This window comes from Micromonospora sp. CB01531, from assembly GCF_001905095.1.
GTDB lineage: Bacteria > Actinomycetota > Actinomycetes > Mycobacteriales > Micromonosporaceae > Micromonospora.
Genome location: NZ_LWLS01000076.1, coordinates 1 through 54,963, shown reverse-complemented (window position 1 = coordinate 54,963; position 54,963 = coordinate 1). Strand labels below are relative to the sequence as shown.

Below are 54,963 nucleotides of genomic sequence, written 5' to 3'. Positions count from 1 at the left end.
ACGAACAGCAGCAGGTACGCGAGCGTGCTGGCCACCCCGACCGCGGCGAACCGGACCAGCTGCCGGGGCAGCCCGACGGGCACCTGCGCCGGCGGCGGGTGCAGGGGCGCCCGCCCGAGCTGCTCGCGCAGCTCCGCCAGGGGCAGCGCGCCGGTGACCAGGGCCCGGCCCAGGCGTCCGATGCCGCGCAGGTCGGCCAACGCGGTGGGCACGATGTCCACCCGGCTGTCCGGGTCGTCCACCCAGTCCACCGGCACCTCGTGGATGCGCAACCCGGCACGCTGCGCCAGGACCAGCAGCTCAGTGTCGAAGAACCAGCCGGTGTCCTGGACCAGCGGCAGCAGCCGGGCGGCCACGTCGGCGCGAATCGCCTTGAACCCGCACTGCGCGTCGGAGAAGCGCGCCGCGAGGGTGCCGCGCAGCAGCAGGTTGTAGCCGCGGGAGATGATCTCCCGCTTGGTGCCCCGGACCACCCGGCTGGTCCGGGCCAGCCGGGTGCCGATGGCCAGGTCCGAGTGGCCGGAGATGAGCGGCGCCACCAGCGGCAGCAGCGCCGCCAGGTCGGTGGAGAGGTCCACGTCCAGGTACGCCAGCACCGGCGCCGGGGAGGCGGACCAGGCCGCCCGCAGCGCCCGGCCCCGCCCCTTGGCGTCGAGGTGCAGCACGCTCACCTCGGGCAGCTCCGCGGCGAGCGTCTCGGCCACCGCGAGGGTGCCGTCGGCACTGGCGTTGTCGGCCACCGTGATCCGGAACGGGTACGGGAAGTGCGTGGTGAGGTGGGCGTGCAGCCGCCGGACGCAGGGCCCGAGGTCGGTCTCCTCGTTGTAGACGGGGACCACCACGTCCAGCACGGCCGTCGGCGTCGTCGGGCGGGCCTGCACCGCGGCCCGGGGTTGGCTCGTCCAGGTCATGGTCAGCCCTGCTTTCCGTTGCTCAGGTCGTACACGGTGATGCCGTCGACGGTCTTGGCGGTGAAGTGCTCGGCGACCCAGCGGGCGATCTCCTGGGACGCGGTGCTGCCGCCGTTGGCCCGGAACCCGCCGCCGCCGATGAAGTAGTGGATCTTCCCGGCGGCCACGTACTGCTGGAACTGCGCCAGGGTCGGGGACGGGTCGCTGCCGTTGAAGCCGCCGATCGGCATCACCGGCCTGCGGGTGGCGAGCTGGTAGCCCGAGGCGTTGTTCGAGCCGACGGTGGCGGCCACCCAGGTGTACCGATCGGCGTCGGCCATCAGCAGCGCGGTCATCTCCGCGCTCGGCTCGCGGGCGTCGAGCAGCCGGCCCATGCCGCCGCCGTTCCGCTGCGACCGCCCGTCGCCCCCCGGGAACGCGCCGCCGGGCAACTGCCCCGTGCCGGGCTGGCCGGCCCCGCCGGGCTGGCCGGTGCCGCCGGGCTGGCCGGTGCCGCCGGGCTGGCCGGGGAGACCGGGGAGAAGGCCGCCGCGGGAACCGGGGAACCGGCCGTCCTGCGCCGTGCCGCCGTCCGGGCCGCCGGGGAACTCCATGCCGGCCGGCATCCGGCCGCCGGGGAACCCGCCGCGCCCCTGGCCGAAGCCGCCCTGCGTGAACGGGCCGGCGCTGGGGATCGAGCCGGTGTGCGGCGTCGCGGCGGTCTGCAGCGCGTACCCGGCCGGACCGGCGACGGCGGCCACCGCGCCGAGCACCAGCACCACCGGGGCCACCCGGCGGGGCAGCCTGCCGACCAGGAGCAGCAGGACGGCGGCGGCCAGGCCGACCACCAGCACGGCGGTGGGCAGCCACGGATACCAGTCGGCGCTGCGGCCCAGCAGGCGCCACGACCACCAGGCGGTGACCGCCAGGGTGACCGCGAGCGTGGCGGCCGCCGCGCGGGACCGCCATCGGCCCGGGGTGGCCCGGGCCCGCCACAGCAGGACCGCGCCGATGCCGACCAGGGCGCCGACCGCGGGGGCCAGGGCCACCGTGTAGTACGCGTGGAAGATCCCGGACATGAAGCTGAAGATCAGCCCGGTCACCAGCAGCCAGCCGCCCCAGAGCAGCAGGCCGCCCCGGGTCCGGTCGGTCCGCGCCGCCCGGCCGGCCAGCACCAGGCCGGCGACCAGCAGGATCAGCGCGGCCGGCAGCAGCCAGGAGATCTGCCCGCCGACCTCGGTGTCGAACATCCGCAGCCAGCCGGTCTGGCCGGAGAACGGTCCCCCGCCACCGCCGCCCATCCGGCCGGGGCCGACGCTGCCCTCCTCGTCGCCGGTGATCCGGCCCAGACCGTTGTAGCCGAGGGTCAGCTCCAGGATGCTGTTGTGCTGCGACCCGCCGATGTACGGGCGGGCGCTCGCCGGCACCAGCTCCACCACGGCCACCCACCAGCCGGCGGAGACCACCACGGCGAGCCCGGACAGGAGCAGCTGACGGATCCGGCGCCCGACGCCGGTCGGCGCGGCGAGCAGGTAGACGCCGGCGAAGACCGGGATCACCAGGAACGCCTGGAGCATCTTGGTGAGGAAGCCGAGGCCGACCAGCACGCCGGTCAGTACGATCCACCGGGTGCTCGCCGTCTCGACCGCGCGCACCGTGGCGTACGCGGCGGCGACCAGCAGGAACACCAGCAGCGCGTCCGGGTTGTTGAACCGGAACATCAGGGTGGACACCGGGGTGACCGCGAGCACCGCGCCGGCGAGCAGACCGGCGGCCGGGCCGTACCAGCGGCGGACGGCCGCGTACAGCATGCCGACCGTGGCCACCCCGAGCAGCGCCTGCGGCACCAGGATCGACCAGCTGCTGAGCCCGAAGACCCGGACGGAAAGCGCCATCAGCCACAGTGCGGCGGGGGTCTTGTCGACGGTGATCGAGTTGGCCGCGTCGGATGAGCCGTAGAAGAACGCCGTCCAGCTCTCCGAGCCGGCCTGCACGGCCGCCGAGTAGAACGCGTTGCCCCAGCCGGAGGTGCCGAGCCCCCACACATAGAGCACGGCGGTGGCCAGCAGCAGCCCGATCAGGGCCGGTCTCGCCCAGCGCGGGTCGCGGCGGGGCGGCTCGGGTGCCGCCACCGTGGGACCCGGTTCCGGGGCGGGCGCAGGGGGCGGCTCGGTCGCGGTCGACCCGCTCGCGGGCGCGGTCAGCAGACTCTCTGTTCTGTCCATGCCGGCCAGCCTCCGGTGGCCCGCTGGTCCGGCCCCATGAACGACCTATGCGTCGGCTGTGGATCCCGGCAGCCGCACCGTGAAGGTGGTCCGGCCGGGACGGCTGGCCACGTCGACCCGGCCGTGGTGGGCCTCCACCACGGCGGCCACGATGGCCAGACCGAGCCCGGTGCTGCCGTGCGCCCGGGAGCGGGAGCTGTCGCCGCGGGCGAAACGCTCGAAGACCTCCGGCTGGAGGTCGGCGGGGATACCGGGGCCGTCGTCGGTGACGCTGAGTTCGACGCCGTCGGTCACCGGCGCCAGCCGGGTGGTCACGGTGGTGCCCGGCGGGGTGTGCACCCGGGCGTTGGCGAGCAGGTTGGCCAGCACCTGGTGCAGCCGGTGGGCGTCGCCGGTGACGCTCACCGGCTCGTCCGGCAGGTCCAGCTGCCAGCGGTGGTCGGGGCCGGCCACGTGCGCGTCGCTGACCGCGTTCACCACGAGGGCGGTGAGGTCCACCGGCTCGGCCGCGAGGGGCCGCCCGGAGTCCAGCCGGGCTAGCAGCAGCAGGTCGTCGACGAGGCTGGTCATCCGGGTGCTCTCGGATTCCACCCGGCGCAGCGCGTGGGCCACGTCCGGCGGCACCTCGTCCCGGCCGCGCCGGGCCACCTCCGCGTACCCGCGGATCGCCGCCAGGGGGGTACGCAGCTCGTGGCTGGCGTCGGCGACGAACTGGCGTACCCGGGTCTCGCTGGCCTGGCGGGCGGCGAGCGCGGCGGCGACGTGGCCGAGCATCCGGTTGAGCGCGCCGCCCACCTGCCCCACCTCGGTCCGCGGGTCGGTGTCGGCCGCCGGCACCCGGACCGACAGCGCCACCTCGCCGCGGTCGAGCGGCAGCTCGGTGACCCGGCTGGCGGTGGCGGCGACCCGGTTCAGCGGGCGTAGCGTGGCCCGGACGATCAGCGCGCCGAGGCCGCCGGCGATGATCAGACCCGCCACGATCACCCCGGCCTGGGCGACGACCATCCACATCACCGTCTGCTCGGCGCTGGCGAGCGGGATGGCGAGGGCGAGCACGTCGCCGTCGGGCGCCCGATGGGCGGTCGCGCGAAAGTCACCGCGGTCGCCGACCTCGACGGTACGTGGCCGCCCGTCGAGCGGCAGCGCGGCAACCGCAGTGACGTCGGTGGCGGACACGGCTTCGGTTCCCCCGGACTCGGTTCGGGCCGTCGCCGTCGGAACTCCGTCGTCGATCCGGATCGCGATCGAGCCGGGTGGGAAGCCGGGCGGCGGCTCCGGCCGCTCGGTGTTGGGGCCTAGCCGCCTCGAATCGCCGGGGCGGAACCAGGGCGGCACGTTGGAGCCGCGCCGGTCGCTCATGGTGAGCTGCTTGTCGACCTGGTTGACCAGGAAGTGCCGGAGGGCGACCGTGGTCAGCCCGCCGATGCCGACGCTGACCAGGGCGAGCAGCGCCACCACGGAGAGCACGAGGCGGCGGCGTAGCGACCAGCCGGCCAGCCGGCGACGCAGCCGGCCGGCCAGGTCACTCCGCCGGCTTGAGGACATACCCGGCGCCTCGCAGCGTGTGGATCATCGGCTCGCGGCCCGCGTCGATCTTCTTGCGGAGGTACGAGATGTACAGCTCGACCACGTTGGCCTGGCCGCCGAAGTCGTAGTTCCAGACCCGGTCGAGGATCTGTGCCTTGCTGAGCACCCGGCGCGGGTTGCGCATCAGGTAGCGCAGCAGCTCGAACTCGGTGGCGGTGAGGGTGATCAGGTCGGCGCCGCGGCGTACCTCGTGGCTGTCCTCGTCCAGGCTGAGGTCGCCGACGGTGAGCACGGCCTCCTCGCGGGTGGCGACCGCGAACCCGGAGCGGCGCAGCAGGGCACGCAGCCGGGCGATGACCTCCTCCAGGCTGAACGGCTTGGTGACGTAGTCGTCCCCGCCGACGGTGAGCCCGGCGATCCGCTCTTCCACCGCGTCCCGGGCGGTGAGGAAGAGCACCGGCACGCTCGGGGTCTCCTCGCGCAGCCGGCGCAGCACCTGGAAGCCGTCTAGGTCGGGGAGCATGACGTCGAGCACCACCACGTCGGGCTTGACCTGCCGGGCGGTGGTGATCGCGGCCGTCCCGTTGCCGGCCGTGGTTACCTCCCAGCCCTCGTAGCGCAGGGCCATCGCGAGCAGGTCGGTCAGCGTCGGCTCGTCGTCGACCACCAGTACGCGCACCGGTTCGCCGTCCGGCCGGCGCAGCTCGATCCGACCCCGCATGGCCTGCCCATCCATCACCATGTCCCCCATCGTGGGCCGCCCCGCTGTGCCGCGCCTGTCCCGATCCTGTGTACCAGCTGTGCGGCTGCCCACGGGGTTCCCGCGCGGGCCGGCCGCGCGGGCCGCCGCCGGGCTGGCGGGCGGGGTCGCTGCGGGGTTACCAGTCGGCAGGGCGGCGGTCGGCCGCCCTGAGCCCGCTCACTCGGTGGCGCCGAACGGCTCGGTGCGCACGTACCGCATCGTCCAGGTGCCCCAGCCGTCCCGCCGGTCGCGCTCGTAGAGGTGGTCGGTCTCGTCGCCGGGCGGAGCGGCCGGCTCGCCCGGGTGCCGCATGATCCACCGCCGCGGCGGCTCCCCGTCCGGCTCGGCGGGCAATTCCCGGACCAGGTCGTGGGCGGGTCCGCCGACGAACCGTACGCGCACCAGAGCCACCGCGTACCCTCCGTTCCCGCCGGCACGACCCCTTCCGGGAACCTACCCGCGCCGCCGGCCCGGCGGGCGAAACCCCCGGCGGTTTGCCCTGCTCGGGGCCTGGGTACCGCGACCCGCAGTACCGGGGCGCTTCCCGGACCGGAGCGACGGCGAGGAGAGGTCGATGAGGACGCTGGGCGGGCGGTACGAGCTCGAACAGCGCGTCGGCGTCGGGGGGATGTCGGAGGTCTGGCGGGCCCATGACCTGGTGCTGGACCGGACCGTGGCGGTGAAGCTGATCTCCCCCGGGCTGGACGGCGAGGCCACGTCGGTCGAGCGGATCCGGGGCGAGGCGCGCTCCGCGGCCCGCCTCGTGCACCCGAACGTGGCCAGCGTGCACGACTTCGGCACCGCCACCGCCCCGGACGGACGCGAGCTGCCGTACATCGTGATGGAGCTGGCCGAGGGCGAGACGCTCGCCGCGCACCTGCGGGGCGGCCCGTTGGACTGGCGGATCGGGGTCCGGGTGTGTGCCGAGGTGAGCGCGGCGCTGGCCGCGGCGCACGCGCAGGGGATCGTGCACCGGGACGTGAAGCCGGCGAACGTGATCCTCACCCCGGCCGGGGTGAAGGTGCTCGACTTCGGCATCGCCACCCCGGCCGGCACCCCCGACCAGACCCCGGACGGCGTGGTGATCGGCACTCCCGCGTACCTGGCGCCCGAGCAGCTGGACCGGCAGCCGGCCACCCCCGCGGCTGACATGTACGCCCTCGGCGTGCTCCTCTACTACTGCCTGACCGGTCGGCTGCCCTACACCGCCAGCAGCACCACCCAGTATCTGGGCTGCCGCCGGCGGCAGGCGCCGGAGCCGCTGCCGGAGATCGACGGCCTGCCGCCGGAGGTCGCCGACCTCTGCCGCCGGTGCCTGTCCGAGGATCCGGCCCGGCGCCCGACCAGCCTGATGGCCGCGCTGCTGCTGGCGGAGGCGGTCGACGCCCGGGTGTACGTGCCGATGATGCCGCCGGCCGCGCCCCGGCAGCGTCCGGCCCCGGTGTCCCCGTGGACCGAGCAGGCCGCCGGCACGTCGACCGAGGCGATGGGCCTGGACGAGCCGACCTGGACGCGCTGACCTGGGCGCGCCCGCGCCGGATCCGGCCGCCGGAGGCGCTGGGTCACGCCGCTGCTCGGCGGGCCGTCCGCGGTGTTCCCGGCCCGGTTTCGCGCGGCGGCGGCCGGGTAGCCGGGCGGGTGAGCGACGGGAGGAACGCGATGTCGGATCCGAGTTCCTGGCTGCACGAGAAAGCCACGGCGACCGCCGCGGGCGGTCACGTACGCACTGGCGACGGGGGCCTCTCCACGGCCCTGGCGTCCCCGCTGGCGCCGCACTGCACCGGGCTGACGCCGGAGCAGCTGCTGGCCGCCGCGTTCGCGTCCTGCCTGCACCATGCGGCGGTGGAGGCGGCCGCCGAGATCACCGACGAGGCGCACACCGTCGAGGTGACCGCGGAGGCGAGGCTCGGCCGCGACGACGACGGCCGGTACCGGGCCGATGTGCGCGCGGAGATCTCCTCCGCCGGCCTGACCCGGGACCAGCTGGCCGACCTGGTCGTACACGCCGATCGGTTGTGGCCGTTCTCCAGCGGCGACAACAGCCGCCACCGGCTGACCGTCACGCCGGCGGACGGCGGCCGGCACTGACCGCTACCAGCGGAAGCTGGCGGTCACCGCGCGGTGGTCACTGTCCGGCGTGTGCAGCACGCCCGCCGCGGTGGGGGTGAGCCCCCGGTAGAGCACGTGGTCCGGGCGGGTCACCGGCAGCTCCGCCGGCCAGGTGAACCCGAAGCCCTGACCGGCGTCGGCCTGCGCGTTGTTCAGCAGCCGGGTGAGCGGCGCGAAGACCCGGTCGGTGGTGGCGGTGTTCAGGTCGCCGAGCACCACCAGGCGGGAGGCGTGGTCGTCCCGGACCTTGGCGGCCAGCGCGGCGAGGGTCTCGTCCCGGGTGACGGTGTGCCCGGCCCGGGCGGAGCCCAGATGGACCACATACACCACGAGGTCGCCCTGGGGGGCGGCGACCACGGCCCGTAACGCCCGGTCCCAGCCCAGGCCGGTGTCCACGCCCACCGAGTCGCGGATCGGCCACCGGCTCCACAGCGCGACCGTCGACACCGCGGCCCGGTGCGGGTACCGCTGGCCCAACGCCGCGTCGACCCGGTCGCCGTCGTCGACCTCCTGCAGCCCGATCAGGTCCGCGCCCGCACCGGCGAGCGCGTCGACCGTGGCCGCCGGGTCGGGGTTGCCGGAGCGCAGGTTCTGGCTGGCCACCCGGATCGAGGCCGGCCCGGTGCCGGCCGCCGGCGGCAGCCAGGCGGCACCGAAGAGCGCGGCCCAGACGAGCGCCGGCAGGAGCACGGCCAGCAGCGCCCGCCGGGACCGGCGCAGCAGGGCCGCGAGTGCGAGCGGGGGTACGCCCAGACCGAGCAGCGGGGTGACGCTGTCGACCAGGCTGCCCAGGCCGTGCACGTTGGGCACCACCCGGTGGCCGGCCAGCAGCACGGCGAGCAGCACGGCGAGGAGGCCGACGAGCAGTCCCCGCCGGTCCGGGCGACCGCCGGGGTCACCGGCGGCCCGCTCATCCACCATCTGCTCCGTCACCGTCCGCATCGTATCGAGCCGGCCCACCCCCGGTGGCCGCGATGCCGGCACACCCCGACCGCCGTGTGGTTGGGCCCACCGGTCGAGCCGAAAACCGCAGGTGGTGGGGGTGCGCATGGGCCGAACGGGGGAGGCGCGGGCGAAGCAGGGCAAAGATGATCATCCGCCCGCTTCATTTCACCTTTCCCGTTATTACCGACAAATGCGAAAGGAGGGAAGGGCAGCTTTCATGACTCACTGAGCGTATTGCCGGGGCGGATCATGGCAAATTGTGGCGCATGCCACTAACTACCCTGGTGGCAACCGCCGCGAAGCTTTCTAGCCTCTCCGGGTGCACCCCGACGACCCCTCACAGCAGAACCAGCCCGAGACGTGCGTGTGTGGCCTGACGACCGACCGGGCCTCGGCCGAACGGAGGATCGGACGGCACCGGGTCGCACCACCGCGCCGCGGCCCGCTCCGGTCAACGCCCGCCCGGGTCGCGCTGGCGGCCGGCGTGACCTGCTGTCTCGGCCTGATCGGCTTCGTCGGCGCCCAGGACACCGGCCAACCGCACGAGCCCGTCCGCGAGGTACTCGCCGACCGCGCCGCCGCGGAGCAGCCGGCCTCCCGGGATTTCACCCGCACCGCTCCCCCGGTCGCCGTGCCGGTCACCCCGATCCCGGTCGCGACACCGAGCCCGACTCCAACGAAGAAGAAGGCCCCGAAGAAGCCGGCCAAGCCCAAGCGCCCCCGCCCGGTCGCCGGTCTGAACCAGCTCCAGATGGACAACGCCAAGGTGATCGTCGACGTCGGGCGGGCCATACAGATGCCGCGCCGGGCGCTCGTCGTGGCCATCGCCACGGCCATGCAGGAGAGCAACCTCTACAACCTCGCCAGCGACGTGCTGCCCGAGTCCTACGACTACCCGCACCAGGGCAGCGGATCCGACCACGACTCGGTCGGGCTGTTCCAGCAGCGGCCGAGCAGCGGCTGGGGCACGGTCGCCGAGCTGATGCGCCCGGCGTACGCGGCCCGCGCCTTCTTCACGGCGCTGAACGAGGTGCCCGGCTGGGCGGACCTGAGCGTCACCCAGGCCGCCCAGGCCGTGCAGGTCTCCGCCTTCCCCGACGCGTACGCCCAGCACGAGGAGCGGGCCAGCACGGTGGTCGCGGCGCTGGTCTGAGCAGCGCTCAGGCGGCGCTCCGCTCGGCCGGCCCGGGACCGCCCGCACCGACCCGGGTGGCCGGGACCCCGGCGGCGGCGGTCGGCGTGTCCGCCGGCACCACGTCGCCCGGCACCCCGGCCAGGATCTCCTCCGTCTGGGCCGCCCGCCGGCGGCGGGCCAGCAGCGCCGCCTCGAAGTCCCGACGCGCCCGCACCGCCTCGGCGTACGCCTGCTCGCGGACCTGGCGGGCCTCCTCCCGGGCGGCCTCCAACTCGCTGCGGGCCTGGGCCACCAGCTCCGCCGCCTCCCGTTCCAGGGTCGACGCCCCAGCCCGCCAGGCGGCCACCTCGACGTCGACCGGTGCGGTACGCCGGTGCAGGAAGTCGCAGAGCTGGCCCGCCTCCTGCCGGACCTGGTCCCACTCGCGGCCGGCGCCGCCCGCACTCTCCGCGCGCGCCGCGAGCCGGACCAACCGGATACCCAGCTCGTCCAGGCAGGCATCCACCTGCCGCTGGTCATAGCCGGTCTCAACGACGGAGAACCTCATACTGTCGCCCCCCAGGCAGCTGGTGTCACTTCCCCCACCTGCCGATCCTCGGGGGTCGCGGCTGCCGCCGCGGCGGTTCCCAAAAAATGTTCAGTATCCGAGCATCGCCCGCGACCTGGCGCCGTCGTCGACTCAGCGCTGCTTGGGGAGGACGGCCACCCGGCCGAAGAACTCGTCGATGCGGTGCACCACGTCGTTAAAGTCGTCCAGTTCGATCGGCTTCGTCACGTACGCGTTGGCCTGGAGGGTGTAGCTGCCGAGAATGTCGGTGTCGGCGTTGGAGGTAGTCAACACGACGATCGGGATGGTCCGCAGGTCGTCGTCCCGCTTGACCTCGCCGAGCACCTGCCGCCCGTCCATCCGGGGCATGTTGAGGTCGAGCAGGATCACGTCCGGTCGCCGGGCCTCGGTGTGCCGGCCCTCCCGCCGCAGGAACTCCATCGCCTCCTGCCCGTCGTTGACCACGTCGATGACCTTGTCGACGTCCGAGTCCGACAGGGCCTCCTCGATCATCAGGACGTCACCCGGGTCGTCGTCCACGACAAGAATGCGTACCGGGTTCGAGGTGCCTGGGCCCATGACTTACCTGCTTCGGGTCGAAGGCGGAACGGGACCGGGCGGTCACCTATGGCGGGGAAATCTAGTCGATCACAGGGCCGACGGCGAGGCCGGGTCAGGCAGGTCCACCTCGTATCGCAGCAGCTCGGCCAGCCCGGTCACCTGCAGCACCCGGGCCACCCGGCCGGTCGCCCCGGTGATGCGCAGCCAGCCGCCCTCGGCGGAGGCGTGGTTGTCGCCACGGACGAGGGCCGCGATGCCGACCGAGTCGCAGAAGGTCAGCTCGGTGAGGTCCACCAGCAACTCGTGGTGCCCGTCGGCGGCCAGCCGATCGACGGCGGCGTTGAGTTGTGGAGCGGTGCTCAGGTCGAGCTCGCCGGCGAGCCGGAGGCAGGCTCCACCTCCGTCCCGCCGGGCGTACGTGACGGTGAACGCCACCGGGGCCCCTCTCGCTCAACCAGCACGGACGCTTGCAGCGCAGCAAGTATACGCGGAGTCGCCGCCGGGGCCCGTGTCGAGCCGGTCAGCTCTGGGGCGGCGCCACCAGGCTGACCGACTTGATTATCGATGATCAGTGATCATAGATTGGCCTGTGTGGAACGTTTTCGGCTCCCACGGCCGGGAAACGTGTCGATGTTCACCCCGTGGCGCATCACCTTTTGGGTTGGCTCGGGGAGGGTTCCGGTGGCGTGGGTCGGCGGTAAAGGCCGGTTTTTCTGGATCGGTGTTGAGGCGTTGAGTCGGTGAGCGGGAAGCTGCGGCTGGCCGAGGGTGAGATGGCCCGGACCGCGTGTGCCCGTGCTGTGCTGCGCGTGGGGGTGGATGAGGCAACCGGCGAGGTGCTGTCTCAGGCGGTGCTGGTGCAGCGGGTCGGTTGGTGTGCCGATCTGGTGGCGGGCATGGTGGCCGCGCTGATCGGTGAGCATTGGAACCGCGTGGATGTGGAGGTGTTGGCGGCCGGGGTGGATGCGGGTGGGCGGAGGTTGCCGTCGAACGCGTGGATGGCGCTGCGGCGGCTGGGCTGGACGGTGACCGCGCCTCAGGGTGTGAGGGTCAATGACCGGGTCGTGCGGATGGCGCAGGAGCAGGCGGGGCGTGTTCTTCGTTCGGCGGCGTGGCGTGCGGAGGTGACCGCCGGGGTCCTGTCGACGTGGCCGGCCGATCCGCGTAAGCGCACCCCCGCGGAGTGGGAGCAGGTTCGGGCCTCGATCCCCGGCGGGCAGCATCTGCCGTCGAACATCATCAAGGGTCGAACCCGGCAGGTCGCCGCGTTCGGCAAGGCCAATGGTCGGTTGCCGGTGGACGTGTTCGAGTTGGAAGGTGTCCCGAGGATTCCGCGGATGTTGCTGTTGGCCGCGTGTGATCGGCAGCAGGCCACGATCGAGCGCAGCGACACTGACCCGGCGAGGGCGCTGCTGCGGCTGCAACTGCCCACCCGTCCGGAGCCGCGAGGGTATCGGGACTGGACGTGGGTCGAGTGCCCGACCAGGCTGCCGTCCACGGTTCCCGCCTCGGCGGTGCTGCACCTGCCCACCCTCCGCGTCACCGACGGGACGGTGCGTGCCGACATGGCATACACGCACGTCGTGCCGAAAGCCCGGGCCGCCGGCCACACCGTGGCAGTCGGTGTGGACTGGGGCCTCAACACCCTCCTCAGCGCCGGCGCCCTACGACTACAGGCGGACGGGCGGATCACGGCGTTCGGGGCCGGTGGACAATTCCGCGCCGCCGGAGTCCTGGCCAAGCAGCACCGGCTCCGGCGCCTGTCCGAGCGGCTGCACGCGAAGGCTGACCAGTACGCGCGGCTGCTCGGCGGCCGCCCCGACGAGCAGTTGAAAGTGAAACACGAGGCGCTGACCGGCGAGATCCGCCACGTCTCCGACCGCCGTTCGAACTTGAACGATGCGCTCGCCTGGGCCGCCGCCCGCTGGACCGTCGACCAGGCGATCGCCACCCGAGCGTCCGTCATCTACCTGGAAGACCTGCGGTCGATGGAAGCCAAGGGCATGGGGCACAGCCTGAACACGCGCCTGTCCCAGCAGGTCCGCGGAAAGATCAGCGACCGGATGCGGCACCTCGCCGCCGAGCACGGTATCGCCGTGGTCGCCGTCCCCGCCCGTAACACCTCCAAACACTGCCCCCAATGTTTGACCCCGCTACAGCACCGTAAAGCCCCCGACCGCCCCACCACACCGGGATGGAAATGGGCCAGCTGCCCCAACACCGGCTGCGGTTGGCAGGGCGACCGTGACCACGGCGCCTGGCGGCGTATCGCCGCCCGCGGCCTCACCCATCAGGCCAAAACCGTCACCGACAAGACCAACGGCGCCATGGTGATCCGCTCGGTCGTCGACGAGCTTGAAGCCAGCGCCGTCGTCACCCCCACCACCACAGGCAGCCGGTGGGACCGGTCGAAGACCGGCCCCACCCGGCACAAGCCACCACGCCCCGCGCCCAGGCGACGCAGGGCACCCTCCCCCACTCGGCCCAAAAGCCCGGCGGGCCAGCGTCCGGAGGGACACGCACCAACGGACCGGCCCAGGCTGCCCCGCGCAGCCCACCGGCACCAGGGCGTGAACACGATCAGCACACCCACCACCACCGGCCACCGGCCACGAGGAGCAGCACTGGGCGCAGGATTCCACCTGCACGCCCACGCATCCCCGCCACGGTGGGAAACGATCCCGGAAACTCATTCCGACTCAGGATCGCTAAGCTGATCAGGGACGCTGGCGTACTCGTCGTCGGCAAGGTGGTCCAACCGGGCGGGCGGCACGGCGTGCAGCGCCCGCTCGTCGGCGACCAGGTCGGCGGCGTCCGGCGCCCACGGCACCCCGAGCCGCCGGGCCCACCGGCCGTCGTCGCCGAAGCCGCGCCCGCCGACCACCACCGGCACGTCGGCGCGGCGATACGCCTCGATCATCCGGTGCGCGTGCGGCAGCCGCAGCGGCAGCGCGCACGCCAGGGCCACCGCGTACGCGTCGTACCGGTGCAGGTAGGACACCATGTGCGCGGCGGGGACGCTGGCGCCGAGGAAGGTGACCTGCCAGCCGCGCAGTCGGAGCACCTCGGCCACCAGGCGGGCGGGCAGCGCGTGCCACTCGCCGTCCATGCAGGCCACCACGATCCGGTCGCGGGTTGGGCGGGGCGGCGACCGCGGCCACCACCCGCTCGCTGATGTGGGTGGCGGCGTGCTCCTGGGCGACGTTCCACTCGTTGCGGGCCCACCGCTCGCCCACCTCGGCCTGTGCCGGGGCGACCAGACCGAGCAGCACCCGCTCGGCCGGCACGCCGGCCGACAGCAGGCCGGTGGCCACCTCAACGGCGGCGTACTCGTCGGCCGCCTCGAGGCACTCCAGGAAGCCCGGGTAGGCGGCGGCCGGGTCGGCCTCGGCGCTCGGCGCGGTCACGCGTGAAGCTCCCTCGGTCGGCGGTCGACGCCGGCCGTCGGCACCGCGCGCAGGTGGCGGGTCGCCCGGGTGCCCGGGCCGGTGGCCCGCAAGGCGAGCACCGCGATGTCGTCGTGGTCGCCGTGGCCCAGCCAGTCGCAGGTCACCTGCTCGATCCGCTCGGCCAACGCCGGAGCCGGCATCCGGTGGCAGCCGGTGACGGTGCGCAGCAACCGCTCGGCACCGAACTGCTCGTCACCGCGCCGGCCGCCCCGTGCCTCGGTCACCCCGTCGCTGTAGAGCAGGCAGGTCTCGCCGGGTTCCAGCCGTACGGTGACCTCGCCGATCCGCGGATCCGGCACCACGCCGATCAGCATGCCGCTCAGCGGCACCACCTCGACCTCGCCGGAGGCCCGCAGCACCAGCGGCGGAAGGTGACCGCCGCCGGCCATGGTCACGGTGAGGCCGCCGTCCCGCTGCGGGTGCTGCACGCCCAGCACCATGGTGGCGAACCGCCCCTGCCCGTGCGCCTGGGTGGTCTCCAGCAGCGCGTCGTTGAGCAGTTTCAGCAGCCGGCCCGGCTGCGGCTCGACCCGGTGCAGTGCCTGGAGGCACTGGCGGAGCTGGCCGGTGAAGACCGCCGCCTCCACCCCCTTGCCCGACACGTCGCCCAGGAAGAAGACCGAACCGCCGTCGGTGAGCCGGTGCGAACCGTAGAAGTCGCCGCCGATCCGCAGCCCGGCCTGTGCCGGCCGGTACGCCGTGCCCCACTGCACGCCGCTCGCCGGCGCCGGCTCGACGGGCAGCAGGCTGGCCTGCAGGGTGTCGGCGACCTCGACCTGGTCGCGGTAGAGCACCGCGGTGGTCAGCGCGGCGCCGGCCCGAGCGGCGAAGGCCCGGACCAGGTCGAGGTCGGCCTCGTCGTACGAGGTGGTGGCCGCCCGGGCGACCAGCAGCACACCGGCGGGCGCATCCAGACCGGGCAGCGGCACCACCCGGGCCGTCGCCCCGGTGCCGTCGAGATCTGGCAGCCAGCCCACCTCGGCGGCCTGCTCCACCAGCCAGTCCAGGGCGTGCGGCTCGGTGCCGGCGAGGCCCTCCTCGATCGCTGCGGGCAGGGCGGTCGCGGCGAGCATGGCGCTGTCCACGGCCGACACCGCGCCGTCCGAGCCGATGGCCCGCCACCAGCGGGCCCGACCGGAGTGCGGGGCCAGCACCAGGACGGCGACGTCCGCCACGGTGGGCACGGCGAGCCGGACCACCGCGGCGGCGGCCCGGTCGGGGTGCAGCGGGTTGCCGAGCTTCTCGCCGACCACGGCGAGGAACGCCGAGCGGGCCCGCTCGGCGAGCAGCGCGTCGGCCCGGCCGACGCTGTCGGTGACGTCCTCGACGTACCAGCAGCGGCCGGCGGCGGACAGCGGCACCGGACGGACGCGCAGCCGGCGCCCGTGGCGGGTGAACTCGGCCGGGTCCTCGCCGGTCAGCGCCGTCACTCCGGCTGCGGCGAGCAGCTCGCCGGGAACGACCTCGGGAAGCAGCCGCTCGGCGACCGGGCTGACGTGACGCACCACCCCGCCGGCGGCGCAGACGATCAGGCCCTCTCGGAAGTGCTCGACTACATCCGGCCAGTCCTGAGTGGCGAGGCCGCCGTCCGGGGCCCGGGGCGGCAGGGCGGCCGCCGGAGCGCCGGCGGACCACGTCGGAGTCTCTACGGTACTCGGCGTGGCGGCCCGTCCGTCGCCTGGGTCATGATCCCTGACGTCGGCAGCACTCACCAGCTAAGCCCCACTCCTTGTCGATACCCGCGGTCCTCCAAAAAGGGCGCGTTGGCCATATCTCTGCACCCCACCCTACGCCCGTACGTCGCTATCGCCACCCCACGGTTCTTGGCCGGGCATCGAGGCGGCACCGATCGGGGTGGCCCGGGGATTGTTACGATCCGGACGACGCAGCCGATCGGCAGCCGGTGGAAAGGCGTGATGGTGGTACCCGGACGGAGAAAGCCCGAGGCGACGCCGTTGAGCATCTCCGTGGACCGTTCCGTTCCTGCGGCACCGGCCATCAGAGTCGGCGGCGACCTGGCCTTCACCACCGCCGAGCCGCTGCGCACCGAGATCGATCGGCTCGTCGCCGAGCGCCCGCAGACGCTGGTGCTGGACTTCGGCGACCTGCTCTTCATCGACAGCACCGGCCTGTCCGTGATCGTGCACGCCTGGCGCGAGGGACAGCAGGGCGGCACCTCCCTCGAGCTGCGGCACACGCCACGGTTCCTGGCGGTGATCCTAGACATGACCGGGGTCACCGGTCTGCTGGACCGGCCGCAGCCCGACGGCCGGGAGGAAGCGGCGGCACCCGGCGGCTCGACGGCCGCCGCCTCCGCCTCCGCCTGAGCACCCCCGGCTTTCCCGATCACGTGCGGCTGGGAACGTGGACGACATGCCCCCCGAGCTGTTGACCATCGAGGTGGACCGGCTCGACCCCGCGCGTGCTCGGCTGCGGCTCACCGGCGACCTGGACTTCGACACCGCGGCGGAACCCGTCGCCGCAGCCGCCGACCTGCGCCGTGACGGCATCCGGGAGCTGCTGATCGACTTCGGCGGCGTGGGCCTGTGCGACTCGTCCGGGCTCAGCGCGCTGGTGGTAATCCACCGCACCGGGCTGGGTGAGGTGCTGGCCGCGCCGCCCACGATGACCGACGAGACCCGCGACGTCGGTTGAGCCGCCACCCGGGACAGGGGTGGCCCCCGACCCTGGGACCAGGAGCCGGGGGCCGGGGAGGGTGGCTCAGGCGGTGACCGGCTGCCGCCGCGGACCGGACTCCCGGAGCTCTCCGGGCGTGGGGGGCTCGGCGTCGTCCGGTGCGCCGGTATCGGGCGTCTGGAAGAGATAGCGGACGAACGTCCCACCTGGCTCGTTGTCGTCCGCACCGGGCCACTGCCCCACACAGTCGACGCCGACGACCTCGCGGCCGCTGCCGTCGGCCTCCTCTAGGAGCGCCCACAGGGTGACCGGGTAGCAGCGGGTGGTTTCCGGGCTGACCTGCCACCGCGCGTACCAGCCGGGTCGGGCGGGAACGATCTCGGCGATCCTCTTCATGGCGACCTTCCCTTCCGCGTGCGTCGGAAGTTCTTCCGGTCCATTGCGATCGTGGAGCCGCACCGGGTGAGCGACCCTCACCCGCAGCGAATGAAGCTCGCCGGCCGCTTGGCCCGGTCGCCGGGCGCACCCCGTTTCCTTCCCGGCAGCGCCGGGAAGGCCAGCGGCGGAAGGCGCAACCCGAAGAGGAACGAGGTGCGACGATGCGCAAGCAGATGGAGGGCGACAACCAGCGCCGCCGGACTCTGGCCCGGGAGGCCCGGGAACGCGGTCGGCGGCCGAGCCAGACCGGCGCCAGCCTGAGCGCGTCCAAGCAGATCACCTCGCTGGACCAGCGCGAACGGTCCGGGCCGGCGCCCGCCGGGCGGCGCAAGCCGGACGCTACGCGCGGTGGTCCGGCCCCGCCGCCGGCCGGCGTGCCGGAGCGACCCCGGGCGCTGCCGAACCGGACCCCGCAGGCTGCGGGGGTCACCAGGGTGGGCTACCGAGATCTGGTCGAGGATGTCAGCCGGCGCGCGGGGGTGGACTTCTCCACCGCCAAGGTCGCGGCGGAGGCGACCGTGCTCGCGCTGGCCTGGGCGTTGGACGAGGCCGAGCGGGAACGGCTGCTCGCGGCGGTGCCGGTGAAACTGCACGACGTGGTGCCGGTGGACGGCATCGATCGACACCGGGACCTGCCGGGCTTCCTGGCCGAGGTGGGCCGGCGCAGCCGGCTCAGCCCGGAGCAGGCGCGCTACCAGGCCGAGGCGACCCTGGGCGCGTTGGCCGACGCTGACGGCGACCTGGTCGAGTCGTTGCGCGTACCGGACGGGTTGCGGGACCTGCTCGCGCCGCCGGAGGCCGGCGGTGGCTTGGTGGGTCCGACGTCTGCCACCGCGCCGCTCAACGAGCAGGAGCTGCGGGACGCGCTCGCCAGCCTGCCGTACTGGTCCAGCGACCGGCAGTCGCTGGTGCGCACCATCGAGCTGCCGGCCGACAACCTGGACCGGGTGCTCGACCGCCTCGACCTGCTGAAGGCCGAGACCGGGCGGGGCCCGCAGATCGGCCGGCCCGAATCGGACAGCGCCCTGATCACCGTACGGACCCAGCAGGTTGACGGGGTGAGCGCGCTGGACGTGGACCTGGCCCAGCGGGTCGACGCCGCCATCGACGAGGTGGGTGCCGGCATGAACGCCGGGTGAGCCGCCCCCGGGCCGGCGGGCACGCCGCCCGCCGGCCCACGCCGCACGGGTAGCGTTGCCCGTCGTGGGCAGCGGTGCGGAGGATCTGGAGATCGTTGTGGACCGGGCCCGGCCGAGCGGGCGTACTCTGCTCGCGGCCGGGGTCGAACAGTCCTACGTCGACGTCGCCGACCCCCGCCACCTGCACTTCGAGTACGTCCGGCGGATGGCCGCGGTGGTCGACCTGGCCGCCCCGGCCAGGCGTCCGTTGACCGCCCTGCACCTGGGCGGCGGGGCACTCACCCTGCCGCGCTGGCTCGCCGCCACCCGCCCCGGCTCCGCGCAGCGGGTCGTCGAGCGGGAGCCGGCCGTGGTCGAGCTGGTCCGCCGGGAACTGCCTCCGGTGCCGCCCGAGATCGCCGTGGAGGTCGGGGACGCCCGGGAGTCGGTGGCCGCCGCGCCGGCCGAGGCGTACGACCTGGTCCTCGCCGACGTCTACCGGGCGGCCCGGATGCCCCGGCACGTGGCCAGCGTCGAGTTCGTCGCCGAGGTGGCCCGGGTGCTCCGCCCGGACGGCATCTACCTGGTCAACGTCACCGACCTGCCGCCGCTGGTCTTCTCCCGGACGCAGGTGGCCAACCTGCGCGCCGTGTTCGCCGACGTCTACCTGGTCGCCGACCGGCGGATGCTCCGCGGCCGGCGGTACGGCAACCTGGTGCTCGCCGCCGCCCACCGCCCCGACCGGCTGCCGGTACGCCGGCTCGTGGCCCGCGCCGCGGCAGACCCGGTGCCCGGCGGCGTGCTGCACGGGGCGACGCTGGACGCGTTCCTCGCCGGCACCCGCCCGGCCACCGACGCCGACCTCGCCGACCACTGACCCGCCGGGTTTCCACGCCCCGCGCAGGGGTAGGCGCGCCGGATGAGCAACGCCGACGACCGGTCCACCGTCCGGCGCACGCTGATCGTCATCGGTCTGCTGCTCGCCACCCTGATCGCGCTGGGGTTCGTCTGGGCGACCAGGGTGGTGCTCACCTGGATGCTCGTCGCGGCGTTCTTCGCGGTCGCCCTCAAGCCGGTGGTCGACTGGCTGCAGCGCCGGCTCGTCCGGCGCCGGGCGCTGGCCACCCTGATGGTCTTCGTGGCCGCCTTTGTGCTGCTCGCCGGCCTGACGGCGGCGATCGTGCTGCCGCTGGTGCACGAGGTGGCCCGGTTTGCCGAGCGGGCGCCGGAGTTGCTCCGCGAGGCGAGGGCCGGGCAGGGACCCATCGGCCACCTGCTGGACCGGCTCCACCTCCGCCAGTACGCCAACGCCCACGCCGGTCAGATCGAGCAGTACGCGTCCCGGTTCGGCCAACCGGCCATCGGGGTGCTCCGGGGGGCGGCCCAGATCGGCGCCGGGATCGCCGCCGTGGTGGTGCTCTCGTACCTGATGGTGCTGGAGGCGCCGAAAGTCATCGCCGCGACGCTGGCCCTGGCCGGCGAGCGCCACGCGGAGCGGCTGCGCCGGATCGGCCGGGAGTCCTCCCGCACCGTCACCGGCTACCTCAGCGGCAACCTGCTGATCAGCGTGCTGCTGGGCGGGATGACCTTCGTGCTGCTCCTCGTCACCGGGGTGCCGTTCGCCGCGGTGATCGCCCTGCTGGTCGCCATCGCGGACCTGATCCCGCTGGTCGGCGCGACGATCGGCGCGATCCTCGCGGCCGGTGCCGGTTTCCTGAAGTCCCCCACCACCGGCGTGGTGGTGCTGGTCTTCTTCATCCTCTACCAGCAGGCCGAGAACCACCTGCTGGCACCGGTCATCATGTCCCGCGCCGTCCGGCTCAACCCGCTGACCGTGCTGGTCAGCGTGCTGCTCGCCGCCGCGGTGGGCGGCCTGGTGGGTGCCCTGCTGGCCATCCCGGCGGCCGGGATCGCGCAGATCCTGCTGCGTGAGTTCACCCCCGCCGGGCTGCGTACCCTGCCCGCGCCGGCCAACAGCACCGACTCGGGCCGGTCCTGGTGGGGCCACCGCCGGAGCGCCCGACGGGACGACACATCCGTGCGTCCGCCCGGCGGGCGGGGGAAGGAAGAAGAACATCCGGAGTGAACGATCCTCCGCACGGTTCGGCCGGCGCCACCCACCCCGCGCCGGCCTGCCTCAACTCCGGCGAACCACCTCGGGCGACTCGCTCTCCAGCGGTACGGCGTTCGCCGGCACCAACCCGAGCTGCACGGCGGGCCGGGGCAGGGTGGCGTCGAGCACCCAGTCCGCGCCGACCCGGGCCCGGTTGCCCGGCATTGCGAACAGGTGGTAGCCGCGGGTGACAGCCTTCGCCGGCAGGCCGGCCAGCGACACGTTCAGCGGGTTCGCCGCCGCGTCCTTGCCACCCAGGTCCACCACCCAGCCCAACTCGTGGTGCTTGTACGGCTTGCGGGCGCCCTGACCGTAGGAGGCGGCGATGTTGTGCGCCGCGAGCTTGCCCTGCCGCTGCGCGTGCTGGGCGGTCATGGCGCAGATCTGCCCGGGTCGGCTGGGATCGGGCACGGCGGACGCGTCGCCGCAGGCGAACACCTCGGGGTAGCCGGGGACGTTGAGGTACTCGTCGACCACCAGGCGCCCCCGCTCGGTACGCAGCCCCAGCTCGGCGACGAACGGGTCAGGGCGTACCCCCACGCACCAGACCAGGCTGCACGTCGGGACGTACTCGCCGTCGGTGAGCATGACGCCGTCCGGCGTGGCCTCGGAGACCGAGGTCCCCATCCGGACGTCGACGCCCCGCCGGCGCAGCACCCGGTCGGCGGTGATCGACATCCGCTGGTCCAGCTCGGGCAGCACCCGGGGTGCCACGTCGAGCAGCATCCAGCGCGGACGTACCTTCAGGTGCGGTCGCTGGGCGACGAGCCGGTCGGTGAAGAGTTGCCCGTGCGCGGCCACCTCGGTGCCGGTGTAGCCCGCGCCCACCACCACGAAGGTGGTCCGGGCCCGCTGCTCGGCCGGGTCGTCGGTCACCTCGGCCAACTCGATCTGCCGGACCACGTGGTCGTGCAGGTAGAGCGCCTCGGGCAGGCCACGGAAGCCGTGCGCGTACTCGGTGACCCCGGGGATCGGCAGCAGCTTGTTGACGCTGCCCACGGAGAGCACCAGCCGGTCGTACGCGAGCTGCCCCTCGTCGCCCTCCGGCGACCGGTAGCCGACCCACCGGTTGTGCAGGTCGACCCGGTTCGCCTCGCCGATCACCACCCGGACGCCGTCGAGGGTGCCGGCGAGCGGCACGGAGATCCGGGTCGGTTCGACCACCCCGGCGGCGACCTCGGGCAGCAGCGGCAGGTAGAGGAAGTAGTCGGTCGTGTTCAGCAGGACGATCTCCGCCCGCCTGCTGGCCAGCCGGCTCAACGTCTTCGCCGCGTGGTATCCGGCGAACCCGGCACCCACGATCACCACACGAGGTTTCGTCATGTCCACTGCCGTTCCCGTCGACACGCCCGACAAACGTGGGCATCCCGTCCGCGATGGCCGAATCCCGTGCCGCGGGCCCGGCAGCTGAGCGTCACCCGGATCGGGTGGGGTGACCTCACCCGGCGGCGACGGAGGGTGGTGGGACCGCGAGAGCCGAGGGAGGAAACGACATGGCGGTCCGGACCACGGTACGTCCCGCGCCCGAGGACGTGTTCCCGATCCACCCCGCGTACGGCTACCGCATGCGGCGTCAGCGGCATCCGGTGGGCGTACGCGGCGGGCCGCGACGCGCGCCTGGGGGCCCCTGGTTGGACGACACCGCACGGCACCAGGTACGCGCCCGCTACGAGCTGCGGGACCGGCAACTGGCCCGGGCCCTGGTGGCGGCCGTCAGCCAACCCGGTGACTCGACGGAGAACCTGACCGGACAGCTGGAGCAGCGGATGGACGCGCTGGTGCACCGCGCCGGGTTCGCCCGCTCCATCAACGAGGCCCGCGACCTGGTCGCGCACAACACGTTCACGGTCGACGGCGGCAAGGTCAACCGGGCCTCGTACCTGGTCCGCCCGGGGCAGACCATCCAGGTCCGGCCGGACCGGCAGTGCCGCGCCCCGGTCGCCGTGGCGATGGCCGACCAGGCCGCGGGCGACAGCCCGCCCTACCTGGACGTCCGGGCGGACCGTGGCACCGCGACGCTGACCCGGGAGCCGCAGCGCCAGGAGGTGCCGGCGCTGCGGGACGTCCCGCTCGCCGTCCAGACCATCGAAGGGGGCCCGCTGTGAGCATCCTGCCGACCGACCGGCGCGTGTCCAACTACCAGCAACAGAGTGGCCGTCCGCGGCTCACGCCCCGGCAGCGCCGACGGGTGGAACACAAAGAGGCGAAGTTGCAGCGGCTGACCGGGCAGCGCCCGCAGGCGCGCGGGCCCGGCCGCTGAGCCGACGGCACGCGGTGGCGGCCGCCCGGACGGCGACCGCCACCGCCGCGTCAGGGCCGCTCGGGCTCCGGTGCGGTGATCGCCCACCGCTCGTGGTCCCGCCAGGCGCCGTCGATGAAGAGGTAGTCGGGCGACAAGCCCTCCAGCCGGAAGCCGAGGCGGCGGGCCAGCCGCTTCGACGGCTCGTTGCCGGGCTGGATGTTCGCCTCCAGCCGGTGCAGCCCGAGCGCGGTAAAGGCGTGCCCGATGACCAGGCGGATCCCGGCCGAGGCGTGCCCGGTGCCGGCGTACGGCAGGAAGGCGGCGTAACCCAGGTAGCCACCGCGCAGCGCGCCCATGACGATGCCGCTGATGGTGGCGTATCCGGCGATCTCCCCGGTGGCCCGGTCGCAGAACAGGTAGCCGGAGCTGTCCCGCCCCCGGATCTTGCGCAGGTACGCGGCGTACCGCTCGGCGTCGTCGGGGGCGGACAGCCATGGGTGGTGCAGCTCCTGGCTGCGCCGGGCGGCGGCGATGAACTCGGCCTCGTCGGCGGGCCGGGGCCGCCGGATGCCCACCCGACCGTCGGTACGCAGGTATCTCACGGGGCCCCACTCTCGGCCACCGGCCGGTCCGCTGTCCAATCGGGGTCGCGCGCCGGATCGACATGCGTTAGCCGGCGCGGTGACGGCGGGCTCGTCGCCCAAGTGACGGGAAGTCTCCTGGCGCCGTTCTGGCTCGGCGCCGGCGCGCTCGCGGTGCTCACCGCCCTGGCCTGGCGACGACTCGCGGACACGGCCAGCTGAACCACCGGTGGGGAGACCGGCCGACGGCGCCGAGCGCGCCGCCGTGCTCGGCGACTGGGCCGCCGGACCGCCGCCGGCCGCCCCACCGGCGACCGGCCGCCGCTCTGACCCGCGCGGAGCGGGCAGGGATGTAGCTCCACGCCGCCTACGAACTTGATGACATGAACGACTCAGGCCGGGCCGCCGGACCGGCCAGGCCAGTGCGGCGCCTCGGCGTGAATCATCTACGTCATCAAGTTCGTAGCGTCTCGGCATGCCTGCACCCGGACTGGGTCAGCGAGCAGCGCTGCCACGGCAGCGAGCAGCGCTGGGCCTACAGCGGGCCGGGGTGGGGCTGGTCGAGCGGCATCGGCAGCTCGAGGACGGTGGCCCCGCGCAGGTCCAGCCAGGCGCGGTCGGGCGCGCGGACCAGCCGCAGCATCACCTGCTCGCAGACCGGGCAGCGGCCGACCAGGCCGGGGGCGTGGGAGAAGACGTGCAGCCCGGCCATCGGGCCGGCCGTCCCGCAGTGCGCGCACCGGCCGGTGGCGGTGCTGAGGTCCACCGCGAAGATCTCCCGCAGCGGCCCGTCCAGCATGTTGCCGTCCAGGTAGGACATTTCGGTCATGCGCCCTCCTCGGTCACCCGGTCGGTCCGAAGCGTTCGGTCTTCACCCGCCGGGTCTGGTGGCCCAGGCCCACCAGCAGGTCCGCCACGGTCTCCACGAAGCCGGTGGGACCGCAGATGTAGCAGAGCGGGTCCAGGTCGGGCGGCCAGCCGTGGGTGTTGACGTCGGCCAGGTTGATCCGGTGCGGTTCGCCCCGCCAGTCCTCCGGCGCCTGGCGGGTGTACACGTACGCCACGTCCAGGCCCTGGTCCTCGCGGACGCGGCGGCGCAGTTCGTCGGCGTAGAAGATGTCGGCGGGGCTGCGGACCGAGTAGATCAGCCGGAACGGCGCCCGGCTGCCGGCGGCGCGGCGGGCCCGGAGCATGGCCATCAGCGGCACCACGCCGGAGCCGCCGGCCACCAGCAGCACCGGCGCGGTCTCCTCGGTACGCCAGACGAACCAGCCGCCGACCGGCCCGCGTACCTCCACCGGATCGCCCGCGGCCCACACGTCGATCAGGTACGGCGACACCTCCCCGTCGGGCACCCGCTGCACGGTCAGCGCGATCCGGCCGGCATCGGCCGGCTCCGCGAGCGAGTACGACCGGGCCGCCTGGTAGCCGTCGGCGGCGGTGAGCCGGACGTCGACGTGCTGCCCCGGCAGGTGCCCCGGCCAGTCGGGCACGTCCAGGACCAGGGTCTGCGCGGTCGGCGTCTCGATCCGGCGCTCGGCCAGGCGGGCCACCCGCCAGGTCAGCGGCGCGGCGACCCGGTTGCCGGCCGGGGGCGCGGACACCTCAGTCGCCCTGGTAGCGCTGCTCGCGCCACGGGTCGCCGTAGTCGTGGTAGCCCGCGGTCTCCCAGAAACCGGGCTGGTCGTCGACGAGCAGCCGGATGCCCCGCACCCACTTCGCCGACTTCCAGAAGTAGAGATGCGGCACGAGCAGCCGGGCCGGGCCGCCGTGCTCGGCCGGGAGCGGGCCACCCTCGTACGTGTGCGCCACCCAGGCCCGCCCGCCGCGCAGGTCGTCCAGCGGCAGGTTCGTGGTGTACCCGCCGTACGAGTGGGCCAGCGCGTACCGCGCTTGGGTGTCGATGCCCTCGAGCAGGGTGTCCAGGGAGACGCCCTGCCAGTTGGTGCCGAGCTTGGACCAGCGGGTGACGCAGTGGATGTCCAGCGTCGGCGTGTCCTGCGGCAGGCCCATCAGCTCGGACCAGGACCAGCGGAACTCGGCCCCGGTCTCGGTGCTGACGACGAATTCCCAGGTGTCCAGCGGCACCTTCGGCGTCGGTCCGGCGGAGAGCACCGGCCAGTCCTCGGTGAGGTACTGCCCGGGCGGCAGGGCCGGCTCGGCCGTGCGGGGCCGGCCCTGGAAGCCCGGCGAGACGATTCCCACCCGTCAGTCGTACCACCCGAGGGGTGGGCCGGGCGTGGGGTTCGGCCGGACCGGCCGCGGTGGGTGAGCACCGCGGCGGCTCCGTCCGGTGGGCTCAGTGCCGCTCGGCGACGACCTCCGCGTCGCCGGTTTCCCGGTTCCGGGTGGCGCGCAGGCTGGTCAGGGTGACCACCACGAGGACGCCGATGATCACGCCGAGCGAGGCGAGCGTGGGGATCTGCGGCACCCCCGGCCAGATGCCGTGTGCCCAGTGCAGACCGAGCTTGACGCCGATGAAGGCGAGGATGACGGCCAGGCCGTAGCTGAGGTGCACCAGGCGGCTGAGCGCCGCGTGTAGCACGAAGTAGAGCGCGCGCAGGCCGAGCAGGGCGAACGCGTTGGTGGCGAAGACCAGGTAGGGGTCCTCGGTGATGCCGTAGACGGCGGGCACCGAGTCGACTGCGAAGACCACGTCGGTGGCGAACACCGCGACCACCACGAGGGCGAGCGGGGTGAGTGCGCGGCGGCCGTGCTGCCGCACGGTCATCCTGGTGCCCTGGTATTCCTCGACCACCGGCATGACCTTGCGGAGCAGCTTCACCGACCGCATCTTGTTGATGTCGACCTCCTGCTCGTGGCCGGAGAGCGCGTCGCGAAGCAGCTTGACCGCGGTGGCGATCAGGATGATCGCGAAGCGCACGGAAGGCGAAGTCGAGGGTCTGCAGGGCGGCGGCGCCGAGGGCGATGAAGACCGCGCGCAGCACCAGCGCGCCGACGATGCCGTAGAGCAGGACGCGCTGGGCCAGCACCGCGGGCACCGCGAACGCCGCCAGCAGCAGCATGAAGACGAAGAGGTTGTCGACCGAGAGCGACTTCTCCACCAGGTAGCCGGTCAGGTACTGGACGCCCAGCTCGGAGCCGTACCGGGACCAGACCCAGGCGCCGAAGGCCAGCGGCAGGGCGACGTAGAAGGCCGACCAGCCGAGGGCCTCCTTGAGCGACACCTCGTGCGGGCGGCGGGTGACCAGGAAGTCGAGCATCAGCAGGGCGAGCACGCCGGCGATGGTCACCGCCCACAGGGTGGGGGTGCCGACCGTCGACAGCTCAGCCGCGGACAGGTACGACAATTCGGTCATGGAATCTCCTCGAACACCGTGTCATGTTCGAGGTCTCCTTCACCCACCCTTCGTGGGCAACCACCCGAGGCGTGCCGGGCACGCCGTACTGACCGGAATGGTTCGTGGGAAGTACTCCCCTCGCGCGCTCCAGGTTAGGGCAACCTCAGCGTGCCCGCCAAGTCCGCATCGATGCCTCTGGGTCGAATGATTGCCCTGGTCAACCGCTGGGTGCGGCGGCGGACCATGGTGTGTAGTGCGCCGGGGACCTATGGTGACGCGATGACCGATGAGGGCCCGCTCGCCGGCGTACGTGTGATCGAGCTGGCCGGCATCGGGCCCGGCCCGTTCGCCGCGATGATGCTGGCCGACCTCGGCGCGGACGTGGTCCGCGTCGACCGCGCCACCCCGGACGGGTTCGGCAGCATGTCCGGCGACCTGCTCACCCGCAACCGCCGCTCGCTCGCCGTCGACCTCAAGTCCGCCGAGGGGCGGGAGGTGGTGCTGGCGCTGGTGGCCGGGGCGGAGGCGCTGCTCGAGGGTTTCCGGCCCGGGGTCACCGAGCGGCTCGGCCTCGGCCCCGACGACTGCCTCGCCGTCAACCCCCGACTGGTGTACGGGCGGATGACCGGCTGGGGCCAGGACGGGCCGCTCGCCCACACCGCCGGCCACGACATCGACTACCTGGCGCTGACCGGCGCGCTGCACGGCATCGGCCGTGCCGGCGAGCGCCCGGTGCCGCCGATGAACCTGCTCGGCGACTTCGGCGGCGGCGGGATGATGCTGGCCCTCGGCGTCGTCGCCGCCCTGTACGCGGTCCGGGCCGGCGCGCCCGGCCAGGTCGTCGACGCGGCCATCGTGGACGGCGTGTCGGTGCTGGCCACCCAGATCCACGCGCTGCGCGCGGCCGGCAGGTGGCAGGGCCGGCGCGGGGTGAACCTGCTCGACGGCGGCGCCCCCTTCTACGACACGTACGAGTGCGCCGACGGGCGGTACCTCGCGGTGGGCGCGCTGGAACCGCGGTTCTACGACGAGCTGGTCCGGCGCACCGGTTTCCCGCTGGCCGGCGACGAGGCCCCAGACCGGTCCGACCCGGCCAACTGGCCCGCGCTGCGTACGGCGTGGGCACGCCTGTTCCGCACCCGGACCCGGGACGAGTGGACGGAGCTGCTCGCCGGATCCGACGCCTGCGTCGCGCCGGTGCTGGACTGGACGGAGGCGCCGGAACACCCGCACCTGGCGGCCCGGGGCGTCTTCGTCGACCACGACGGGATCACCCAACCGGCGCCCGCGCCACGCTTCTCGGCGACCCCCACGGCCGTACGCCGGCCGCCGCCGCGGCCTGGCGAGCACACCGACGAGCTGCTCGCCGAGGCCGGCTTCGACCCCGACCGGATCGCCGCCCTGCGCGCCGCCGGCCGGGTCGCCTGACCGCTACCGGGGCGGCACCACAGCAGGCGACCTCGCCAGCCCTTTGAGGCGCCGGCACGGCCGCTCAGGGCGGCCGAGCGGCGGGCTCACCTGCGGCGTGCGCTGGCCGGCGCGAGTGCCGGCTCCACGATGTCCCGGAAGTCGCGGGGCAACTGCACCACCACGTCGTTGAACTCCCCGCCGGTGATCGCCTCGCGCAGGGTGGTGAACACGGCTCGAATGGTGTCCCGCGCGGCGTTCTCGTCGATGTCGGCCCGTCGGGCGACCCGGGCGACGAACTCGGCCGCGCCGAACCGTTCGGCCGCCTCGGCACTCGGGTGGGGCTTGAGCACCCGCTGGAGCCCCTTCGGCAGCTGTGCGGCGAGATCCAGCAATTCGCCGCCGGTCAACCGTTCGGCCAGGGTCTCCAACGTGGCCCGGGCCAGCTCCGCCGCCCGTTCCTCGGACGTCCCGGTACGCCGGGCGACCTGGTCGACGAAGGTGAGGTATTGCATCGGTGGTGCCCCCTTCGGTCTGCGGATCGGCCGCCTACCCGCCACCGGGGCGCGGAAACGACGGGATTTTCCGCCCGTCCCGCGCGTGACCGGCGGCCCGGCGGGTAACCGCCGCCGGTCGTGACCGCAACCGAGGCGCGAGGAGCCCGACTCATGGCGAGTTACACGGACGTCCTGGACTACCTGTCGGCGCTGGACTATCCGGCCGGCAAGGACGACGTCATCCGGGAGGCCGAACGGGAGGGCGCGCCGCCGGACGTGTTGCAGGCGCTGCGGGCGCTGCCGCCGGTGGACTACGCCAACGGCAACGAGGTGGCCCGCTCGGCGGGCATCGACGCCGCCCCCGAGGTCGACCGGTCGCAGCGCGCGGCGCAGGCCCGGGACAAGCACAAGCGGGTCTCGCAGCACGTACGCGGCATCTGACACCGCCGGTGGGGAGCCCGGGCCGAGGCGTCCCGGACGGGCACACCCCGGCCCGGGTCCAGCTCGCCGTGATGGGGCTGGTCGGGGTCGTCTGCGGTGGACTGTTCGGGGTGCTGGCCTCGCCGGCACTCGGACCGCTGGTGGGCTGGGACGCCGCCGCGCTGGCCTGGCTGGCCCTGCTCTGGGGCCGGCTGTGGCGGCTGGACGCGGCCGGGACGGCGCGGCTGGCCGTGAGCGAGGATCCGAATCGGGCGGTCCGGGATGTGCTCCTGCTGGTCGCCTGCATGGCCAGCCTGGTCGGGGTCGGAGTGGTGCTGACCAAGGCGCACGCCGCCCGGTCCGGCCTTCCGCTGGATGCCAACGCCGGGTTGGGCGTACTCAGCGTGGTGGTCTCCTGGTTCGTGGTGCACACCTTGTTCGCCGCCCGGTACGCCCGGCTGTACTACAGCGGCACGCCGGGCGGGGTGAACTTCCACCAACCCGAACCGCCCTGCTACGCGGACTTCGCCTACCTGGCGTTCACGGTGGGGGCCACGTTCCAGGTCTCGGACACCGACCTGTCCGGCACCGAGATGCGGCGGACCGTGCTCGGCCACACGCTGCTGGCGTACCTCTTCGGAGCGGTCATCATCGCGGCCACCGTCAACCTGGTGGCGAGCCTAGCGCGATGAGCCTGGACAGGCGGGCGCCCCGGGTCACGAACCGCGACCTGGGGCGCCACGCAGCACCTGTCCTTGGTGGTCCGCGCCCGAACCGGGTCGCGACCATCAAGCGGTGGATCTTCGCCCGAACCGGGCGGGCATCGCTGCCACGATCATCATACAATGCAACATCAGCCGAACGGGTGACTATCGCGAAACTGTGGCCCGCCGCACGTCCCGATCAGCCCGTCAGCTCCGCGTAGCGCTTCTCCAGGTCCACTCGGGCCAGTGCACCCACCAGCCAGGCCAGTCGCTCCGACTCACCGCTGCCGGCCAGCCCGGCCAGGTCGTCGGCGGAGCGGCCGAGCCCCAGCCGGCGGGCCGCGACCAGGGCCCGCTTGTCGGCCACCGGCGCCACCTCCCGCCACACCGCCTGGGCCTCGCGCAGGAACAACTCGATCACGTCGTCGTCCACACCGGGCAGGTCGCGGAGCAACCGCCGTTCCCGGGCCGGATCCTGCTGCGCCGCGGTCCGCAACCGGCGCAGGTCGCCCCGATAGCGGTCCACGACGGCACGGGCCAGGTCACCGAGCACGGTGGCCAACTGGTCCACATCGCCGCGCTGGCCCGCCTCCCGCAGCACGCGTACGCGGTCGGCGTGCAACGACCGGGCCAGCCGGGCGGCGCTGTCCCATCCGCTGTCCCGGAGCGCCACCGCACTGTCGACCGCCTTGCGGTAGTCGCCGCGGCGGGCCAGCAGAACGGACAGGTAGAGCACCTGGAACAGGGAGGACGGGTTGTTGATGACCCGGAATCCGTACCGCTCGGCGAACCCCCGGCCGTCCCCGGCGAGCCGGCGGACCAATCGCTTCTTGTCCTCGATGCTGGAAATCACACTGGTCGGCATGCCCGGGTCTACCCGCGCCGGAGCCAGGCATTCAGCCGAGCACACCACCGCTGCGGTCCCGCGCCTTCAGTCGCGTGGTGGGCAGCGCCGGGGCCGGCAGCGGGGGCGCCGGATCGTCGGCGACGGTGCCGAACCGGCGGCCCGCCATCCAGTCCTCCCGGGCGGCGGCGACCTCCTCGTGCGAGCGGCCCACGAAGTTCCACCACATGACCAGCGGCTCCTCGAACGGCGTACCGCCGAGCAGCAGCAGCCGGCTGCCCGGGGCGGCGCGCAGGGTCAGCACGGCCCGACCGGAGCCCAGGTAGAGCAGCGCCCCCGGCGCGAACGGCACCCCGTCCACCTCGGCGGAGCCGGACATCGCCAGCAGGCCGTACTCGAAGTCACGGCGCAGCGGCAGGGTGGCCGGCGCCGGGCCGCGGACCTCGAGCTGGGCGCCCACCAGCGGGGTGTGCACCACGGCCGGCGAACGCTCGCCGCCCACCTCGCCGACCAACAGGGTCACGTCGAGGTCGCCGTCGCGCCAGCGGGGCAGCTCCGCGTGGTGGGCGAAGTCCGCCGCGCCGGCCCGCGCCGGATCCGGCAGCGCCACCCAGAGCTGGACGCCGTGCATGACCGGGGGGTGCGCCGCCGGCGACCGCTCCGAGTGGGCGATGCCGTGACCGGAGGTCATCACGTTGAGCTGCCCCGGGCGGATCGGCTGGACGTTGCCCAGACTGTCCCGGTGCAGGATCTCGCCGTCGACCAGCCAGGTGACGGTCTGCAACCCGGTGTGTGGGTGCGGCGGCACCTCCATGCCCGGCCGCTCGGCGACGTCATCCGGTCCGAAGTGGTCGACGAAGCACCAGGCGCCCACCATCCGCCGCTGCCGCTGCGGCAGCAGCCGCCGCACCGTGGTGTAGCGGCCCAGCGGCACGTCGTGGCCGGGCAGCAGCACGCTGCCCGGGTCGGTGGGCGCCGCGCCAGGTGGGACGGTCTGCGCCGGCAGCGATTCGGTACGGTCCACCGCCCGACTCTACGCTCAGCCCGCCGCGGCGGTCACCGTGTTTACGCTCTCCCCCGGGCCGACGGAGCGGGTGCACGGGCTGGCGATCACCGCGTCCGGCGACCCGCCGGCCCGGCACGCGTCGGCGTGGGCGCCGCCGCCGGTCGGCAGGGGATGGACGTGGTCCCTCCGGTTTCGGCCGGCGCCGGTGTGCTGTCGCGGGTGCGCTGGATCAGCACGACGCAGGCCAGCACGACCAGCGCCGCCCCGATCGAGGCCGGGGTGACGGTCTCGGCGAGCAGCAGCGCGGACCAGAGCAGGGTGAGTACCGGCTGGGCGAGCTGGAGCTGTCCGACCTGGGCGATGCCACCTCGGGCCAGGCCCGCGTACCAGGCGAAGAAGCCCAGGAACATGGAGATCGCGGTGAGATAGCCGAACGCCGACCAGGCGGCGGCGTCGGCGTGCGGGGGATTCGCCACGGCGGCGACGAGCGTGACGACCAGGGTGACGGGCAGCGAGAGCAGCAGCGCCCAGCAGATCGTCCGTGCGCCGCCGAGTTCCCGGGCGAGCGAGCCGCCCTCGGCGTAGCCCAGCCCGCACAGGACGACCGCCGCGAGCAGGAACAGGTCGGCGGTCGACAGTGCGCCGTGCACCGCCCCGCTGGTCATCAGGAAGGCGAGCACCGCGACCAGCCCGCCGCCGCTGGCGACCCAGAACAGCAGCGGTGGGCGCTCGCCGGCCCGCAGTACCGCGAACACGGCGGTCATGGCGGGCAGCACGGTGATGACGACCGCGCCGTGCGCGGCGGTCTGGGTGGTCAGTGCCAGCGAGGTGAACAGCGGGAAGCCGACAACGACGCCGACGGCCACGATCGACAGGCGCCGCCACTGGCGGCGGGTGGGCCGCGGCGCGCCGGTGAGACGCAGATACGCCCAGGCCAGTAGCGCCGCCCCGACGGCCCGGCCGAAGGCCACGAACCACGGGTCGAGGTGCCCCACGGCGACGCGGGTGGCGGGCAGCGACATGCTGAAGGCGAGCACGCCCAGCGCGCCGAGGGTGAGGCCGACGAACCGTTCCGCCGTTACCGTGGCGGCCGCAGTAGCGCTACTCTTCTGCTTCATGGACAACGGTAACGCAGCAGATCGCGTTATCCAAGATCTGCGCCGGCTCACGGCCGCCGCGGCCGCCGGCACACAGCTGCCCTCGGTGCGCGAGTTGACCGCCCGGCACCAGGCCTCACCGGTCACCGTCGCCGAGGCGGTCCGGCAACTGGTGGCGCAAGGGCTGATCGAGACGCGACCGGGGAAGGGCACCTTCGTGGCCGCCCGGCCGGACGAGCGGCGCGCACCCGACCTGTCCTGGCAGACAGTGGCGCTCGGCGCCCGCAGACCGGGCGAGGAGGAGATGCAGGCGTTACTGGCGTTACCGCGGCCGGGAGCGATTCCGCTGTCCGGCGGCTACCTCGACGCCGATCTGCAGCCGGCCGCGGCGCTCGGCGCCGCGCTCGCCCGCGCCGCCCGGCAGCCCGCCACCTGGCAGCGCGGACCGGCCGAGGGACGCGCGGACCTGCGCGCCTGGTTCGCCCGCGAGGCCGAGACCGGGCTGCACGCCGACGACCTGGTGATCTGCCCGGGCGGGCAGGCGGCGCTGTCGTCGGCGTTGCGCGCGCTCGCCGCGCCCGGCGACACCCTGCTGGTCGAGTCTCCGACCTACCTGGGGGCGCTAGCCACGGCCCGGGCGGCCGGACTGCGGGTGGTGCCGGTGCCCGCCGACGCCGACGGCGTACGCCCGGACCAGCTCGCCGCCGCGTTCGCCCGCACCGGCGCGCGACTGTTCTACTGCCAACCGCTCCACGCCAACCCGACCGGTGCCAGCCTGGCAGCTCACCGCCGAGCCGGGGTCGCCGACGCCGTCCGAGACGCCAGCGCATTCCTGATCGAGGACGACTACGCCCGCGACCTCACCATCGACGGAGAGGGCCCGCCACCGCTGGCCGCCGACGACCCCGACGGGCATGTCGTCTACCTGCGCTCACTGACCAAGTCCGCCGCCCCCGGGCTGCGGGTCGCCGCGATCGGTGCCCGCGGCCCGGCCGGTGCCCGGCTGCGCTCGGCCCGGTTGCTCGACGACTTCTTCGTGGCCGGTCCGCTGCAGCAGGCCACGCTGGAGTTCGTCACTGCCCCGTCCTGGACCCGGCACCGCCGCACCCTGCGGACAGCGCTGCTGGCGCGGCGCGAGGCGCTGCTGACGGCGCTACGCCGGCACCTGCCGCAGCTCGCCCCAGCGATGATCCCCCGTGGCGGCCTGCACCTGTGGGTCCGCCTGCCCGACGGCACCGACGACGTCGCGCTGGCCGCCGCGGCTGCCGCCGAAGGCGTCATCGTCTTCCCCGGCCGCCCGTGGTACGCGGCCGAACCCCCGGCGCCGCACCTGCGCCTGACCTACGCCGCGGCCCCGCCCGATCTCATGGACGAGGCCGTCCGCCGCCTCGCTCACGCCGCCGAAGCCGTCACCGACGCGCGCCGGCCATGAGGTCAGCCGGCCGAGCCGCCCGCACCATCCGGCCGATTCACCAACCCGCGGTGAGGATCAGAGTGCCACCGGCAAAGCCGCTCACCCGTCCGCCCCCGAAAACCTCAGCTCAGGCGGGACCGCACCTTCGCGGCGCACTCCGACACCACGGACCGCGCGTCCAGCCCCAGACTCTCGATCGCGACGAGCGCCGTGAACACCACGTCGGCCAGCTCCGCGGCCACGTCCTCGCGGCTATGGGTCACTCCCTTACGCGGGTTCTGCCCGAGCACCCCGATCCAGGCGGCAGCGGCCTCCCCCGCCTCCTCGGTCAGCTTGAGGATGCGGCAGGTCAGCTCGGTGTCCCCGGTGCCGTTGGCGCCGTCCAGCCAGTCACGGGAGGCGCGCGCGGCGTCCCAGATCAACTCGTCCACGGGACCAGTGAACCGGACGACGGTGATTATCGTATCCGGGGGCGGTCGGCGCGAGGCCGATCCGGTGGGGGCGACGGGGCAGCCCGGGACCGGAAGGGACGTGTCGGGTGATGCCAGAGACAATCGAGACGGTGTTCGCGGACGTGGTCAACCGCAACCCGGGTGAACCCGAGTTCCACCAGGCGGTACGGGAGGTGCTGGAGAGCATCGGCCCGGCCCTGGCCCGTCACCCCGAGTACGCGCACGCACGGATCATCGAGCGGATCTGTGAGCCGGAGCGGCAGGTCATCTTCCGGGTGCCGTGGGAGGACGACCGCGGCCGGATCTGGGTGAACCGCGGCTTCCGGGTGGAGTTCAACAGCGCACTGGGCCCGTTCAAGGGCGGGCTGCGCTTCCACCCGTCGGTCTACCTGGGCATCGTCAAGTTCCTCGGCTTCGAGCAGATCTTCAAGAACGCGCTGACCGGCCTGCCGATCGGAGGTGGCAAGGGCGGCGCGGACTTCGACCCGAAGGGCTGCTCGGACCGGGAGGTGATGCGCTTCTGCCAGAGCTTCATGACGGAGCTGTACCGGCACATCGGCGCGCAGACCGACGTACCGGCCGGCGACATCGGCGTCGGCGGTCGGGAGATCGGCTACCTGTTCGGCCAGTACAAGCGGATCACCAACCGGTACGAGTCGGGGGTGCTCACCGGCAAGGGCCTGTCGTACGGCGGCGCGCAGGTGCGCCGGGAGGCGACCGGGTACGGGGCGGTCTTCTTCGCCGAGGAGATGCTGAAGCAGGCCGGGGACAGCCTGGACGGCAAGCGGGTGGTGGTCTCCGGCTCGGGCAACGTGGCGATCTACGCCATCGAGAAGGTGCACCAGCTCGGCGGCCGGGTGGTGGCCTGCTCCGACTCGCACGGGTACGTGCTGGACGAGCAGGGCATCGACCTGGAGCTGCTGCGGGAGCTGAAGGAGGAGCGCCGGGTCCGGCTCGACAACTACATCAAGCACGTGCCGGACGCGGTGGCGGTCGCCGGTCGTACCGTCTGGGAGGTGCCCTGCGACCTGGCGCTGCCGTGCGCGACGCAGAACGAGATCGGCGGCGCGGAGGCCGCGGCGCTGGTGGCCGGCGGCTGCATCGCGGTGGTGGAGGGGGCGAACATGCCCACCACGCCGGAGGCCGTGCGGATCCTGGGCCGGGCGGGGGTGAAGTTCGCCCCGGGCAAGGCGGCCAACGCGGGCGGCGTGGCGGTGAGCGCACTGGAGATGCAACAGAACGCCAGCCGCGACTCGTGGACGTTCACCCAGTCGGAGCAGCGGCTGCGGGAGACCATGCGGGACATCCACGCCCGGTGCTGGGCCACCGCCCAGGACTACGGCCTGCCGGGTGACTACGTGGCCGGCGCGAACATCAACGGTTTCCGGCGGGTGGCGGAGGCGATGCTCGCGCACGGCCTGGTGTGACCGACCACTATGGGCGGCCGGGCGACCGTGGTGCAGGCGCATCCGTCACGGTCGCCCGGCACCGGCCGGCGAGTTCAGGAGAGGGGGCGCAGCCCCGCCTCGAAGGCACCGCGCATGCCCACGTACCCGTTGATCCGCTTCTCGATCTCGGCATAGTGCGTCCGCTGCCCGGCGGACACCGTCGGGTCCTTGGCGGCGCCGACCAGGTCGACCACCCGAGCCGCCGGTTGGTACTCCATCCAGGTCGGCAGCACGCTCACATTGGTGACCTCCCAGCCCCCGGAAGTGGTGCGGGTGAAGGTGAACTCGGGCACCACGGCGTCCTGGGTGTTCTCCGGGGAGCCGTCGTCGAACCGGGCGGTCAGGTTGCCCATCCCGTAGGCGACCCACTTCCGGCCGATCTTCTCGAATGGCTGTACCACGTGGACGTGGTGTCCGATGATCAGATCGACGTCGGGCGAGGCGAGCAACTCCTGGGCGAGGTCCAGCTGGTCGTCGTTCGGCGCGTTCTGGTACTCGGTCCCCCAGTGCATGGAGAGGATGACGATCTCCGCGCCCGCCGTCCGCGCCCGGTGCGCCGCGGCGAGGATGGCGTCCCGGTCGATGAGGTTCGCGGCCCACGGCCTGCCCTCCGGCAGTGGGATGTCGTTGAAGCTCAGCGCGTACGACAGCTGGGCGACCTTCACACCCGCCACGTCGAGGATGTTCGTCCGGGCCGCCTCCTCGGCGCTGCGGGCTGTGCCGGCGTGCCGCAGCCCGACCCGGTCAAGGTTGTTCAGGGTCCGGGTGATGCCCTCCATGCCCGTGTCCAGCGAGTGGTTGGACGCCGTGGAGCAGGTGTCGAATCCGGCCCAGGCCGCCGCGTCGGCCAACTCCGGCGGCACGCTGAACGCCGGCCATCCGGTGAACGGGCCCTGCGGATCCGCCAGCGGCGTCTCCATGTGACAGATGGCGAGGTCCGCAGCGCTCACCCGGGGACGAATCGCACTCAGCACCCGGGTGAAGTCGTGCCCGGCACGGCCCGCCGCCTGCGCGTCGGCGGCGGCCTGCTCGGTGAGCGGCGGGTGCACCAGCAGATCACCGGCGGCCACCACGGTGAGCTGGTTCTTCGGCGCCGGGGCCGGCGCCACGGCGCGTGGGGTGGTGGGCGGTTTCGGAGCCACTCGCGCCGAATCGGTGCAGGCCCCGGCCAGCAACGCCAGCATCGCCGCAAGGCCGAGCTTCATCCTCATCTGCGGAAGTCTGCTCAGCTCCGGTCCGGCAGGAAGGGCGAACACGAAAGGACCCCTCCGAAGGGGGAGGGATCCTTCCGGATTGCTGATTGTCCACCTCGCTGAACCGGCGGTATCCGCCATCCGCCGACACGGAGTCGGTCACGGGCGGGCCCGCCCGCGAGACCGCACGGGCTACCGCTCGTCCGTCTGCTCGGGCACGTACCAGCCACCCCGGTACAGGGTCCCGCGAGGCGGCTCGACCGGAACCGACCGGGACCGTCGCGCCCGGCGTACCCGGCTGAACACGAACCAGCCGACCGCGCCCACGCAGACCACGATGACGACGTTCTGCAGCGTCCCGACGTACGTCTCGACCACGTGCCAGTTCTCGCCCAGCAGGTAGCCGGCCAGCACGAAGACGCTGTTCCAGATCAGGCTGCCCAGCGTGGTGTAGAGCAGGAAAATCGGCACGGGCATCCGTTCGACGCCGGCCGGGATGGAGATGAGGCTGCGGAAGATCGGAATCATCCGGCCGAAGAAGACCGCCTTGACGCCGTGCCGGAGGAACCACGCCTCGGTACGGTCGACGTCCTCCAGCTTGACCAGCGGCAGCCGGGCCACGATGGCACGCATCCGGTCCCGGCCGAGGGCCGCGCCGATGCGGTAGAGGGCGAGCGCACCCAGCACCGAGCCGAGGGTGGTCCAGAGGATCGCCCCGACCAGGCTCATCCGGCCCTGGCTGGCGGTGAATCCGGCCAGCGGGAGGATCACCTCGCTGGGGATGGGCGGGAAGAGGTTCTCCAGGGCCACAGCGAGACCGGCGCCGGGGCCACCGAGCCGTTCGACCAGGCCGGTGACCCAGCCGACGGGCCCGTCACCGGCCGGCTCCGCGGCCCTCGGGACGTTGACACGGGGGCCGAGCAGGAGCTGTGCGTTTCCGATCATCCGACTACGTTACGGTCCGGCGCAGCCGGCGACCACGAAACCGTCGCCGGTCGGCTGCGGAGCACCGGAGCGTCACCCGCGCAGCCGGCCACCCGCAGGCGCGGACCAGGCGACACTCCACTGAGCACAGGCGATCGTGTCGGACCGGTGACCTACGGTGAGGCGGTGGGGCCGCCGACCCCGGAGAGGAGCGGGCCGATGACGCACGCACCCGTCGAGGGGACCATCCGGTCCGCCGACGGCAGCACCATCGCGTACGAACACAGCGGCTCCGGTCCGACCGTGGTGATGGTGGACGCCGCCAGCGGATTCCGTGAGATGGGGCCGATGTGCCCCTTGGCGGCCCGGCTGGCCGAAGAGTTCACCGTGGTCTGCTACGACCGGCGGGGCCGGGGCGGCAGCTCGGACACCGCGCCCTACCACGTGGACCGCGAGGTCGACGACCTGCGGGCGCTGGTCGAGGAGATCGGCGCTCCGGCATGCCTGTTCGGCTTCTCGTCCGGGGCGGTGCTGGCGCTGGCCGCGGCCGCGCGAGGGCTGCCGGTGGACCGGCTGGCGCTGCTCGAGCCCCCGCTGGATCTCGCCAGCGCCCCGACCGGCGAGCCAGGGCTGGCCGCGGAGATCGCCGGGCTGGTGGCGGCGGGTCGCCGGGGCGACGCGGTGGCGCACTTCCACGCGAGCATCGGCGTGCCGGCCGAGATGACCGTGGGCATGCGGGAGAGCCCCTGGTGGCCGGCGCTGGAGCAACTGGCCCACACCCTGGTCTACGACCTGACGATCGTCGACGCGCTGCCGGCGGACGAGCTGGCCCGGGTCACCGTGCCGACCCTGGTGGTCGACAGCGAGCAGAGCGACGCGCGGCTGCGCGAGTGGGCCGCCGGCGTCGTGGCGGCACTGCCGCACGGCCACCGGCGCAGCATGCGCGGGGACTGGCACCAGGTGCCCGACGCCGACCTGGCGCCCGTGTTGGCGGACTTCTTCGCCGGCCGCGCCGGACTGGCCGGGCCGGCGCAGTGCACGCAGAGCGACAGGTGACAGCCGACGCGAGGCGGTGACGCCGACGGCCTGGCCCACGAGGAACAGCATCACCGCCGCCAGCCCGAGGCCGGCGGCGGGGTGATCCGGCACGTTCGGTCGGCTCAGCCCTCGTCCTGGCTGCTGCCGCGCACCTGCGCGTACGTGTCGAGCAGGTCCTGGAGGTCGGCGGCGATCCGCTCATCGAGCTTGTCGTCGTCGACCGCCTTGTCGATGCGTTCGCGCAGGTCATCGAGGCGCTCGGCGCGGTCCTTCGGCTTGCCCCGATCCAGCTCGCGGGCCTTCTTGAGCAGGTCTTCGGCCGTCTTCCGATCGATGTCGCGGCTGGCCACCGCCTTGGCAAGCACCTCGCCGAGCCGCGCGGCGAGCTCGCGCAGAGTGACCGGTGCCGGCGGGGTGGTCGTGGTCGGCTCGGTGGCGGCCGGTTCCGGCGGGCTGGACGACTCCGGCGTCGGCTCCTCCGTGGGCGCGGTGATGCTCGGCCCGGCGGCCGGCTGGTTGCCGGAGTTGTCGTCGAGCAGCACCGCGCCGACCAGGCCGAGCAGGAGCACCAGCCCGGCCGCGACCAGCACCCCGATGAGCCGGTTCGACCGGCCGGGCGGACGCGACAGCGGCGGCGGGGCCGGGCGGACCGGCGCGGCCGCGCGGTCGATGAGGGTCGGCGGGTGCTCGGCCCGGACGACGGTGGGCAGGATCGCCGTCGGCGGGTCGGCCGGCTGGCCGGCGCCGAAGCGGGTGGCGAGCTGGGCGGCGGTGGGCCGGTGGGCCGGGTCGGCGGACAGGCATGCCAGGGTGAGGTCGGCAACGTCGGCCGGCAGCCCCGGTACGTGCAGCGGCGGCACCGGGGGCCGCCGGGCCTGCACGTCGAGCACGTCGTCCCAGGTCTGCACGGGCAGCGGGGCCCGCCCGGTGAGGGTGCGGTAGAGCAGCGCGCCGAGGGCGTACACGTCGCTGGCGGGGTTCGCCGGGCCGGGCGTCATCCGCTCCGGGGCGAAGTACGCGGGGGTGCCCATCATCAGCTCGCCGGTCTGGCCGGCGAGGGGGTGGCGCGGGCCGGCGAGCGTGGCGATGCCGAAGTCGAGCACCTTCGCGCCGGTCTCGGTGAGCATCACGTTGCCGGGCTTGATGTCGCGGTGCACCACGCCGATCCGGTGCGCGGCGGCCAGGGCGGCGGCCACCTGACCGGCCAGCCGGACCGCCTCCGGCCAGGCGAGCGGCCCGCCGGCCAGCCGGTCGGCGAGGGTCCGCCCCTCCACCAGCTCCATGACCAGGTACGGCACCACCGAACCGTCCGGCAGGGTCGCCTCACCGTAGTCGTACACCTGGGTGACGTGCGGGTGGGTGAGGCGGGCCGCGGCGCGCGCCTCGCGCTGGATGGTGGCCCGCAGCTGCGGGTCGGCGGCGAGCTCCGTGGCGAGGGCCTTGACCGCGACGGGGCGGTGCAGCACCTCGTCGTCGGCGCGCCACACCTCGGACATCCCGCCGAGCCCGATGCGCGCGCGCAGGACGTACCGATCGTGCAACCGGAGCGTGGGTGTGAACGGCGACATGATGGTCCCAGTCTGCCTGGCGACCCGCGCGCCCCACCAACCCGGTGCCCGGTTCCGCCCCGAGCAGGCACGACTGGGCGGAAACGGCGGTTGCCCGGGTGGCGCCGGCCACCCGGGCGAGCCGTCGAGGTCAGGGCGTGCAGGACGGCACGGAGGCCGGGTGGGGTTCCATCCGGTCGGCGAGCCGGCGCAGGGCGCCGGCGACGGCCAGCCGGGTGGGGACCAGGCGGGGCGCGCGCGGCCGGTCGGGGCGGACCGGCGCGTCGGGCCGGGCCGAGTTGACGTGCCGGGTCACCGCGTCGACGGCGAGGACGAAACCGGTGGGCTGTTCCATGCTCAGCTCCTGGTGACGGGACGGGTGGAGGTTCGGATGACGGGTTCGGTGGGGAGCAGTACGTGTCCCGCGGCCGGGTCGGCCGGCGGGGCCAGCAGCAGCGCGGCGGCGAGTCGCCCCTTCTCCTCGGCCGGTTGGCACACGGTGGTGAGCCCGGCGGTGGCGGCCTCGGCGATGTCGTCGAAGCCGGTGACCGAGACGGGGTGGGCCAGCCGCGAGCCGATCTCGGCGAGCGCGTCGAGCACCCCGAGGGCGAGCACGTCGGAGCAGGCCAGGACGGCGGTGGGTGGGTGGTCCCCGGCCAGGACGGTAGCGACGGCGGCGGCCCCGGCGGCGCGGCTGTTGCTGCTGGCGTTGAGCACGGTGATCGCGGGCCAGGGCACGCCGGTGGCGGCGAACGCGTCGGCGAAGCCGGTGAGGCGGCCACGGGTCGTCGGGTGCGGCGCCTCGGACGGGTCGGCCAGGCGGAGCGGCCCGGGCGGGGCGTCGGGCAGCACGGCGTCGCCGAGGAGGGCCACCCGGCGGTGGCCGAGGGCGGCGACGTGCTCGGCGACGGACCGGGCTGCCGCGCGCTCGTCGATGCCGACGTAACGGTCGGTCGGGCCGGCGTCGGCGCGGGACGCGGTGGTGACGTAGGGCAGTCCCCGGTCGCGGATGGCGCTCAGCACCCAGTCCTCGTCCCCGACGCAGTAGACGCAGAAGCCGTCGACGGCGGCGTTCTCGACGGCGGCGCGGACCCGGGAGTGCTCGGCCGGCAGCGGGACGAGCAGCAGGCTGGTGCCGTGCTGCTCGACCGCCTCGCTGACCCCGGCGAGGAAGCGCACCGCGAACGGGTCGGTGAAGGCGTACGACAGCTGGGAGGTGAAGAGGACGCCGATCGCGCCGACGAACCCGCGGCGCAGCGATCGGGCGGTCGGGTTGGGGCCGGGGTACCCGAGGCGCTGCGCGGTGTCGAGGATCTTCGCCCGCAGTGCGGTGGAGAGCTGGTCCGGGCGGCTGTAGGCGTTGGACACGGTGCTCCGGGACACGCCCACGGCGTTCGCGACGTCCTGCAGGGTCGGTTTCACCGGGCCGCCACCCCTTCTGGATCGATTCAGAACTGTATCGATCCAGAGATTACCCGCGCGGGTCGGCGCGCGTCAATGCACATCAGCGACGGACCGGGACCCGGCCCCGGCCGGCAGGCGGATCAGCCGGCTCAGGCCGAGAACTCGTCCCGGATCTCGGCGAGCAGTTCCCGGGTACGCTCCGGCGGCGCGGCCTCCACGCAGAGCCGCTCCATGGCCAGCGCGTAGTAGTCGAGATCGTCGCGCTTGTCGAGGTAGATCGCGCTGGTCAACTGTTCGATGTAGACGACGTCGGGCAGGTCCTGGTCGCCGAACCGCAGGATGCTGAACGCGCCGCTGGCGGCGGCATGCCCGCCTGCGGCGAAGGGCACGATCTGGAGCTGGACGTGCGGTTGGGCGGTCGCCGCGATCAGCGCGTCGAGCTGCGCGCGCATCACCTCGGGGCCACCGATCGGCCGGCGCAGCGCAGCCTCGTCGAGCACCGCCCAGAGCTGGGGCGGCTTGTCCCGGCGCAGCACCTCCTGTCGCTCCGTCCGCAGACTCACCCGCCGGTCGATCTCCTCGTCGGGAGCACCGCGGTGACCCAGCAGGATCACCGCCCGGGCGTACTCGGGGGTCTGGAGCAGACCCGGCACGAACTGCACCTCGTACGTGCGGATCAGCGCCGCGGCCGCCTCTAGCCCCAGGTAGGACTGGAACCAGCTGGGCAGCACGTCGCCGTAGCGGTGCCACCAGCCGGGACTGTTCGCGTCCCGGGCCAGCCTGAGCAACGCCTCCCGCTCCTCAGCGGCGGTGACGCCGTAGAGGGTGAGCAGATCGGCGACGTCGCGCTCCTTGAAGCCGACCCGACCCAGCTCCATCCGGCTGATCTTCGACTCGGAGGAGCGGATCTCCCAGCCGGCGCTCTCCCGGCTCACTCCGGCGCCCTCGCGCAGGCGCCGCAGCTGCGCCCCCAGCAGCATGCGCAGCACCGTCGGCCCGCTGGCCGGATCACCCGCGGGTACCGTCGTCACCTGGCCGTCCTTCGCACGCCGACTGTCGCCGGCCGGACACCCCGGCCCGGCCGACGTGTAAGCATGCCATGACCCCTCAGTGAGGTGAACTCCCCCGGACGGCCGACCCGGCCGGTCAGCCGACGAGGCGGCGGGCGATGAGGTCGTCGAAATCGCCGTCCCGGGCACCGAGCACGAAGGCCGCGATCTCGTCCACTGTGTAGATCAATGCGGGACCGTCCGGGTGCCGGGAGTTGCGGACCGCGATTCCGGCGCCGCCGGGCAACTCGGCCAGCTCGACGCAGTTGCCACTCGGGTTGCTCCGGCGACTCTTCTGCCAGCGCAGCGGCGGCAGCTGACTGGTCGGTACGCCATTCTCAGGCTGCTGCATGGGGCGTCCTTCTGTGCAAGAGCCAGCCGATGCCGCGGGGAGGAGCGGTGGGTGGCGACGCGGGTTCTGTCGACTGAGGAGTGAGATGCACGTGCATCTGCTATTGCATCTGCATTGGACAGCAAGCATGATAACCACACGTGCGGTGTACCCACAGGTTCACTCTGGGTTACCCAGACCCCGGTTGCGACCAGGGAAGACACGAGCCTGGCGCGGTCGGCCCCAGTGCCGCCCGGGCGGGGCCGAGGGCTGCGGTAAAGGAGGGCGTGTGCCGGATCCGATGACCATCGCCTCCGGTCTCTCCGCCGCCGGCGCCATCGTCTCCGCCTGGCAACTGCGCCGCCGGGCACAACGGGCGGAGACGCAACTCGAGCTGCTCCAGGCCGAACTGGAGGCCGAGCGGCACGCGGCCAGCCACGACCCGCTCACCGGGCTACCCAACCGCCGCGCCTTCTACCGGCTGGCGGCGGCCCTGCTGACCGACGCCGCCGGCCAGCCGCTGGTGGCGATCGTGCTGGACCTCGACGACTTCAAACAGGTCAACGACCGCTACGGGCACGCCGCCGGCGACCAGGTGCTGATCAGCACGGCCCAGCGGCTGTCCGCGTTCGCCGGGGACAACCTGGTCGCCCGCCTCGGCGGGGACGAGTTCGCCGGCCTGCTCGCCAGCCCGACGGTGGACCGGCGGTGGATCGAGCACGCCACCCGCAGGCTCTGCGAGGCGCTCGCCGCGCCGATCCCGCTCGGCACCCGCACCGTGCGGGTGACCGCCTCGGTCGGGCTCGCCCCGGTGCACGGTCCCGCCCAACTCACCGACGCGCTCTGCCGGGCTGACGCGGCGATGTACCAGGCGAAGAGCCTCGGCGGCGCCCGCGCGACCCGCCAACTCGTGGAGGCACCCCACCTCGCCGAGTGCTGACCGGCGACCCGGCCGCCAGCCGGGGCGGGTCAGCCGTCCCAGCGGCCCAGATCCCGCAGCGCCTGACGGGCCAGGCCGACCAGGCCCACCGGCGACAGCAGGCCCGCCACGATCTTCAGCGCGCGGACCCGGTCGGCCTCGGACCGCCCGGCGTCCGCCACGTCACCGGCCCAGCTCCCGATGTCGTCCAACGCGCGGACCCCGAGGTGGTAGGCCAGCCGGACCGGATCCAGCTCCACCGGGCCGTACCCGTCGAAGAAGGCCGCCTGCTGCGCGGGAGTCACCGGCGCGAACGCGAGCACACCGCCGACGACGAACATCAGGTCCCGTTCGCGCGGAGCGAGCACCGCGTCGTCCCAGTCGATCAGCCAGACCCGCCCGTCGGGGCCGAGCAGGAGGTTCCCCAGGTGCGGGTCGCCGTGGCAGACCACCAGGTCCACCGGACGGGACCGCAGCTCCACGCCGAGCCGGTCCACCCGGTCGAGCAGGATCGCCAGGTCATCGGCCCACTCCCGCCAGTGGGCCGCCACGGCACGGGTCCACGGATCGGCCGACCGGTCGTCCACTCCCCGCAGCCGGCGGTCCATCTCCCGAACCGCCGCGCCGATCGCCGCGTGCGTGTGGTCCTCCCGGGGCAACCCGGCCAACTCGTCGGTCACGGTGGCCGCGTGCGTCGCGGCCAGCACCTCACCGTACGCACGCCAGTGGGCGGCGTGCATGCCGCCGCCGAGAGCCCGTTCGTCCGACGCCCACGGCACGACCGACAACCGCCGCCCCTCGTGGACGGTGCACACCTCTCCGGACGCGGTGGTGAGCGGTGCGACGATGCCCGGTACGCCCTGGCGGACCAACTGCGCTGTCACGAACAGCCCGGCCGGGGTGCCGCCGCCGCTCAGCTTGACCGCGTAGTCGCCACCGTCGGGGGTGGTGGCTCGCCACAGCTCGGCCGTGGGGTCCGCGCCATACCCCACGGGCACGGCGGAGACCAGGGCCAGACCGAAGTCCTCCGCCACCCACCGGGCAAGCCGCTCATCCACACTCGCCGTCACCTGGCCAAGATGCCATTCCGCAGGCCAGTGGGCGAACCGTTATCGCCAGCCGTAACCGGCACGCAGGGCCTGACCCACCCGGTCGAACCGCCGCCGGTCCAGCACCGCGCCCTCGCGGCGGATGCTGTCCTCGCGCATGGTGAGCACCCGATCGAGGCGGACCCAGCTCGGGCGCTGATCCCGGTCCCACTCCCCCGGGCCCAGGGCCAGCCAGTGCCGCTGGCCGTCCCGGTCGCTCTGGCTCGACAGCATCAGCCCGAACAGCGTGCGGCTCTGCCGGCCAACCACCAGCACCGGACGGTCCTTACCCTGCCGGGGGTCGTCCTCGTACGGAACCCAGGTCCAGACAATCTCCCCCGGGTCGGCCTGCCCATCCAGCTCCGGGGCGTACGACAGCTCGCGCCGCTGCAACGCGGCGACCTGACGGCGCCGGGCGACCTGGGCCGGGATCGGCCCAGCGGTCGGGGCCGGCACGGACCGGCCACCGGTGATCCGGCCGAACCGGGACGCCACACTCCTCAACAGACCTGCCACGGCGGGCAGCCTATCCTCCGGGCGCACCGGCCACCCAGCCCCGGCGGCCCAAACCCGGCGGCCACGCAGGCGGGGACTCGGCGAGCATCTGCCGGTGACCGTTCCCGCCCACCAAATCCGAGAGAGCTACGCCGGTCCGGACCGAAGCGCCGAGGCGCGGGGTGCGCCGGGATGGTTGACTCGGCCTGGTCAGAAGCGGAGGTGGTCGGCATGACCTTCGAGGTACGCACCTGCAGCCTGCCGGGCCGGCCGGCGGCGATCGGCTCGGCGGGGCCATTCACGCTGGTGGTGGACCGCCCGGCGGACGGCGGTGGGGACGGGCTCGGCTTCAACGGCGGGCAACTGCTCTATCTGGCCGTCGCCGGCTGCGTCTCCAACGACCTGTTCCGGGAGGCCCGCGCGGCCGGGATCGCCCTGCGCCGGGTCGAGGTCACCGTGCACGGCGACTTCGCCGGCGACCCGGCCGTCTCTACCGACGTCAGCTACGACGTACGGGTCGACGGCGACGCAAGCGAGGCGCGGCTGCGCGAGCTGGTGGCCCGGGTCGACGCGATCGCCGAGATCCCCAACTCGCTGCGCCGGGGCACCGCGGTGCGGCTGCGGCACGCCGAGGTGACCGGCGCCGCCGACCCGGCGTGACGCGAGCCACGCGGGGCTAGGCGAACCGCGCAGGGCCCGGTAAGGCGATTTGGGCTGACGCGAGTCGGGCGGGACGAACCGGCCGTGGGCGGGCGCGGTCAGGCCGGGCGGCGGGCGAGAACCAGGGTGGTACGTAGGTCCAGCACCACCGTGCCGCCGAACCCGTCGACGGCCGCGCCGACTGCGGCGAGCACCCGCTCGCGCAGCTCCGGAGGCCGCCGCAGTTGGGGCGAGAAGGTGCTGACCAACCGCTGGTACGCCGCCGTGTCGAGCGGCACCGGGCGTTGGAAGCGCACCGACCGGACGTCGGTGAAAAGCCCGCTGTCGGCGATGTCGGTGCGGAACCAGTCCTCCGGTCGGTCGTGGTGCGGCTCCGGGTCCGCCGACTCGAACGCTGCCCGCAGACCGGCGGCGTGGTCCGGGTCGACGTAGTCGTAGCGGTGTGCGAAGACGGCCAGGGTGCCGCCGGGGGTGAGGGCGTCGTGGGCCCGCCGGTTACGGATGGCCGGGTCCAGCCAGTGCCAGGCCAGCGCGCAGGCCAGCGCCGGCACCCCGCCTGACGGCGAGGTCCACTCCTCGAACGGGGCGGTCACCACCTCGACGTCGGGGAAGTGGGCCGCCAGCACCTGGGCCATCCGGCGATCCGGCTCCACGCAGGTCATCGGCGCGCCCAGGGTGAGCAGCGCCCGGGTGGCCAGGCCGGTCCCGGCACCGATCTCGACCAGGGCGCCGGGTGTCCCGCCGTGGTACGCGCGGATCGCCTCGGGCAGGTCGGGTGGGTAGCCTGGGCGGGCCTCGTCGTAGTCGCTGGCCACCTCACCGAAGAGCTCAGACATGATCGTCATCTTCCCAGGGGTGGGCCGGCTGCCGCTGATCCGTCGGCGTGGATTGCCGGCGAGTCGGCTGGACGGGGTGCGGTGCGAGGTCAACCGGCCTGGTGCCCACGTCTCGGCTCGGTTCGGCTGGCACGGTTGCTGCACTTCGCTGTACTGCTGGTGTCAGCCGAGCGGCCTCCCTGGTCCAGCCGACAAAGCGGCGATGCAACACGCCGGCCGGCGTCCAGGGCATGTCCTCGGTGGCTTGGACGAGGTAGGAGCCGAGGTAGAGGGCCAGCGAGACCGGGGCGTCGGCGTACTCCGCCCGTAGCTCCCGCTTGCGGGTCGGGCAGGGCCAGGGCAGGTCGCAGCCTCCGCAGCTCCAGATCGGCAGGACCGGGCCGTGGGTGGTCACCGCACACCCTCCAGGAAGCGAGCGGTGATCGTCCGGGCCTGCCGGCTGGTTGCCCAATCCACCTGCCAGCACGGGTACGGAGTCAGCCGTGACCACCAGGCGCGGCAGCCGACGCACATATCGTCGAGCCCGCGAACGTGTACGGCCAGGATCGCGTGCTCCTGGTCGTCTTTCATTGCGCCTCCTCTCCTGGCCAGTGGCCACGATTGATTGGAATCCGGTGCCGGGCGCGACACGGCAGCTCGGCACCGCAGCGGCAGATCCGCCGCCACTTTTGCCAGCACCAGATCGGCCGGTGCCGGCGGGCAAGGGTGAGGGCGGTCGCGAGCAGGTACTCCTCGTACGAGACGTGCTGTCTGCTCGGAGTCGTCCGGCCGAACTCGCCGGCCGCCATTCGGCTCACCGCTGCTCTGCCGGCACGTCCTGCGCCGGCTCGCGGTTGCCTTGGGATCGCCGTAGCTGTGCTACGTGGTCGAGTAACCGCTGTTGCGCCGCCGCGTGCTCGGCGTCCTGATGCCGCTGCCCTGTGCCGGGCGGTGGTGGTGGCGCGTGCTGCCGGAGCAGCCACCGCACCAACAGGTACAGGTGGCATCGGATCGTCACGAGCCTGCCCCCTCATGGAGAGTCGGGAAGGCGAACCCGACCGGGGCGTCAGAGCGGTAGACGGCGTCCAGCCCCATCAGGCCCTGCGGATCATCGGCATCGAAGTCCATACCCGAGACGGTCCCGCCGACTGGGATGCGGCGGCCATGTCGACTGGTCATGTCACGGTGACATGAGGGGGCTCGACCTGCCAGTACACCGACCGTAGGCTCCGGGTTGAGCGCCATGGGTAGTCGCCTGACAACGCTGGGAGTCGTTGTGCTGCTCGATCCTCTTCGGATACCCGACGACCTGTGGTCGCGCGAGGACATGCACGAGGTTTTGGCCGCCCGCGATATCGGTGCACTGTTCCGGCTGCTCGCTCGGCATACCGGCGCGAGCCAAACTCGCATCGGAGCGGCTGTCGGCCTGGAGCAGGGCTACGTCAGCCGGATCATCGCCGGCCGACGGGTGACCTCAATCGACGTGCTGGAGCGGATCGCCAACGGCTGCGGCATGCCCGACGAAGCCCGGATGACGCTGGGCTTAGCGCCTCGCCGACGGGCATATCGCCCGGACATGGCGGATCACCACCGCAGCCGGCACAGTGATGTGCCGGCCAACCGGTCCTGGCGCGATGACGTCCGGGCCGCCGCGCAGCTATGGGAAGGCGATGTGAACCGTCGAGACATGCTTCGACAGACTGTTTTTAGCTCCACCGCGTACACCCTGCCCGCCCTGCGCTGGTTCACCGCCACCATGTCGCAACCCGTGGAGCAGGAGGGTCGCCGAACAGTCGGTCAACCCGACATCGACACCATTCGCCAAATGACCGCCACCTATCGGCGACTGGACAACCAATACGGCGGCGGGCATGCCCGCAACAACGTCACTCGCTTTCTTCACCACGAGGTCGCGCCCTTGGTGACCGAGGGCCGCTATGACCCGGCGACTGGCCGCAAACTGCTCGCCGCCGTTGCGGAGCTGACCCAGCTCGCCGGGTGGCAGGCGTACGACATGGCCGAACACGGCGTCGCCCAGCGCTACCTCACCCACGCCCTCGACCTCGCTCGAACGGCCGACGACGCCGGCCTGGGTGCCGAGATCCTCGCCGCGATGAGCCACCAAGCCACCTACCTCGGGCACACCGCCACTGGCGTCGACCTCGCCCGGCAGACGGCACACCGCGCCGGCCTCACCGTGCTGGCTGCCGAAGCACTGGTGATGGAAGCTCACGCCCACGCTGTCGCCCTCCACGAACGCGACTGCGCCACCGCGCTGCACCAAGCAGAGCAAGCCCTCGATCGAGCCGACCGCAGCAGTGACCCCCAGTGGCTCGGCTACTTCGACGAGGCGTACCTGTCAGCCAAGTTTGGCCACTGTTTCAACGCACTCGGTCAACACCGCCGAGCCGAACGCTTCGCCGCTCGCTCCCTACAAATGGACGAACGCTACGTACGCGGCAAAGCCTTCAACCTCGCCCTCCTGGCCACCGTCCACGCCCGCCATGGCGAGCTGGAACGCGCCAGCGCCATCGGCGGGCAAGCCCTCACCCTGACCACGCAACTACGGTCGGCTCGTGCCGTCAGTTACCTGCGCGATCTGCAAGCCCATCTGACGCCCCACCGCCGTCGGCCAGCAGTACGGCACTTCATCACCCGGGTTGACGCCGCGCTCAGCCAACGTCGCTGACTACAGCTCACCCCGCGCCCTGCGCGCCACCAGCTCCAACACCGCGATCACCGTGCCGGCACCCACGATCTCACCCTGGGAAACGAGATGCCGCGCCTCCTTCAGCGGAATCCAGGCCACCCGCTCGGTCTCGTTGACGTCCACCGGAACGCCGATGTGCTCCGCGTTCCGGGCAAGGAACAGCAGGTTCTCCGCGTCTGCGGTCGCCACCCATGGCTGAAACGACAGCAACGGCTCGACCGCGCCCGGACGCCACCCGGTCTCCTCCTCGACCTCTCGGACCGCACACTTCGCCGGATCCTCGCCCTCATCGACGTAGCCGCCCGGCAGCTCCCACACCCATCGGTCGAACACGAACCGGTGCCTCCGCATCAGCAACAGGCGCTCCTGACCGTCCAGCACGGCGACCATGGCCGACCGGGGCGCCCGGATCACGTATTGCTCGAAACGGACCCCATCCGGCAACTCCACATCCGCGATGCTCAATCGCGACCGCCGGCTGCCATCTAGAACCCGCTCACCATGAATCGTCCACCGCGTCGACCCGCTAACCTGTTCCTCCGTCACCCGGCCAGTATCCGACCAGCGACACCGAGCCGCTGCCGCACCGCGTCCCGACGACCCGGCTCGGATCCGGAACGAACCCCGCATGTGCCCCGTCTAACCAAGCAAGTAGGCGGCAGCTTCGGTGTGAAGGCGGGTACGGGACGTCGTCGGATCACGTCCGGTGTCGGCCTATGCCTCAGAACAGGGGGCGTCTGCTGCCTTGCGTCGCCTCCTGCCATCCGCTGGTGGTTGTCTCGCTGCCTCTTCGCTGCTTCCTTGCGCCGCTCTGCGCCGAAAAATTAGCCTGCACGGATGCTGACCGAGCCGCGCGGCACGATGCACGAGTAGATCTGGCGCGCGAATTTGCTGCCGTTCGTCGAGACGATCGCTGACCTGGTGGGGTGCCGACTCGACGAGACCGGGCTTACCGCCGAAGTCGAGGACTCCACGCCGACAACACCTCTGGCTTCACCTTCGCTCTAATGGGGCAGCCGCGCGCCGAGAAGCACTTCGCGGGCGCGGACGACCAGGTGTTGGTCGACGCCTCTTCCTGGCTTGGTGAGCCAGGACCGGTCGGTCGCCGCGTCAGCGACGGCCGCGCGGGTGCTGCGGCGGCGTTGGATCGTCCGGTGGTGGCGGTGGTGGTGGTGGTGGTGACTCTTCCAACACTTCGTCCGCCCGCTTCGGCTGCTTCGGGCCGAACGCGTAACGCACCAGCCAGAACACGATGAGCGCCCCAATGACGACGATCAGAAAGAAGCATGCTATCCCCCCGGTGATGCCCATATCGCGAAATTATCGTGTTGTGCACAGCGGGGACTCGGTTTCGAGGATGCTCGATCAGGTGGGCGGCGGACTCTACCAAAGGTGACGACCCGGCCCCGCTGAATGCGCGCGGATGATGGATTGGTTCGCCGTGTACGCGGCGGTGGTGATGGGTGGCGGCATCCTCCTCGGCGCGCTGGCGAAGAGCGGCAGCTGAAGCTGGAGGGCACCGACGAGTTCGAGATCAGGGCCGCTCTGTTGCTCGACGTCTGTAGCAGCTACCGCCTGGCTCCGGAGGCCAGCTGATTCGACCTGCGCATTACGAGTCAGCCCCCGAACGCTGGTCCACGGCCTGGTCCAAATGCCGGACATGGCGTCCCGGTCCGCCGTCGTCCGCCCATGCTCGCTGGTTTGGCTGCTCGACGGGATCCTGCTCCTGTTCTGATGCGCCAACCCTCACGCCTTGGCTTTGCCGGTCGCCGCCACACGTCCGCCGCGTGCTGCTGCCCGGGAGCGCCCCTGATCCAGCGCGCTTCTGCGCCGAAGGGGCAAGGGTTACGGAAGTCCGGCAGGCGCGCTGCCGAACCGCCAGATAATGCGGGAGTTGGCCTGCGGTTTATCCCCAGGGGCGGCCGGCGGGCTGATCGAAATGCGGTCGGGAGGGAGCAGGAGTCGGATGAGCACGATGCACGCCGTGAGAGCTCACACCAGAGGCGGGCCGGAGCAGCTCGTGTACGAGGAGGCGCCGCGGCCTGAGCCGGGGCCTGGTGAGGTGTTGGTGGCGGTGAAGGCTGCTTCGATGACGCCCACTGAGCTCACCTGGTCGCAGACTTGGACGTACAGCTCGGACGGGTCAGGACCTGAGCGCACTCCGACCATCCCGTCGCATGAGTTCTCCGGAGTCGTCGCGGCGTCCGGGACGGGGGTGGAGAGCCCCGCCGAGGGGGAGGCTGTCTACGGCTTGATCCCTTTCACCCGCGATGGCGCGGCGGCCGAGTACGTCGCGCTGCCTGCGGCCGTCCTGGCGGCCAAACCTGTCACCGTTGACCACGACCATGCCGCAGCGCTCCCACTGGCTGCGTTGAGTGCCTGGCAGGCACTGGTGGACCACGCCGACCTGCAGGCCGGCCAGCACGTGCTGGTGCAGGGCGGCGCCGGCGGCGTGGGGATCTTCGTGGTGCAGCTCGCGGCCGGTCTCGGTGCTCGTGTGAGCGCCACGGCGGCGGCGGCCGACCTGGAATTCGTCAAGGGTCTGGGTGCCGAGCAGGTTATCGACTATGCGCACGACCGCTTCGAGGATCATGTTCGCGACGTGGGCGTGGTCGTTGATCTTGTCGGAGGAGCCACGCAGTCGCGGTCCTGGTCGGTCCTGAAACCGGGCGGTGTCCTCGTCACCCTCGTCACCCCACCCGACCAGCAGGAAGCAGCTCGGCATGGCGTCCGTGGGGTGTATTTCATCGTCGAGCCCAACCAGAACGCGTTGCGTTCCATCGCTGAGCTCGTCGATAACGGCCGTTTGAGGCCGGTGCTGGACCGCGTGCTGCCCCTCACTGATACGCGCTCAGGTTATGAGGCGCTCGAGACGGCCAAACGCCGCGGCAAGGTCGTCATCCACGTCGCTGACTAGTCACTGCCGTCGGTGCCGCTGTGGACGTGTGGCCCGTTGTTCGGTGACGGGGTCTAGTCGACCCGCAGGCCCGGACTACTCGCTTACAAGAACTGCGCGCGTCGTCCGCGTGAGTCCGGGGTCGTCGCCGGTCTCGGCCGACTGTCCGTGGGAGGCCGGCCCTGGTCGCCTTCGTCTCGTCCCGTTGCTGTCGCCGCTGCTGTCAGCAGCTACTCACGCCGGTCGCGCTGCACCTGCTTGATCACGTCTGCCCACAGTTCTCACATCAGGGCTCGATGGCGCGTCTGATGCCGACCCGGCGGCGAAGCTGCTGCACTCGGGGCAGGTCGACACCATCGGGTGCGCGCATGCGAGTACGTGATCAAGGAAGTCCTGCGCGGCGTGTAGTCGGCGGATCTGGTCGGCGATCCGGTCCCGTCGGTCACGCACCAGCGCGGCGCGGCGCTGACCGTCGCCGCGATACAGGTCTCCGATCTCGGTCAGTGACATGCCAGCTCGCTGGCAGAGCCGGATCAGACGCGCCCGCGTGATCGTCTCGTCGTCGTAGATTCGGTGCCCGTTGGCAAGCCGGGCCGGTTCGAGCGCCCCGACCTCCTCCCAATGCCGCAGCACATGCGTCGGGACGCTGACCAGCGCCGCCGCGTCTCCGATTCGCCACGTCGTCACGCAGGCTCCTTACGAATTGACTTCAGGTCAACCTGAACTTCTACGGTCCACCCCATGGCGCGCGATGTGCCAGGGTAAGGGGAGAAGCTCATGATTCATACGATCCGTCAGGCCACGGTGGCGGTCGGTGCGCTGGCTGCGGTGCCGTACCGCCTGATCCGGCCGCGTCCGATCGACCGACGCTTCCTGGCCGGGCTGTCCGACGCCGGTCTCCCGCGCGGGGATGTCGAGGTCGAGCTGATCGCATTGAACCAGACGGTGCGGTCGGTGCCGACGCCACTGATCGCCGAGGCCGTCCGGAAACCGCGCCAGGTCGGCAACGCCCTGACCACGTACGTGATCCGGCATCCGGAGGTCACCGTGCTGCTCGACCCGTCGGTCTGTGTCGACGTCGGCGACCGGGTGATCGGCGAGCTGCCGTGGACGTTGCGGCCGGCGGTGCGGCCGCGCTATCAGGTGCTGCCGACCACGACGGCGCTGGAACGGGCCGGCATTCCGGCCGACACGATCGACTTCGCACTACCCACCCATCTGCACTGGGACCACGTCTGCGGGCTGCTCGACCTTCCCGGGCTGCCGGTCATGGTGCGGGAACGGGAACGGGACTGGATGATGTCCGGCGACGCTGCACCAGCAGGCGGCGTCCGAGCCGCGCTGCAGGGCCGCCGGCTGGACAGCTACGAGTTGGAGGGGCCGCCGGTGCTCACCTTCGAGCGCAGTCACGACCTGCTCGGCGACGGGTCAGTGACCATGGTCGAGCTGGCCGGGCACACGCCGGGGAGTGCCGGTGTCCTGCTGCGTACCCCCAACGGACCAGTGCTGGTCGCCGGTGACGCAGCCTGGCACGGGCTGCAGATCGAACACGTCCGGCAGAAGGCGCCATACCCGGGGTGGCTCGTCGACGACGATCGCGACGGAGCTTTCCGTACACTGCACCGGCTGCACGCCGTCCGGAACCAGGTCCGCATCATCCCGACCCACGATCCGAGCGCCTGATCCCTGATCCGAACCTGCAGGCTCGTTCGCGCCGTCCCCATCATCGTTTGACCGGACGTGGCGCGTGGCGTTCAGACGTTGCAGCGGAACTAAGTGTCGCTGTCCGTCAACCAGCGAGAACGCACCTTGGCCCGTGCTGTGAAGAGAATCGACCGTGGCTTGTCTACGCGGCCTTGTCGAGGGTGACGGTGTAGCCCAGGCTGTGGAGTTGTTTGATGAGCCGGTCGCGTTGTCGGTCGGGGTTGCGGCGGGTGAAGTAGTCGCCGCCGAGGTCGGTGTAGTCGTGGTCGTTGGTGAGTAGGTGCCAGCAGATCACCAGGATCGAGTGAGCGACCGCGATGGCGGCTTTCTTCTTGCCGAT

The 54,963-nt window shown here is 72.8% G+C and carries 57 protein-coding genes and 4 pseudogenes (1 of these 61 only partly in view); 22 read left to right on the top strand and 39 right to left on the bottom strand.

Going from position 1 to position 54,963, the window contains the following annotated elements:
• From A6A27_RS22170 to A6A27_RS22150, 5 genes are all read right to left on the bottom strand, one after another.
• Positions 1–911, bottom strand: partial view of a glycosyltransferase gene (locus A6A27_RS22170; protein WP_073836566.1) — the 5' portion only. It extends 319 nt beyond the left edge of the window; 911 of the gene's 1,230 nt are visible here — the first part of the coding sequence; it begins with the start codon at positions 909–911; its stop codon lies off the left edge, out of view.
• Between the two features lie 2 nt (positions 912–913).
• A complete protein-coding gene (locus A6A27_RS22165) occupies positions 914–3,115 on the bottom strand; it encodes an ArnT family glycosyltransferase (protein WP_073836565.1) in 2,202 nt (733 codons plus the stop codon).
• Between the two features lie 45 nt (positions 3,116–3,160).
• Positions 3,161–4,660, bottom strand: a complete 1,500-nt coding sequence (locus A6A27_RS22160) for a sensor histidine kinase (RefSeq protein ID WP_073836564.1) — start codon at positions 4,658–4,660, stop codon at positions 3,161–3,163.
• A complete protein-coding gene (locus A6A27_RS22155; protein ID WP_073836563.1) occupies positions 4,638–5,384 on the bottom strand; it encodes a response regulator transcription factor in 747 nt (248 codons plus the stop codon). Before A6A27_RS22155 ends, A6A27_RS22160 begins: the two co-directional genes overlap by 23 nt.
• Before the next feature lie 177 nt (positions 5,385–5,561).
• Positions 5,562–5,795, bottom strand: a complete 234-nt coding sequence (locus A6A27_RS22150) for a hypothetical protein (RefSeq protein ID WP_073836562.1) — start codon at positions 5,793–5,795, stop codon at positions 5,562–5,564.
• A 163-nt stretch (positions 5,796–5,958) separates the two neighbouring features.
• Here A6A27_RS22150 and A6A27_RS22145 point away from each other — a divergent pair, with 163 nt between their 5' ends.
• Both A6A27_RS22145 and A6A27_RS22140 read left to right on the top strand, forming a co-directional pair.
• The gene (locus tag A6A27_RS22145) at positions 5,959–6,903 is read left to right on the top strand and encodes a serine/threonine-protein kinase (protein ID WP_073836561.1); all 945 of its coding nucleotides are present in this window, start codon (positions 5,959–5,961) and stop codon (positions 6,901–6,903) included.
• Positions 6,904–7,043: 140 nt separating this feature from the next.
• Entirely contained in the window at positions 7,044–7,472 is a 429-nt protein-coding gene (locus A6A27_RS22140) for an OsmC family protein (RefSeq protein ID WP_073836560.1), read from the top strand.
• Positions 7,473–7,475: 3 nt separating this feature from the next.
• Here the strand turns inward: A6A27_RS22140 and A6A27_RS22135 are convergent, their stop codons facing one another.
• Positions 7,476–8,426, bottom strand: coding sequence for an endonuclease/exonuclease/phosphatase family protein (locus A6A27_RS22135; RefSeq protein ID WP_241825391.1), 951 nt, complete (start codon positions 8,424–8,426; stop codon positions 7,476–7,478).
• Between the two features lie 331 nt (positions 8,427–8,757).
• Here A6A27_RS22135 and A6A27_RS22130 point away from each other — a divergent pair, with 331 nt between their 5' ends.
• On the top strand, positions 8,758–9,591 hold the full coding sequence (locus tag A6A27_RS22130; RefSeq protein ID WP_073836559.1) for a hypothetical protein: 834 nt from the start codon (positions 8,758–8,760) through the stop codon (positions 9,589–9,591).
• Positions 9,592–9,598: 7 nt separating this feature from the next.
• Here A6A27_RS22130 and A6A27_RS22125 read toward each other — a convergent pair whose 3' ends face one another.
• The 3 genes from A6A27_RS22125 to A6A27_RS22115 form a co-directional block, all read right to left on the bottom strand.
• Positions 9,599–10,120, bottom strand: coding sequence for an ATPase (locus A6A27_RS22125; protein WP_073836558.1), 522 nt, complete (start codon positions 10,118–10,120; stop codon positions 9,599–9,601).
• A gap of 132 nt (positions 10,121–10,252) precedes the next feature.
• Entirely contained in the window at positions 10,253–10,699 is a 447-nt protein-coding gene (locus A6A27_RS22120; RefSeq protein WP_073836557.1) for a response regulator, read from the bottom strand.
• 69 nt (positions 10,700–10,768) lie between these two features.
• Complete coding sequence (locus tag A6A27_RS22115; protein ID WP_073836556.1) at positions 10,769–11,116, bottom strand: STAS domain-containing protein; 348 nt, start codon at positions 11,114–11,116, stop codon at positions 10,769–10,771.
• Between the two features lie 305 nt (positions 11,117–11,421).
• Here A6A27_RS22115 and A6A27_RS22110 point away from each other — a divergent pair, with 305 nt between their 5' ends.
• A complete protein-coding gene (locus A6A27_RS22110; protein ID WP_073836555.1) occupies positions 11,422–13,398 on the top strand; it encodes a zinc ribbon domain-containing protein in 1,977 nt (658 codons plus the stop codon).
• Here A6A27_RS22110 and A6A27_RS46125 read toward each other — a convergent pair.
• From A6A27_RS46125 to A6A27_RS22100, 3 genes and pseudogenes are all read right to left on the bottom strand, one after another.
• The gene (locus tag A6A27_RS46125) at positions 13,371–13,790 is read right to left on the bottom strand and encodes a cobalamin B12-binding domain-containing protein (protein WP_241825390.1); all 420 of its coding nucleotides are present in this window, start codon (positions 13,788–13,790) and stop codon (positions 13,371–13,373) included. The genes A6A27_RS22110 and A6A27_RS46125 overlap by 28 nt on opposite strands.
• Positions 13,791–13,893: 103 nt before the next feature.
• A pseudogene (locus A6A27_RS46120) lies at positions 13,894–13,995 on the bottom strand (cobalamin-binding protein); the annotation flags it as partial.
• 89 nt (positions 13,996–14,084) lie between these two features.
• Positions 14,085–15,842, bottom strand: a complete 1,758-nt coding sequence (locus A6A27_RS22100; RefSeq protein ID WP_073836554.1) for a PP2C family protein-serine/threonine phosphatase — start codon at positions 15,840–15,842, stop codon at positions 14,085–14,087.
• A gap of 243 nt (positions 15,843–16,085) precedes the next feature.
• Between A6A27_RS22100 and A6A27_RS22095 the strand changes: the two genes are divergently transcribed.
• Together A6A27_RS22095 and A6A27_RS22090 are read left to right on the top strand one after the other, a co-directional pair.
• A complete protein-coding gene (locus A6A27_RS22095) occupies positions 16,086–16,457 on the top strand; it encodes an STAS domain-containing protein (protein ID WP_241825389.1) in 372 nt (123 codons plus the stop codon).
• A 46-nt stretch (positions 16,458–16,503) separates the two neighbouring features.
• A complete protein-coding gene (locus A6A27_RS22090) occupies positions 16,504–16,785 on the top strand; it encodes an STAS domain-containing protein (RefSeq protein WP_073836584.1) in 282 nt (93 codons plus the stop codon).
• 66 nt (positions 16,786–16,851) lie between these two features.
• On the opposite strand, the gene A6A27_RS22085 is transcribed toward A6A27_RS22090, so the two are convergent.
• Positions 16,852–17,163: a hypothetical protein gene (locus A6A27_RS22085; RefSeq protein WP_073836552.1), complete on the bottom strand. Its 312-nt coding sequence runs from the start codon at positions 17,161–17,163 to the stop codon at positions 16,852–16,854.
• Positions 17,164–17,366: 203 nt separating this feature from the next.
• On the opposite strand from A6A27_RS22085, the gene A6A27_RS22080 reads away from it, so the two are divergent.
• From A6A27_RS22080 to A6A27_RS22070, 3 genes are all read left to right on the top strand, one after another.
• Positions 17,367–18,344 carry a DUF2267 domain-containing protein gene (locus A6A27_RS22080; protein WP_073836551.1) on the top strand — a complete coding sequence of 326 codons (978 nt, stop codon included), beginning with the start codon at positions 17,367–17,369 and terminating at the stop codon, positions 18,342–18,344.
• Between the two features lie 64 nt (positions 18,345–18,408).
• On the top strand, positions 18,409–19,200 hold the full coding sequence (locus A6A27_RS22075) for a spermidine synthase (RefSeq protein ID WP_073836550.1): 792 nt from the start codon (positions 18,409–18,411) through the stop codon (positions 19,198–19,200).
• A 42-nt stretch (positions 19,201–19,242) separates the two neighbouring features.
• Entirely contained in the window at positions 19,243–20,409 is a 1,167-nt protein-coding gene (locus A6A27_RS22070) for an AI-2E family transporter (protein WP_073836549.1), read from the top strand.
• A gap of 51 nt (positions 20,410–20,460) precedes the next feature.
• On the opposite strand, the gene A6A27_RS22065 is transcribed toward A6A27_RS22070, so the two are convergent.
• On the bottom strand, positions 20,461–21,759 hold the full coding sequence (locus A6A27_RS22065) for an NAD(P)/FAD-dependent oxidoreductase (RefSeq protein WP_073836548.1): 1,299 nt from the start codon (positions 21,757–21,759) through the stop codon (positions 20,461–20,463).
• A 170-nt stretch (positions 21,760–21,929) separates the two neighbouring features.
• On the opposite strand from A6A27_RS22065, the gene rpsD reads away from it, so the two are divergent.
• The gene (gene rpsD / locus A6A27_RS22060) at positions 21,930–22,541 is read left to right on the top strand and encodes a 30S ribosomal protein S4 (RefSeq protein WP_073836547.1); all 612 of its coding nucleotides are present in this window, start codon (positions 21,930–21,932) and stop codon (positions 22,539–22,541) included.
• On the top strand, positions 22,538–22,696 hold the full coding sequence (locus A6A27_RS44345; RefSeq protein ID WP_158074027.1) for a hypothetical protein: 159 nt from the start codon (positions 22,538–22,540) through the stop codon (positions 22,694–22,696). The genes rpsD and A6A27_RS44345 overlap by 4 nt, the downstream gene beginning before the upstream one ends.
• Before the next feature lie 50 nt (positions 22,697–22,746).
• Here A6A27_RS44345 and A6A27_RS22055 read toward each other — a convergent pair whose 3' ends face one another.
• The 5 genes and pseudogenes from A6A27_RS22055 to A6A27_RS22035 form a co-directional block, all read right to left on the bottom strand.
• The gene (locus A6A27_RS22055; protein WP_073836546.1) at positions 22,747–23,280 is read right to left on the bottom strand and encodes a GNAT family N-acetyltransferase; all 534 of its coding nucleotides are present in this window, start codon (positions 23,278–23,280) and stop codon (positions 22,747–22,749) included.
• Positions 23,281–23,794: 514 nt separating this feature from the next.
• Positions 23,795–24,088, bottom strand: coding sequence for a DUF6510 family protein (locus A6A27_RS22050; RefSeq protein ID WP_073836545.1), 294 nt, complete (start codon positions 24,086–24,088; stop codon positions 23,795–23,797).
• Positions 24,089–24,101: 13 nt separating this feature from the next.
• Positions 24,102–24,863: a ferredoxin reductase gene (locus A6A27_RS22045; protein ID WP_073836544.1), complete on the bottom strand. Its 762-nt coding sequence runs from the start codon at positions 24,861–24,863 to the stop codon at positions 24,102–24,104.
• Between the two features lies 1 nt (position 24,864).
• Positions 24,865–25,464, bottom strand: a complete 600-nt coding sequence (locus A6A27_RS22040; protein WP_073836543.1) for a sulfite oxidase-like oxidoreductase — start codon at positions 25,462–25,464, stop codon at positions 24,865–24,867.
• Positions 25,465–25,558: 94 nt separating this feature from the next.
• Positions 25,559–26,579, bottom strand: a pseudogene (locus A6A27_RS22035) (TerC/Alx family metal homeostasis membrane protein).
• A 261-nt stretch (positions 26,580–26,840) separates the two neighbouring features.
• Between A6A27_RS22035 and A6A27_RS22030 the strand changes: the two are divergent.
• Entirely contained in the window at positions 26,841–27,989 is a 1,149-nt protein-coding gene (locus tag A6A27_RS22030; RefSeq protein WP_073836583.1) for a CaiB/BaiF CoA transferase family protein, read from the top strand.
• A gap of 86 nt (positions 27,990–28,075) precedes the next feature.
• Here A6A27_RS22030 and A6A27_RS22025 read toward each other — a convergent pair whose 3' ends face one another.
• The gene (locus tag A6A27_RS22025; RefSeq protein ID WP_073836542.1) at positions 28,076–28,483 is read right to left on the bottom strand and encodes a DUF2267 domain-containing protein; all 408 of its coding nucleotides are present in this window, start codon (positions 28,481–28,483) and stop codon (positions 28,076–28,078) included.
• Between the two features lie 153 nt (positions 28,484–28,636).
• On the opposite strand from A6A27_RS22025, the gene A6A27_RS22020 reads away from it, so the two are divergent.
• A complete protein-coding gene (locus A6A27_RS22020; protein ID WP_073836541.1) occupies positions 28,637–28,906 on the top strand; it encodes a DUF2795 domain-containing protein in 270 nt (89 codons plus the stop codon).
• An 8-nt stretch (positions 28,907–28,914) separates the two neighbouring features.
• Positions 28,915–29,577, top strand: a complete 663-nt coding sequence (locus tag A6A27_RS22015) for a DUF1345 domain-containing protein (RefSeq protein WP_143194106.1) — start codon at positions 28,915–28,917, stop codon at positions 29,575–29,577.
• 211 nt (positions 29,578–29,788) lie between these two features.
• Here A6A27_RS22015 and A6A27_RS22010 read toward each other — a convergent pair whose 3' ends face one another.
• From A6A27_RS22010 to A6A27_RS22000, 3 genes are all read right to left on the bottom strand, one after another.
• Positions 29,789–30,454 carry a hypothetical protein gene (locus tag A6A27_RS22010; protein WP_073836540.1) on the bottom strand — a complete coding sequence of 222 codons (666 nt, stop codon included), beginning with the start codon at positions 30,452–30,454 and terminating at the stop codon, positions 29,789–29,791.
• A 31-nt stretch (positions 30,455–30,485) separates the two neighbouring features.
• Positions 30,486–31,457 carry a pirin family protein gene (locus A6A27_RS22005; RefSeq protein WP_073836539.1) on the bottom strand — a complete coding sequence of 324 codons (972 nt, stop codon included), beginning with the start codon at positions 31,455–31,457 and terminating at the stop codon, positions 30,486–30,488.
• Between the two features lie 86 nt (positions 31,458–31,543).
• Positions 31,544–32,557 (bottom strand): DMT family transporter, encoded by a 1,014-nt coding sequence (locus A6A27_RS22000; RefSeq protein WP_083672764.1) that lies wholly within the window; start codon positions 32,555–32,557, stop codon positions 31,544–31,546.
• On the opposite strand from A6A27_RS22000, the gene A6A27_RS21995 reads away from it, so the two are divergent.
• Positions 32,556–33,968: an aminotransferase-like domain-containing protein gene (locus tag A6A27_RS21995; RefSeq protein ID WP_073836538.1), complete on the top strand. Its 1,413-nt coding sequence runs from the start codon at positions 32,556–32,558 to the stop codon at positions 33,966–33,968. The genes A6A27_RS22000 and A6A27_RS21995 overlap by 2 nt on opposite strands.
• Positions 33,969–34,072: 104 nt before the next feature.
• On the opposite strand, the gene A6A27_RS21990 is transcribed toward A6A27_RS21995, so the two are convergent.
• Positions 34,073–34,381, bottom strand: a complete 309-nt coding sequence (locus A6A27_RS21990; RefSeq protein ID WP_073836537.1) for a MazG nucleotide pyrophosphohydrolase domain-containing protein — start codon at positions 34,379–34,381, stop codon at positions 34,073–34,075.
• A gap of 110 nt (positions 34,382–34,491) precedes the next feature.
• Between A6A27_RS21990 and gdhA the strand changes: the two genes are divergently transcribed.
• Positions 34,492–35,829 carry an NADP-specific glutamate dehydrogenase gene (gdhA, locus tag A6A27_RS21985; RefSeq protein ID WP_073836536.1) on the top strand — a complete coding sequence of 446 codons (1,338 nt, stop codon included), beginning with the start codon at positions 34,492–34,494 and terminating at the stop codon, positions 35,827–35,829.
• 74 nt (positions 35,830–35,903) lie between these two features.
• On the opposite strand, the gene A6A27_RS21980 is transcribed toward gdhA, so the two are convergent.
• Positions 35,904–37,061, bottom strand: coding sequence for a CapA family protein (locus tag A6A27_RS21980; RefSeq protein WP_073836535.1), 1,158 nt, complete (start codon positions 37,059–37,061; stop codon positions 35,904–35,906).
• Positions 37,062–37,235: 174 nt separating this feature from the next.
• Positions 37,236–37,988, bottom strand: coding sequence for a DedA family protein (locus A6A27_RS21975; RefSeq protein ID WP_073836534.1), 753 nt, complete (start codon positions 37,986–37,988; stop codon positions 37,236–37,238).
• Between the two features lie 198 nt (positions 37,989–38,186).
• Here A6A27_RS21975 and A6A27_RS21970 point away from each other — a divergent pair, with 198 nt between their 5' ends.
• Positions 38,187–39,023 carry an alpha/beta fold hydrolase gene (locus A6A27_RS21970; protein WP_073836533.1) on the top strand — a complete coding sequence of 279 codons (837 nt, stop codon included), beginning with the start codon at positions 38,187–38,189 and terminating at the stop codon, positions 39,021–39,023.
• A 104-nt stretch (positions 39,024–39,127) separates the two neighbouring features.
• On the opposite strand, the gene A6A27_RS46850 is transcribed toward A6A27_RS21970, so the two are convergent.
• The 5 genes from A6A27_RS46850 to A6A27_RS21945 all read right to left on the bottom strand — a co-directional run bounded on the left by A6A27_RS46850 (position 39,128) and on the right by A6A27_RS21945 (position 43,357).
• A complete protein-coding gene (locus A6A27_RS46850) occupies positions 39,128–40,573 on the bottom strand; it encodes a serine/threonine-protein kinase (RefSeq protein ID WP_073836532.1) in 1,446 nt (481 codons plus the stop codon).
• A gap of 130 nt (positions 40,574–40,703) precedes the next feature.
• Complete coding sequence (locus tag A6A27_RS21960; protein ID WP_073836531.1) at positions 40,704–40,907, bottom strand: hypothetical protein; 204 nt, start codon at positions 40,905–40,907, stop codon at positions 40,704–40,706.
• Positions 40,908–40,909: 2 nt separating this feature from the next.
• Complete coding sequence (locus A6A27_RS21955) at positions 40,910–41,974, bottom strand: LacI family DNA-binding transcriptional regulator (protein WP_073836530.1); 1,065 nt, start codon at positions 41,972–41,974, stop codon at positions 40,910–40,912.
• Between the two features lie 131 nt (positions 41,975–42,105).
• Positions 42,106–42,987 carry a helix-turn-helix domain-containing protein gene (locus A6A27_RS21950; protein WP_073836529.1) on the bottom strand — a complete coding sequence of 294 codons (882 nt, stop codon included), beginning with the start codon at positions 42,985–42,987 and terminating at the stop codon, positions 42,106–42,108.
• Between the two features lie 115 nt (positions 42,988–43,102).
• Complete coding sequence (locus tag A6A27_RS21945; RefSeq protein ID WP_073836528.1) at positions 43,103–43,357, bottom strand: DUF397 domain-containing protein; 255 nt, start codon at positions 43,355–43,357, stop codon at positions 43,103–43,105.
• 268 nt (positions 43,358–43,625) lie between these two features.
• On the opposite strand from A6A27_RS21945, the gene A6A27_RS21940 reads away from it, so the two are divergent.
• On the top strand, positions 43,626–44,276 hold the full coding sequence (locus tag A6A27_RS21940) for a GGDEF domain-containing protein (RefSeq protein WP_073836527.1): 651 nt from the start codon (positions 43,626–43,628) through the stop codon (positions 44,274–44,276).
• 29 nt (positions 44,277–44,305) lie between these two features.
• Here A6A27_RS21940 and A6A27_RS21935 read toward each other — a convergent pair whose 3' ends face one another.
• On the bottom strand, positions 44,306–45,325 hold the full coding sequence (locus tag A6A27_RS21935; RefSeq protein WP_083672763.1) for a phosphotransferase: 1,020 nt from the start codon (positions 45,323–45,325) through the stop codon (positions 44,306–44,308).
• Between the two features lie 39 nt (positions 45,326–45,364).
• Positions 45,365–45,859 (bottom strand): type II toxin-antitoxin system PemK/MazF family toxin, encoded by a 495-nt coding sequence (locus A6A27_RS21930; protein ID WP_073836525.1) that lies wholly within the window; start codon positions 45,857–45,859, stop codon positions 45,365–45,367.
• Positions 45,860–46,069: 210 nt separating this feature from the next.
• Between A6A27_RS21930 and A6A27_RS21925 the strand changes: the two genes are divergently transcribed.
• Entirely contained in the window at positions 46,070–46,498 is a 429-nt protein-coding gene (locus A6A27_RS21925; RefSeq protein WP_073836524.1) for an OsmC family protein, read from the top strand.
• A 98-nt stretch (positions 46,499–46,596) separates the two neighbouring features.
• Here the strand turns inward: A6A27_RS21925 and A6A27_RS21920 are convergent, their stop codons facing one another.
• Entirely contained in the window at positions 46,597–47,334 is a 738-nt protein-coding gene (locus A6A27_RS21920) for a class I SAM-dependent methyltransferase (RefSeq protein ID WP_073836523.1), read from the bottom strand.
• A 390-nt stretch (positions 47,335–47,724) separates the two neighbouring features.
• Positions 47,725–48,084, bottom strand: a pseudogene (locus tag A6A27_RS47165) (hypothetical protein); the annotation flags it as partial.
• Positions 48,085–48,589: 505 nt separating this feature from the next.
• On the opposite strand from A6A27_RS47165, the gene A6A27_RS21900 reads away from it, so the two are divergent.
• Entirely contained in the window at positions 48,590–50,002 is a 1,413-nt protein-coding gene (locus A6A27_RS21900) for a helix-turn-helix domain-containing protein (protein WP_073836580.1), read from the top strand.
• Here A6A27_RS21900 and A6A27_RS21895 read toward each other — a convergent pair whose 3' ends face one another.
• A complete protein-coding gene (locus tag A6A27_RS21895) occupies positions 50,003–50,569 on the bottom strand; it encodes an NUDIX hydrolase (RefSeq protein WP_073836522.1) in 567 nt (188 codons plus the stop codon).
• A 564-nt stretch (positions 50,570–51,133) separates the two neighbouring features.
• The gene (locus A6A27_RS43310) at positions 51,134–51,334 is read right to left on the bottom strand and encodes a hypothetical protein (RefSeq protein ID WP_143194105.1); all 201 of its coding nucleotides are present in this window, start codon (positions 51,332–51,334) and stop codon (positions 51,134–51,136) included.
• 655 nt (positions 51,335–51,989) lie between these two features.
• Between A6A27_RS43310 and A6A27_RS21890 the strand changes: the two genes are divergently transcribed.
• On the top strand, positions 51,990–52,940 hold the full coding sequence (locus A6A27_RS21890) for an NADP-dependent oxidoreductase (protein ID WP_198940400.1): 951 nt from the start codon (positions 51,990–51,992) through the stop codon (positions 52,938–52,940).
• Positions 52,941–53,153: 213 nt separating this feature from the next.
• On the opposite strand, the gene A6A27_RS21885 is transcribed toward A6A27_RS21890, so the two are convergent.
• Positions 53,154–53,606: a helix-turn-helix domain-containing protein gene (locus A6A27_RS21885; RefSeq protein ID WP_073836521.1), complete on the bottom strand. Its 453-nt coding sequence runs from the start codon at positions 53,604–53,606 to the stop codon at positions 53,154–53,156.
• 90 nt (positions 53,607–53,696) lie between these two features.
• Between A6A27_RS21885 and A6A27_RS21880 the strand changes: the two genes are divergently transcribed.
• On the top strand, positions 53,697–54,602 hold the full coding sequence (locus A6A27_RS21880) for an MBL fold metallo-hydrolase (RefSeq protein ID WP_073836520.1): 906 nt from the start codon (positions 53,697–53,699) through the stop codon (positions 54,600–54,602).
• A gap of 163 nt (positions 54,603–54,765) precedes the next feature.
• On the opposite strand, the pseudogene A6A27_RS44340 reads toward A6A27_RS21880, so the two are convergent.
• Positions 54,766–54,963: pseudogene (locus A6A27_RS44340) on the bottom strand (IS110 family transposase); the annotation flags it as partial.

Bases quoted from the DNA above. Each gene is read 5' to 3' on its own strand.
- A6A27_RS46125 (WP_241825390.1), bottom strand. From the start codon at position 13,790: ATGGACGGCGAGTGGCACGCGCTGCCCGCCCGCCTGGTGGCCGAGGTG.
- A6A27_RS22000 (WP_083672764.1), bottom strand. From the start codon at position 32,557: ATGAAGCAGAAGAGTAGCGCTACTGCGGCCGCCACGGTAACGGCGGAA.
- rpsD (WP_073836547.1), top strand. From the start codon at position 21,930: ATGGCGGTCCGGACCACGGTACGTCCCGCGCCCGAGGACGTGTTCCCG.
- A6A27_RS22030 (WP_073836583.1), top strand. From the start codon at position 26,841: ATGACCGATGAGGGCCCGCTCGCCGGCGTACGTGTGATCGAGCTGGCC.
- A6A27_RS22065 (WP_073836548.1), bottom strand. From the start codon at position 21,759: ATGACGAAACCTCGTGTGGTGATCGTGGGTGCCGGGTTCGCCGGATAC.
- A6A27_RS21880 (WP_073836520.1), top strand. From the start codon at position 53,697: ATGATTCATACGATCCGTCAGGCCACGGTGGCGGTCGGTGCGCTGGCT.
- A6A27_RS22070 (WP_073836549.1), top strand. From the start codon at position 19,243: ATGAGCAACGCCGACGACCGGTCCACCGTCCGGCGCACGCTGATCGTC.
- A6A27_RS22125 (WP_073836558.1), bottom strand. From the start codon at position 10,120: ATGAGGTTCTCCGTCGTTGAGACCGGCTATGACCAGCGGCAGGTGGAT.
- A6A27_RS22025 (WP_073836542.1), bottom strand. From the start codon at position 28,483: ATGCAATACCTCACCTTCGTCGACCAGGTCGCCCGGCGTACCGGGACG.
- A6A27_RS21920 (WP_073836523.1), bottom strand. From the start codon at position 47,334: ATGTCTGAGCTCTTCGGTGAGGTGGCCAGCGACTACGACGAGGCCCGC.
- A6A27_RS21970 (WP_073836533.1), top strand. From the start codon at position 38,187: ATGACGCACGCACCCGTCGAGGGGACCATCCGGTCCGCCGACGGCAGC.
- A6A27_RS21925 (WP_073836524.1), top strand. From the start codon at position 46,070: ATGACCTTCGAGGTACGCACCTGCAGCCTGCCGGGCCGGCCGGCGGCG.
- A6A27_RS22010 (WP_073836540.1), bottom strand. From the start codon at position 30,454: ATGCCGACCAGTGTGATTTCCAGCATCGAGGACAAGAAGCGATTGGTC.
- A6A27_RS21975 (WP_073836534.1), bottom strand. From the start codon at position 37,988: ATGATCGGAAACGCACAGCTCCTGCTCGGCCCCCGTGTCAACGTCCCG.
- A6A27_RS22160 (WP_073836564.1), bottom strand. From the start codon at position 4,660: ATGTCCTCAAGCCGGCGGAGTGACCTGGCCGGCCGGCTGCGTCGCCGG.
- A6A27_RS21995 (WP_073836538.1), top strand. From the start codon at position 32,556: ATGGACAACGGTAACGCAGCAGATCGCGTTATCCAAGATCTGCGCCGG.
- A6A27_RS22080 (WP_073836551.1), top strand. From the start codon at position 17,367: ATGCGCAAGCAGATGGAGGGCGACAACCAGCGCCGCCGGACTCTGGCC.
- A6A27_RS22155 (WP_073836563.1), bottom strand. From the start codon at position 5,384: ATGGTGATGGATGGGCAGGCCATGCGGGGTCGGATCGAGCTGCGCCGG.
- A6A27_RS21890 (WP_198940400.1), top strand. From the start codon at position 51,990: ATGAGCACGATGCACGCCGTGAGAGCTCACACCAGAGGCGGGCCGGAG.
- A6A27_RS43310 (WP_143194105.1), bottom strand. From the start codon at position 51,334: ATGGGCATCACCGGGGGGATAGCATGCTTCTTTCTGATCGTCGTCATT.
- A6A27_RS22020 (WP_073836541.1), top strand. From the start codon at position 28,637: ATGGCGAGTTACACGGACGTCCTGGACTACCTGTCGGCGCTGGACTAT.
- A6A27_RS22120 (WP_073836557.1), bottom strand. From the start codon at position 10,699: ATGGGCCCAGGCACCTCGAACCCGGTACGCATTCTTGTCGTGGACGAC.
- A6A27_RS21980 (WP_073836535.1), bottom strand. From the start codon at position 37,061: ATGAGGATGAAGCTCGGCCTTGCGGCGATGCTGGCGTTGCTGGCCGGG.
- A6A27_RS21960 (WP_073836531.1), bottom strand. From the start codon at position 40,907: ATGGAACAGCCCACCGGTTTCGTCCTCGCCGTCGACGCGGTGACCCGG.
- A6A27_RS21945 (WP_073836528.1), bottom strand. From the start codon at position 43,357: ATGCAGCAGCCTGAGAATGGCGTACCGACCAGTCAGCTGCCGCCGCTG.
- A6A27_RS22165 (WP_073836565.1), bottom strand. From the start codon at position 3,115: ATGGACAGAACAGAGAGTCTGCTGACCGCGCCCGCGAGCGGGTCGACC.
- A6A27_RS46850 (WP_073836532.1), bottom strand. From the start codon at position 40,573: ATGTCGCCGTTCACACCCACGCTCCGGTTGCACGATCGGTACGTCCTG.
- A6A27_RS22140 (WP_073836560.1), top strand. From the start codon at position 7,044: ATGTCGGATCCGAGTTCCTGGCTGCACGAGAAAGCCACGGCGACCGCC.
- A6A27_RS22050 (WP_073836545.1), bottom strand. From the start codon at position 24,088: ATGACCGAAATGTCCTACCTGGACGGCAACATGCTGGACGGGCCGCTG.
- gdhA (WP_073836536.1), top strand. From the start codon at position 34,492: ATGCCAGAGACAATCGAGACGGTGTTCGCGGACGTGGTCAACCGCAAC.
- A6A27_RS22090 (WP_073836584.1), top strand. From the start codon at position 16,504: ATGCCCCCCGAGCTGTTGACCATCGAGGTGGACCGGCTCGACCCCGCG.
- A6A27_RS22145 (WP_073836561.1), top strand. From the start codon at position 5,959: ATGAGGACGCTGGGCGGGCGGTACGAGCTCGAACAGCGCGTCGGCGTC.
- A6A27_RS22085 (WP_073836552.1), bottom strand. From the start codon at position 17,163: ATGAAGAGGATCGCCGAGATCGTTCCCGCCCGACCCGGCTGGTACGCG.